Consider the following 47,763-nt stretch of genomic DNA (forward strand, 5'->3'; position numbering starts at 1 on the left):
CGTTCTCCTACGACTCGCAGGCCGGGTTCAGCGTCGCTTCGAGCGATGCGGTGGTGTGTACGTTCACGAACACGCGCCAGACGGGCACGATCAGGGTGAACAAGGTGTGGTCGGGTGGCGCGTCGGGTGAGCTGCCGACGGTGGATCTGAACATCGGGACGACGGGGTCGGGTCACCAGGTGAACCAGACGGGTGTGACCGGGCTCGGCAACGGCACGACGGGCGCGCAGACGGTGGTGACCGGTTCTCCGTATTTCGTGTCGGAGTCGGCCCTGGCGGCGGGTTGGGCTGCGGGGTCGGCGGTGTGCACGAAGAACGGCACCCCGTTCTCCTACGACTCGCAGGCCGGGTTCAGCGTCGCTTCGAGCGATGCGGTGGTCTGCACGTTCACCAATGCGAAGCAGGGGTCGATCACGATCACCAAGGTGGCCGTTCCGCAGGACGCGCAGAACTTCACGTTCGCGACGACGAACCTCGGTGGGTCGTTCACCCTCGACGACGACACCGACAACGCGCTGTCCAACGTAAAGACGTTCCCGGGTCTCGCCCCAGGGACCACGTACACCGTCACCGAGAACCCGGTCACGGGGTGGAAGCTCACCGCGCTCGACTGCACCGGTCTCGGCCAGGGTGACTCCGCGACCTTGGCTACCGGTGTCACGTCGATCGCGCTCAAGCCCGGTCAGGACGTGAGCTGCACCTACACCAACACGTCGCCCGACCTGGGTGTCGAAAAGTCGGACGACCCCGACCCGGTGGTGGCCGGCAACCAGCTCACCTACACGGTGACGGTCACGAACCACGGACCGGCCGACGCCACGGGCGTGGTGGTCACCGACACGCTCGACCCGAACACCACGTTCGTGTCGACGTCGCTCGGCGCGGACTGCCAGCACGCGGCGGGTGTGGTCACGTGCCAGATCGGGAACCTCGCAAGCGCTGCGTTCGTGAACTTCACGATCACGGTCACGGTGTTGCCGGGCGCGCCCGTCGGTACCGACACCCTCGACAACCACGTGGAGGTGTCGGGGGACCAGCCCGACTGGAACCCGGACAACAACACCGATGACGAGCTCACATCGGTCATCAGCGTCGTCGACCTCGCCGTCGTCAAGACCGCCGACGTGGCCTCGGTGATCCCGGGCCAGAGCTTCACCTACACGTTGAGTGTGCGGAACCTCGGCCCGTCGGACGCGCAGGTGGACGCGACGGTCATCGACGTGCTGCCGACCGACATCACATTCGTGTCGTTCCATCCGCTCGCAGCGGGTGTGAGCTGCAGCCCGCCCGTTGGCCAGCAGCTCACCTGCACGATCCTGAAGGGTCTGCTCGGGGCCGGCGATCCGCCGGTGCTCATTCGCATCAACGTCACGATGGCGGGGACGCCGTCGGGGCAGCCGGTCACGAACAAGACGGTCGTGACGAGTCCTGACGACGAGGCGCCGTGTGTCGTGACGCCCACGGACATCACGTGCAACCCGGCGAACACGAACAACTACTCCGAGGTGCAGACCCCGGTCGTCGTCTCGGAAGTGATCGTCACGCCGCCGCCGCCGCCGCCGGCGAAGGTGACAGCGCTCGCCTTCACGGGTACGAACTCGCTGTTGGGGGGTCTCGTCGGGTTCGTGGCGCTGCTGCTCGGTGTGCTCCTGGTGATGGTGACCCGCCGCGGGCGCCGCGGGCTCGCGTTGTAAGTGGCCGTCAGGCCACGAGCAGCAGCGCGGCGAGCGCGGCGATGACCGCGGTGCCGGGCTCCACCAGGGGGTAGCGCGCCGAGATGCGGGTGCCGCACGTGCGGCAACGCCCGCGCAACGCGAGCCACGACAACACGGGCACGAGCTCCACGGGGCGCAGCGGCGTCTCGCAGGCAGGACAGTGCGAGCCGGGCGTGATGATCGACTCGTGCCGGGGCACGCGCCGGATCACGACGTTCAGGAACGACCCGAGCAGGGCGCCCGCCACGGCCGCGACGGCGACCACGATCGCGGTCTTCACCGCGGCGGGCGCGTCACACCGGTCCTTCGCGAGTTTCCTCGGCCCAGAACTGGACGGTGCGGCGGAGCTCGCCGTCGACGTAGATGTGCAGCTCGTACGCGCCGGGCTTCGGGAGCACCGCCCCGTGCATGTCGATGGCCAGCGGCACCTGGATGTGCTCTCCGGCGTAGGTTCCCGTGGAATCGTTTACCTGGATATCGGCAGCGACGCGCCCGACCTCCTCGCCATCCTCACCGATGATGACGAGCGCGAACCCGTGGCTGCGCTCGGCCTCGATCCGCTCGAGCTCGAGTACGAGCGCGAATCCCACCCCAAGTTGCGCGGGGTACGACGCTCGGCGGATGCGCGTGATCCCGCCCGAGAGCACGAACAGCAGACCGTCGCGCACTTGCACGTGGTCGCACAGCAGCGACGTGGTGATCTCCACCTCCCTACCTCCGAACTCGCCAACGGCGGCGCGGGTGAGTGCCCGCGACTGCACCGGCAACGCGGTCGAGCACCTGGGTCGAAGACGACGCGACGCGCGGCTGCACCGCCGTCATCCGTACCGCGACCGTGTCGACGAGCGAGTCGTCGAACGCGAGGCGGGGCCGCCGGGACGTGATCGCGTGCAGACGACGAGCCACGATCACGGCGTCGCGGTACGAGAAGGGGTCGAGGCGAGTCGCGACGCCCTCGAGGTGCGTGCGCCAGCGGTCGCGCTCGTCGGCAGGCGCGAGACGCACGACGTCGTCGTCGGGTGAGGCGATGTTCCTGTACACGGTGGTCACGCCGCGCGCGATCGTGGGGTCGTCGAGCAACGCGCCGTCGAGGAGTAGCTCAGGGCCGACGTGCGCGCACGCGCGCGCAGCACCGTCGGGCAGGCCGTCGTCCAGCAGACAACTGCGCAGCTCGGCTTCGAGCTCGAGGAACCACCGTTCGGAGTGGAAGACTTGGTCGGTCGCGTGGTGCAGCGCGATGCCGCCGCCGAGAGCGCCTTCTGCCGGCCCCAAGCGCGTCCTCCCCATCGCCGCGAAATCGGGCAGCGCAGTGCCCACGAGGAAGGCAGGGTCGTCGCTGCTGGCACGGGCGCGAAGTCCGGCGGCGATGTGACCGACGAAGTTCACGCATACATCTTGCCCTGCCCGGTCACAACGTGACGGCGCGGTCGGAGTGACGGCCAGGCGGCACAGCCTCCTAAATTAAGCTCCGTCTGCGATGACATCACCAGAGGGCGGCCTGCGAGTGGTGATTGCAGGTAAGCACGCGCCCACTCGCGAGCTATTCCGTGAAGCGCTCGAGCGGTCTGGCATTCATGTATGCGGCGAGGCGCGGAATGCCGCCGGTGCGGTGCGGGAGGTGACAGAACAACGACCCGACATCGTGCTTCTCGACCCCGCCCTCCCCGGTGACGGTATCCGGGCGACCATCGAGATCACGGAGCTCGTGCCCGCCACACCGGTAGTCATGTACGGGGACTTCGAGGACGACGTCACCCTCTTCGAGGCGCTCGACGCGGGGGCGTGCGGCTACCTGCTGAAGGACATCGACCTCGAGCGGCTTCCCGCCGTGCTCAAGGGCGTCCTGAGGGGGGAGTCGGCGCTCCCGCGGACCCTCGTGGCGCGGGTCGTCGAGGAGTTCAACGCGCGGGGTCGGGCGCTGGATCTGCTGGTGGGCAGGGACTCTGCTGATCGCCTCACGAACCGCGAGTGGGAAGTGCTCGAGTTGATGCGCAAGGACTACTCGACGGCCCAGATCGCGGACGCGCTGTTCGTGTCACCCGCCACCGTCCGCACCCACGTGTCGGCCATCATGCGCAAGCTCCATGTCGCCGACCGCGCCGCCGCGGTCCGGTTGATCGAACAACGCTCGTCCTGAGACGGCGACGCACAGCGCGCACCAACCCCAGCCGAGCGCGAGCCCTCCGACCACGTCGCTCAGCCAATGGACGCCGAGCAGCACGCGTGACGCGGCGACGGCGACGCCGAGCGCGAACGCAACGCCGAGCAGGGTCGCCCGTGTGCGTCGAGTGAGCCCGATCCCGAGGACGAGCGCGATCGCGGTGTAGACGGCGGCAGTGCCCGCGGTGTGGCCGCTCGGGAACGCGGCGCCGAGCGCGGCGGCACCGGCCGTCACCGTGGGACGCGCCCGGTCGACGAGGTCTTTCACCTCGCGGGTGAGCAGCCACTCACCGGCCCCGATCGCGACGATGAAGGTCGCGAGCCGCACGCTCGGCATCCGCACGAGCTGGATCACACCCACCACGACGAGGGCGATCACCACCACCTCGGTGGAGCCGAGGCGGGTGACGGTGCGGAGCAGCGATCGACCGACGTCGTCTGCGTGCTCGATGCCCCATGCCGCGATGTCGTGGTCGAGGTCGACGAGTGCGTTGTGGGTGGTCACGAGCCAGGCGAGCACCGCCACGATCAGCGTGCCCGCGGCCGCGCACGCGAGCGCCCAGGCCGTCGCCGTCTGCGCCCCCGAGGGCCACCGCTGGAACGCGAACGCGGCGAACACGCCGAGCACGACTGGGGGACCGAAGAGCGCAAGAAGAACGATCCTCCATCTTGGCCGCGACCGCGAGCGCCGACTCCATCGGTACGCTCCCTCGACGCAAGGATCGGGGAGGGGCTGCGGGTGCGGGTGCGGCTGGTAGTGGCGGCGGTCTTGGCGCTCGGTGCCGGGCTCACGGGCGCGGCCGGGGCGGCGGCGGGGGCGGCCGAGGCTCGGGAGTCTCGGGCGCACGTCGACCGGGTGCTGATCGTCTCGCTGCCACGGGTGTCGTGGAGCGACGTGGCGGATCGCGACGACGTCCCCCACCTGAAGCGTCTCCTCGACGGCTCGGCGGTCGCCGACCTGTCGGTGCGGGCACCGAGCATCCGGCCCGACCTCGCGGGCGGCTACGCGACGCTGAGCGCGGGCGACAAGGCCGTCGGATCCGGCACGGCCGACGACGGAGCCGCGTTCGTGGTGGACGAGCATGTGGGCGCAGGCACCGCGCGGCAGGCTTTCCTGCGACGTACCGGCACCGACGCGTCGCGGGGGCTGGTGCATCTCGGGCTCCCGCAGATCGTCGACGCCAACGAGGCGACCGACTTCGAGGCGGAGGTGGGCGCGCTCGGCGACGCGCTCGATGCCGCGGGCTACGCACGCGCGGTGATCGCGAACGGCGACGGTGTGGAGTTGCCGTCGCCGGCACCCGAGAGCGACGACCCCGCCGACGACGCCTCGCGCCGCTTTCGCCGCGAGGCGGTCACCGCGCTCATGACGTCGGACGGGAAGGTGCCCGCGGGGCAGGTGAGCAAGGACCTCCTCGAGGACGACCCCAACGCCGCGTTCGGCGTGCGTCTCGACGTCGACCTCGTGATCGACGCGTTCGATGCGGTGTGGACACCGAAATCAGTGGTGCTCGTGGAGGCGTCCGACCTCGTGCGCGCCGACGCGTACCGAGACCTCGTGTCGTCGGATCAGCGCGCCGCGGTGCTCGGCCGCGCGCTCCGCGCGTCGGACGCGCTCGTCGGCGCGTTGATGGAACGCGTCGACCCGGCGCGCGACGCGGTCGTGCTCGTGGGGCCGGCGGCGCCGTCCGGTGGGAGCGTGCTCACGATCGCCGCGGTGCGCGCACCGGGCTTGGAGCCGGGCCTGCTGCGCTCGGGCACCACCCAGCGGACCGGGTACGTGCAGCTCATGGACATGGGCCCGACGGTGCTCGACCTGCTCGGCGTGCCTCGCCCCGACTCGATGCGCGGGCGGCCGGTCGAGGTGGGCGACGGCGGGGGCAGCGCCGCCGACCGGCGCGACTTCCTGGTGGACGGCAACGAGGCGTCGACGTTCCGCGTGCGCATCGTGAACCCGGTTCCGAACGTGTTCATCGGCTTGGCGGCGGCGCTCGCCGTCGCGACCGTGCTCGCACTGTGGCGGCCGGGCCTGCGACGGTTGCGTGTCGTGTTGCCGGTCTGCGCGTGCGTCGTGCTCGCGTACTTGCCCGCGGTGTACCTCGCCCGGCTCTTCCCGTTCCACGACGTCGGCGCTGCCGCGTACTGGTTGTTCCTGCTGGTCGGGTCGATCGCGCTCGGCGTGTCGTACCGTGCGGTCGCGCGCGGACGCGACCTCGACTCGGTCATGATCGGGCTCGGCGTGCTCGTCGCCGTGCTCGTGATCGACGTGGTGCTCGGCAACCCGCTCCAGTTCAACAGCGCGCTCGGCTTCTCGCCGTCGGTGGCGGGCCGCTTCATCGGGTTCGGCAACGCCGCGTATGCGGCGCTCGCATCCGCCGCGATCCTGCTCGCGGGCCTGCTCGCGCACCGCATCGGTGGACGGCGCGGCGCGTGGTGGGGTGTGGGTGTGATGGCGGTCGCGCTGGCTGCCGACGGTGCGCCCATGTGGGGAGCCGACGTGGGCGGCGTGCTGTCGATGGTGCCCGCGTACGGCATCACCGCGGCCCTGCTTCTTGGTATCCGGGTGCGGGTCCGTACGGTGGTCGCGTTCGTGAGCGCGGCGCTGGTCGCGCTGGCGGCCGTGACGGTCGTCGACCTGCAGAAGGTGTCCGGCCGCCGGCGCCATCTCGGGCGTCTGATCGAGCAGATCCAGGACGAGGGGTTCTCCGCGTTCACCGACGTCGTGCAGCGCAAGATCAGCCACAACCTCGACTCGCTCTCCACGTCGAGCTTCCGGTACCTGGTGGTGGTGGGGGTCGCGTTCGTCGCGTACCTGCTCTGGTGGCCGCCGCGGCAGTTGGTGCGGTTGTTGGAGCGCGTCCCCGAGCTCCGTGCCGCGCTGATCGGGTTCGGTGTGCTCGCGGTGCTCGGCTACGGCCTCAACGACGCGGGTGTGACCGTGCCGGGGTTGATGCTGGGCGTGCTGATCTGCACGCTCGTACCGTTGCTCGTGCCGAGGCTCGTGCCGAGCGCGGCTGAGGAGTTGGTGCGGTCATGAGCTGGACGTGCCCCCAGTGCGATCGCAGGTTCGGACGCACGAACCAGTCCCACGTGTGCCTGCCCGTGGCCGCGGTCGACGACTACTTCGCGGCGCGACCGGCGTACGAGCGCGAGATCTACGACGCGGTGGTCGGGCACCTCCAGACCGTGGGCACCGTCGACGTGGAGGCCGCGACCGTCGGGATCCTCGTGAAGCGGCGGCGCACGTTCGTGGAGTTGCGCCCGAAGCAGAAGTGGGTGGAGCTGTCGATCATGCTCACCCGACCGATCGACGACCCGCGGGTGTCTCGCCGGATCGTGGTGTCTCGCGGCCGCTTCGCCTACTTCTTCCGCCTGCGGAGCGCCACCGATGTCGACGACGATCTGCGCGAGCTCCTCACCGAGTCGTGCCTCGCGTTCTAAGCCTTCCCCTTCCCGTTTTGGCGTTACGAGGTCGTCAGATGCGCGACCTGGCAACGCCAAAACAGTCGACGCCGCCGGGACGACCACGTCGCCTTCGTCGCCCGCCGCTCTCGCTCCGCTCCAGCGCCGACGAGGTGGCCTGGGTGGAGGCGTTCGTGCGGTTGCGCGATCGCGCCGGGTCGTAGAGCATGTGCGTATGCCAAAGGGAATATTTTTCGTGCAGTCGCAGGCGTCGGACGAGTCCCGGACCGACGAGTTCCACAAGTGGTACGACAACACGCACATCCCGCAGCTCTGCGAGATACCGGGCATCGTGAGCGCGCGCCGGTTCGACTTGGTCAGCGCGGGGTTCGCGCCCGCCGACCCGTCGGTGCCGAAGCACCTCGCGATCTACGAGCTCGACGCCGACGATCTCGGCGCGGTGATGCAGGAGATCATGGCGCGCTCGGGTGACGGGAGGATGGAGCTCAGCGACGCGCTGCAGCACGATCCAGCCCCGGCCACGCTGCTCTACGTCGAACGCGACTGAGCTCTTCAGGCGCTCGGTGGCGATCGCACAACTGATAGTGGGGCGCGCTACTCTTCCGGGTCGATGAGAGCAGTGAGGATGCCCCCTGAAACCGAAAGAGACCCTGCTGCATCCGACGAAGCCGCCGAGGCCCTGGTTGAAGAAGCAGACGTGAGTGACCCGGTTCCCGCGGAAGTCGTCGAAGGGGCACGGAAGGCACTTTCGGCTCGGGCGGCCAGGCATACATCGGCAACCCGCGACGCTGATCCCGCAGCGTCAACCGACGCGTAGCCCCGCATCGGCTGCACGCGTGGCCGCGCGGGTGTGTGCGCGCGCCCGCTCATATCGAGACGCGGGGACCCACCGCGATCGACGAGGTTTCATCCAGATCGGGCTCCTCGGGCGCGCTGCTCTCTCGCCGGACCGCGCTGAACGCCTGTCCCACCACAGTCGCGAGCGTCCGCATGAGGATCGTCGCGTCCATTCGTGCCGACCAATTCTCGGCATAAAAGAGGTCGAGGCGACGGTAGATCTGAAACGACGGGTTGTGCCGCGCCTCGACCTGCCACAGCCCCGTGACCCCGGGGCGAAGACCGAGCCGCGTCAGGTGTTCGTTGTCGAACTCCGCCACCTCGTCGGGTAACGCCGGCCGCGGCCCGACGAGGCTCATCTCACCCCGGATCACGTTGACGAGCTGGGGGAGCTCGTCGATGCTCGTGGCCCGCAGCAAACGACCGACTCGGGTCACGCGAGGGTCGTCGGTCATCTTGAAGAGCGGCCCGTCCTCGCGCTCGTTGTACGCCTTGACGAGAGCGAGCTGGCTTGATGCGTCCGACACCATCGTGCGCAGCTTCAGGAGGGTGAACCGTTTTCCGTCGAGGCCGACGCGTTCCTGGCGGAACAGCACCGCTCCCCGGTCCTCGAGCTTGGTGGCGATGGCGGCGATCGCGAGGAAGGGCGTTGACAGGACAAGGACCAACGACGCGAGCGAGACGTCGATCAAGCGCTTCAAGTTCCGCTGCCACCCCGCGAGCGTGGGCCGTTCGATATAGAAGAGCGGTACGTGTGAGATGGGCAGCGCGCGGAACCGCTGTTGGCTGATTCGCGCGAGACCCGTGGATATCTGGACGTGGACCCCTCGAGCCAGGAGATCCCGGGTCACACGCTTCATCTCCGGCGCCGGCAATCCCGTTACCGCGATCATCGCGCCGGCATCGAGATCGCGCGCGATGTTGCAAGCATTCCGCGTAGGACCAAGCCACGGCACTTCGGTTCCGAGGAGCGCCCACTCGTCGCCCGGGCCCACGAACCCGCGGACGCGGTAGCCGAGCTCGGGCTGCGTCTCGAGAAGTTGGCAGAGGTCGGCGGCTTCCTCGTTCGTGCCCACGATGACGACGTCGCGACAGAACCGCCCACGTGCACGGCAACGGCGTAGCCAGACCGCATAGCCGCTGCGGAGCAGGGTGAGTACGGCGAACAGCGCGACTGCGGCGACGATCGCGAGCAGGGCGGTCACGTCGACCCCGAGAGCGCTGCCGAACAGCACTGCCGCGAAGGCAGAGATCGCTGCGCTACGCAGTAGGCGACTCATCTCGACTGCTCGGACGGCGCACACCCTCGCGAGGTACAGGCGCTCCGACGCCAAGAACGCCATCGTCACCGCACTGACGGCTACGACGAAGGTTGCTCCGATCAGCAGGTTCCTGCGCATCGACGACGCTGCGGGCATGATGGAGATCACCGTTATCGTCCACACCGCGACCACGCCGAGCAGATCCAGGGCTACCAAGATCGCCCGGAGGCGAGTCGATCCCCACCCGCGTCTCCGGCTGGACGGGCGCGTGAGCGGCGGTGACAGCGTCGGGACGTGTGCCGCGACCAGTGGAGTGCCTGCCCGAACCTCCTCGGGTTGCCCAATTGCCCCAAACGTCGCCACTGTGCTGCCTCTTCATGCCGCCCAGTCAGAGCGACTGGACACCGAAGATTCGCGAGTTGCCCGCCGAAGGAAGGAGCAGCGCCGAAGCGGACTGATACGAAATGTTGGGTGAACACCGCCGAGGTGACGAGACGGCGCGCCCGGAGGTCAGCTCACGCATCGAGGCTGATGCTGCTCACGAGATCGACCGGGGATCCGTTGCAACGGAAACGCCCGACCAGCGTGGTGGATGGAGTCTTCGTGCCGAACCGCGGGGAATACCAGCCCAGCACCGGGTCGGTCTCGCCCCGGTGCGCGGTCCACCGGAGCCGATCGGGCAACGTGAGGACGGCGCGTGCGCGCCCGCCGTCGGTCGGCCACTCGAGCGTCGCGATGGCGCCGGTGAGCTCGGCCCGGACCGTCGGACCCAGGTGAAAGCTCAAACGGAGCGAGTGGGTCCCGGTGGTCTCGATGCGGTCGATGATGTCCAGCCGGCGAGCAGAACGAAGGACACGCACGGTTCGCCGGTGCCGAGCGGGTGGGCGCAGCGCAAGGTAGCCGTCGTGGTGGGCCGACCATTCGTCGAGACCGTCGTCCCGCTCGACAACTCGACTCGAGGCGCCGGCGTGCCGCAGCCAGAGGAATGGACCGCCCGACACGGATTGGTCGACACCTGCGAGCTCGACGGTGTTGTGGGCACGCGTCGATCGGAAATAGTCACGCCACTCGGGTTCGCCGTGGTAGCAGTACGTTCCGGGGTCCGCGAGCACATCGACTCCGCCGTGGCGCACCTCGATTGCGAGCGCGTCGGCGTGCGCGTGAGCCGCGATCGACAGGAACCCGTGGGGGCCGCCATCACAGCGACACCAGATCTCGGGGCCGTCATCGCAATCGGTTCGCAGGATCGTCATGCCCGCATCGCGGAAGTGAGATGGGCGGCAGATGTGTCGATCGAGAGCGTCGCGGCGCGGTGCGCCGAGGGCCCCGATCACCGTGGCGGCGACGCTCGGCTCACTGTCCGGCCACCAGGGTTGGGGGCCGAACAGGACCGAGCCCACGGAGAGCACCGAGGACCAGCAGCTGACGCCGTCGCCATCGACGACCAGTGCGCGGCCCTCGTCGCCGTCGCCCTGGCGGGGTGGACGACCGGCCTCGTCGAGCATGGCGGCGGCGGCGTCGACCATCCGCACGATGCGCGACCACGTCGGCGCGCTCAACGGATGACCCGCAGCGTCCGCCTCCGCCGCGGAGATCAGGCAGAGCTCCGCGACGAATGCGTGATAGTCGGATGCGAGCTCGCGGTTGAGGCCGCTCGGGAACGTATTGCGTTCGACCTCCTGCTCGAGCAGCTGCGTTGCCACCGTGCGCCAACGCTCGCTCTCGGAGAACCAGGGAAACGCGCAACTCGCGACGAGTTGACCGGCCGCTTCCGCGATCACATGGTTGTTCGCGGACGAGCCCCGGCTCGGGAACGCCGCGAGGTACTGCTGATGCCAGTAGAGCTGCCATGCTGCCGACTCGCTCAGTTCGAACAGATCCGGCGCCCCCGTCCAACCGTCGAGGAGGCGTCGCACCCAGGTCCACGCGACGAGGCGGATGGCGATCTCGATGCCGCTGGTCCAGTGCACCCCCGACAGGAACGGGTTCTGCGCCCACCACGAGTTGAGGTGTCGAGCTGCGAGCTCCGCGTACGCATCGTTCTCGGTGAGAGCCCAGGCCGCGGCGAGGAGCGTGATGTGGTGGTGGCGTGACAGCTCCCATACCTGCTTGATGTTCCCCGTCTCGAGCTCGGAGCGGTGATCGACGAGGAACGCGCATCGATCGCGCGGCGCCTGCCGACCCGTGACGGGATCGTGGAACCAGTCGGGCTCGGCCAGATCGATCCGCCGTGTTCCGAGGACCGACCAGCAACCCGCCAGGAGCCGATCCGCACTCTCGAGCAGCGATTGCCGGGAAGCGGTCGGAGCCGCGTCGGCGAATCCGGGTGGGAGCAAGGTGGGGAACCGGCGCGCCCCGATTGTCGGTGCCGGCCCGATGTCCTCGCCCACGTGGACCTGGTTTCGCCTCCACACCATTCGCCGAAACTCGTCGCGCCCCCGCCACATGATTTCGCCCGGAGACATTCGCTTCACGCGTCTCCAGTACCACCCGAGTCGCGCTCCGCTCATGTCGGCTGCGGTTCGCCAGTCGCGAGACTCTGAGCGACCGCCAGGGTCGCCTTCGTCGTCGCGGCCAGTGATGCGAGAGGAATGGGCATCGGTCCGCCCGATCGAACCGCGTCGAGGAATTGTCGGACCTGCTGACGTTGCCCCTTGTCGACCGAACCCCGCGCGTACATGGTTCGGCGCCGACGACCCGCCCAGATCGAGGCACGCCGGAAGTTGTCGAGCCGTGCCGTCCGACCGGAGGCGGATATCTCGATCGTCTCCTTCGGGTAGCGAGCGTTGCCATTCGTGAGATAGGTCAGACCGGCGATCGATCCGTCGTCGAAGGAGATGGTGATCTGCAGATCGTCACCGTGCCCGGCGCGCATCGCGTGTACCTGCGTGGGCCGTGAACCGAGCCACCAGCTCAGCGTGTCGATGAAGTGTCCGCCTTCACCGACGAATCGTGAGCCCTCGCGCTCGTCGTCTGCGTACCAACTTCGAGTCTCGAGCGGCCCGGCGTTCACGAGGTAGCGAGCCGAGGCCGCGCCTCCGAGCGGGCCGAAACGGGTCGTCAACTCTGCGAGGAGCGGAGCGAAGCGGCGATTGAAGCCCACCATGACGCGGTCGTTTCCCGACGACGCGGCAACGTCGAGGACGCGTGTCAGCTCGTCGGTGTCGAGTGCGAGCGGCTTCTCGACGAATACCGACTTGCCGCATTCGAGCGCGCGGCACGTGAAATCGGCGTGCGAATCGTGACGCGTCACGATGAACACTGCGTCGATCGTCTCGTCGTCGAGTATGTCTGCGGGATCGGTCGAGGCGCGTGTGAAACCGAAGCGGCGTTGTGCGTTGAAGGCGCTCAGCGAGGTCCGCGTCGCGACGTGGACCAGCTCGACGCCGGTGGTGCCGTCGAGATGGGGCAGGAGCATCGACGTCGCGTAGTTCCCTGCCCCGATGAAGCCGATCCGGAGGGTGGAACCAACCGAGCGTCGCGGGGCGGGCCGGGGCGTGGACGCCGTCCGGTCGGTACAGATCGAGACCGTCGCGGGCGACGGCTCGGTCGCCGCCGCGTAGCGGAAGAGGTATCCCACTCCCTTGAGTGCGCCGCCGTCGAGGCGTTCGTAGACCTCAACGGCCTGCTCGACGGGAAACACCGCCGAGACCAAGGAGTCGACGTCGATCGCTCCTGTCCGAACGAGGTCGAGGAAGCACTCCAAGTTGCGACGCTCCGTCCATCGGACGTATCCAGCCGGGTAGTCGATGCCGTCGAGCTCGTACCGGTCGTCGTAGCGTCCCGGGCCATACGAGCGGGAGAAGCGAACATCGAGCTCCTTCTCGTAGTACTCGTTCCACGGCAAGTCGAGGCGGCACTTGCCGATGTCGACGACGCGTGCCCGATCGCGCGCCAGGCGGGCCGCGGCATGGACGGGCTCGCTCGAGGCCGAACCTGCTGCGAGAAACACGTGATCAACGCCGAGACCGCCGTTGGTATCGGAGATCCAACGGTCGATCCGATCGATGCCCGCGTCCTCCGGGTTCGCGCAGATCAGCGCGCCTGCCTGTTCGGCTCGGGCGCACCGATCACCCACCACGTCGAGTCCGACCACACGAACACCGGACGCGATCAAGAGTTGCACGACGAGCTGCCCGACCAGGCCGAGGCCCACGACGCATGCCGTATCCCCGAGCTGGACCTCGGCCCGCCGAACGCCGTGCATGGCGATCGCCCCCACCGTGGCGAACGCCGCCAGCCGTGCCGGGACACCCGGCGGAACCGCCGCGCAGAGGTTCGTCGGAACCCAATTGACCTCGGCGTGGAGCGCATACTCGTTGCCGGCACAGGCGACGAGCTGCCCCTTCGCGAACTCGTCGGCTCCGGGGCCGACCTCGATCACGACCCCGCACAGCGAGTAACCGAGCGGCGTGTACGAATCGAGACGACTGGTCACCTTCCGGTACGCGGCCACCGGTCCGAGCTGCGCCACCGAGTCGACCACCTTCCGCACCTGATCGGGGCGCGCGCGCGCCTTTCCCGCCAGCGAGAGCTGGGCTTCCCTGACCTTCATCATCTCGGTTCCTGTCGAGATGAGTGAGAAGAGCGACCCCACCAACACGCCACCGGGCCGACACGCGGGTGGCGGGACATCGAGCACGCTGAGGCCCCCCGACTGATAGTTCTGCGCTACCAGCTTCACGTCGTCACATCCATGACGGGATCACGCTCAGCCTCGCACGCCGAGCGCTCGGTTATGGCGGTACCACAGCTCCAGAGTGAGGAGATGCCAGATCTGCTTCGCCCGGTCCTCACGACCCGTTCGTTCCTCTTGGATCAGCCTCTGCACGCCGGAGCGTTCGACGTAGCCCGCGCCGACGAGATCTCCCGATACGACGAGGTCATCGACCATCTCGCGGAGATCACGCGAGATCCAGGCGCGTATCGGCGCACCGAACGACGCCTTGGGACGATGGATGATGTCGTCGGGCAACCAGGCGGACGCCGCCTCCTTGAGCGCCACCTTGCCGCGCCGGTTTCGCACTTTGTCCGCGCCCGGGATCGAGAATGCGGACCGGACGACTTCGACATCCACGAAGGGAACACGGACTTCGGTCGAGGCCGCCATGCTCGCGCGGTCGGTGTACGCAAGGTTGAGCCCCGGAAGGAACATCCGCGTGTCGGCAAGACACATCCGATTCACGTGGTCGGGAAGGGTCGTGTCGTCGTAGATCGCTTGGTGCTCGGCGACGACATCGCCGACGTACGGCAAGAGGTCCGGGCCGACCAACGACATCAGCTCTTGGGTGTCATAGAGCGTGTAGCTCCTCCGGAAGGCTGCTTCCTCGGGAAGGTCTGCGAACGTCAGGAACCGCTTCGCCCAGCGCGGCCCGCGCAACCCCTTTCCGCCGACCGCGACCGGAAGGTGCCCGACGACGGGTCGCACAACACGGTTGCGGACCGGCGCGGGAAGTCTCCGATACTGCGAAGCCGTGACGCACGCAAGGTGCTTGCGGTAGCCGCCGAACAGCTCGTCGGCGCCCATGCCGGAGAGGAGCACCTTGACGCCGGCATCGCGCGCCGCGCTGCAGATGAGCAGAGTGTTGATGGCCGCCGGATCACCGATGGGCTCGTCGAGGATGTCCACCATGGTGGGCAACAGCTCGACGATGTCGGGAGCGATCTCGATCTCGTGGAGGTCGATGTCGTACTGCGCCGCGACTCTGCGCGCGTAGACGGCGTCGTCGGGCATCGCCTCACGACGTTGGTCGTCGGAACGGAACGTGATCGTGTAGGCATCGACGCTCGACTCGCGGCGCCTCGCCAACACGGTCACGATGCTCGAGTCGAGGCCCCCGCTGAGGAAGCTCGACACCGGGACGTCACTCACGAGATGCGCGGCGACCGACTCCTCGATGACGGGACGAAGATCCACCGCCGGTCCCTGGGCCGCTTCGGCGGCGACGTCGGTGACGTTCCAGTAGCGACGAACCCGAGATTCCCGGTCGGGGCGGAACTCGGCCCACGATCCGGGTGGAAGCTTCCGCACGTCGCGGATGGCACACCGCTGGTCCGGGACCCAGTAGTACAGCAGCGATGCCACGAGGGCGCCGGGATCGACCGAGAGGTCCGGGCCGAGCGCCGCGACGAGCGCCTTGAGCTCGGACGCGAAGACCATGCCGCCGCTGCGCTCGAGAAAGTACAGCGGCTTGATCCCGAGCTGGTCCCGCGCCAGGACCATGTGCCCGGTTGCGTCATCGAGCAGGGCAAACGCGAACATGCCCCGGAAGCGATCGAGAGCTCGGTGACCCCAGCGCCGCCAGGCCTCGAGCACCACCTCGGTGTCGGATGCCGTCGTGAAGGACACCCCGCAACTCGCCAACTCGCGTTTGAGCTGGCGGTAGTTGTAGAGCTCGCCGTTGTAGACGAGGGTGAGGCCACCCTTGGAAAAGGGCTGGTTCGCGGCAGCGCTCAGGTCGATGATCGAGAGTCGGCGATGGGCCAGACAGGTGTCGGACGTGCCTTCGGAGCGGTGCAACCCGGCTGCGTCGGGACCTCGGTGCGCAAGGTGTTCGCTCATCAACTGAACGACGGCCGCACCGCCCGGCCACCGGTAGCTTCCGGCGATTCCGCACATGTCAGGCCGTCAGCTCGCGGCGACGGTCGAGCGGTTCGATCGTCGTGCTGGTCTGCTCATGGCCGAGCAGCGTGTCGTAGACGCGTACATAGGCTTCGGCCTGGTGGTTCCAGGCAAGCTCGTCCACGATCCGAGCTCGGCCGAACGCCCCCATCGTCTTGCGTCGCGGCTCGTCGTCGAGCAGCGCAACGATCGATTCGGCATAGCTGCCGACTTTGTTCGGCTGTGCGTAGACCGCCGCAGCCCGAGCCGACACTCGGGTCTCCCGTAGGTCGAACGCAACCACCGGCAGACCGAACGCCATGTACTCCATCGTCTTGTTCATCGTCGAGACGTCGTTGAGCGCATTCTTCGGGTCGGGAGAGAGGCCTATTTCAGCGGTGGAGAGGACGTCGGCAACGACATCGTCGGGTACTCGGCCGGTGAGCTGGACGTAGTCCTGCAGCGCGAGGTCGGCGCGGAGCCGCACCAGATCGTCGAAGCAATCGCCAGACCCCATCAACGTGAAACTGATGTCTTCCCGACCCCATGTGTGCACGATGACATCGGCGGCACGGATCACGATGTCGACACCATCCTGGGGACCCATCACACCGATGTACGCGACGAGGAACCGTCGTCCACGCTTGAGATCCGGCTTCGCGGCCCGCCGTCGCAGTTGGTCTGCGTTCGGGCCCGTCCGCACGATCGTGACCTCGGAAGCGTCCTTCCCGCCACGAGCGATGGCAATCTCACGGTACGAGGCGTTGGTGGCGATGACATGGTCGGCGGTGTGATGCGTGCAGCGCTCCAGCAGCCGGAGACCCCAGTACAGCGAACGCGAACCGCCCGGGAAGCGGGACTCGTACAGCTCCGGGCACAGGTCGTGATGGTCGAAGACGAAGCGGGTGCCACCGACCAACCGGAAGAAGATCCCGAGTGGCCAGAAGATGTCGGGCGGATTGCACGTCTGGAGCGCGTCGAAGCGCCGTGCGCGCCACCTACGGAGCACCAGACGCGCGGTCATCGCGAACGAATACGCGTATTCGCCGACGAACCCGGCCGCCCCGGAGGACCAGGTGCGAGCGGGATACTTGTAGAGGGCCACGCCGTCGATCACGTCGAACGACGGATCACCGGGTCCCTTCGGACAGACGACGGCAACGTCGTAACCGGCCGCAGCGAGGGCCCGACACTCGAGCCACACCCGGCGGTCGAACGGCACCGGCAAGTTCTGGACGATGATCAGAACGCTCCGCCTTGCCCGGGGTCTTCGGGCTCGGCGAGCGCGCCGTCGACGGCCGCTCGGCAGGCTCGAGAGTCCAGGGGTTGTGCGAGACAAGCTGCGACCTCTTGGTCCTCGTCGCGCCGGCTCGGTCAGTGCCCGGGGTAGCGCGTGCTCACTGTCAGGAGTCACCGCACGCTCGTCAGATACCTCGATCCGGGAGCCGGCGTCCCCGACGACCTCGGTCCCGGTCCTCGACCGGCGCCAGGGGATCGTGGCGACCACCGCCACCCAGGCGGATCCGAGCACGATGCTGACGACGACATCGCTCAGTACGTGGTCGAGGAGCAGGAGTCGTGCGCACGCGACCGCGACGGCGATCGAGCCGAGTCCCGTCGCCATCGCCAGTCGCGGGGCGCGGGGAAGCGCCGAACGAACGACGAGCACGACGAGCAATCCGAAGACGGTCACGGCGAGCAGCACGTGACCCGACGGGAAGCCCTTGGCCGGTCCGTACGCCTGGGGCCGAGTCACGAAGAGGCGCACCGCAACGGTGAGCAGGGCAGCGCCGAGGAACGCGCTGCAGCACTGCACGAGCGGTGCGACGGAACGTGATGCCCACGCGAAGCAGGCACCGGCAGCCAGAGCGACGATCGCCGTGACCGGGAGGCTGCCGCACCAGCTGATCGCGTTCAGCGAGGACTCATCGAGCGATGCGAAGTGTGAGGAGATGAAGTGCGTCGTCGGCGAATCGACATCACGGCTCGTCGCTGCACCCAGCGGGCCGGTGACGAGGACGCCGGTGACCACGCCGCCCGTGAGCAGCACCGCAAACAGAGCGGCCAGACGTCCGAGGAACCGCCGGGCGGGCATCAGAGCCCCACCCATTCTGTGTGGACCGCGAGTGCTCCCGGCCTGCTCGGCACGATGCGCAGGCGCACCGGAGCCTTGGGCACCTCAGGCGACTGGAACCCCCCGTGTGGCAACACGCGCACGCGCAGGGGCGGTTGGCCCGGGCGCTGCAAGAAGATCGCCTCCGGCCGGGTTGCGGTCAGCACCTGTCCGGCGAGCACGAAGCCATTGGGCGTGGCCGCGCACATCACGAGCACTCCGAGCCCCGGCCCCACGAACAGGAGGTGTCGGTTCGACAGGTCGACATCCTCGTCAGTCGTGTCCCCGCTCAGCAGCGAATCGAAGACCAAGAGGAGGAGTTCGTCGCCAGGAGCCCGCTCGTCGAACGCGCGGCGTGCGTCATCGAGCACCCAGCGGGGGGGTGCCTCGCGGTCGTTCAGGGGCCAGTCCCTCAGTTCGGGGGACACCACTGCACCCCGGCGTTCGCGACACCTGAAGGGTCGTGGACAACACGCGGCGCGGACCGCGTCGATCGGTTACGAAGGCTCTCTCCCTGCGATGCCCGCGCTCGTTGCATCGAACATCAAGAGGGTCCTTCCTCGAGAAAGATACCCGAACTCGTAGCGAGCCGGCGGAGGTGCTCGAGGCATCGCGCACGCGTCGGCCCGATACTGCCGATCGGCATCTCCAGCGCCTGCGCGAGATCCCGGTAGCTCAGGGCCTCTTCGCCGATCAGGAGCCGTAGGATCAGCTGACAGCGTACGGGCAGTCGGTTGAACACAGCCCACACCTGCCCATCACGTTCATCGGTCAGTAGCCGGGTGTCGGCTGATACATCGTCCACCGAGCCGACGCTGAAGACTGCCTCGTCGCTACTCGGGATCGTTCGCTTGGCCATGCGCAACACGCGGAGCGACTCGTTCCGCGCCGTTGTCGCCAACCAGGCGCCGACGCGGTCGGGCTGCTCGATGCGACCCAGGTGCTCGACCAGGCGGAGCCACGTGGTCTGCGAGACATCGGCAGCGTCGGCCGCACTGAGCCGATGGCTTCGCGCGACCGCCCAGACCATGCCGGCAAAGCGCTCGACGAGCTCGTTCCACGCGTCGACGTCACCGTTGGCGGCGGCCGTGACGAGCTCGGCAACCGGCCATACGTCAGGCACGCGCGACTGTAAGGATTCCCCGCCCATTCTCCGCCCCTCCACAAGAACCTGATTTCGGTCTCTGCCCCACCCGTTAGGTTGCTACATCCGACGACTTCTCCACAACTTCTCCACCGGTTTGTCCCCAGACCGGACCCCAGTTCCTGCCCGAGGAGCCAGAGTCGCTGTATCTCTCGGCGCCGCCCAGGCTCTGATGGACGTGCGGACTTCTGGGGTACCGAGGCCGCGCGCGTCCCACTCCCCGGAGGTCGGGTGCTCGCGAGAGGGGGTGATGCGATGACCGACGGCGCGGTCGACGCGCGGGGCGCTCTCCGCGCCATCGGGCGACGCTGGCGCGTCGTCGTCGCGCTGACGGCGCTCGGAGCGGTTGTCGGACTCGTCTACGCCCCTTCGCGCCCCAGCTGGCAGACGGCGCGATCGCTCGTGCTGCTCCCCCCGACAGCATCGGCTTCCAGCGGCCGGCCGGCGCGCGACGTCGACACCCAGGTGCTGATCGCCTCGAGCGCTCCCGTACTGGCCGGGGCCGCCCGCGCGATCAACACGCCGCTGAACTTCAAGGCGCAGGTGGACGTCTCCGCGTTGACCACCGATATTCTCGCCATTCGGGCGCGGGCGCATTCGTCAAAGGACGCCATTGCGCTCGCCAACGCCGTCGCGCACAGCTACGTGGACTACTCGACGGGAGCGCTCTCCGATGACGCCAGGGCCGCGGTCGGCGCGCTCCAGGACAAAGCGGCGCAGTTGCGAGCCAAATCCGATGATCTGGAAGCGCAGATCGCGGACCACACGGCGCGATTGGCGCCGGTCCAGCCCGGAACACCCGACGCCGTCAGCGAGAGCGCCGTCCTGGCGAGGTTGCAGGCTCGTCTGACCGACACCGCGCAACAAGTCGACGGGGTGAACGCTCGAATCGGTGACACCGAACTCGGGAGCGCACTTGCGAACAACGGCACTCGAGTGCTCGAGCGCGCCACCGCTGCTTCGGGCCCGTCCGCACTCCGGGTGATCCAACCCACCTTCCTCGCGGTGCTGTTCGGATTCCTGCTGGGTGTTGTGGTGGCGCTCTGGATCAACTCCCATGACCGACGCCTTCGGAGCCGCGACGACATCGCCCACGCGGTCGGCGCTCCGGTCGTCGCGTCGCTGACCGCAACCCCGATCAAATCTCGTGCGTGGTCGAAGTGGTTACGCGGCTACGAACCCAGCGTCCTCGACGAGTGGTTGAGTCGTCAGATGTTCCAGCGCCTCAACCGGCAAGACCGAGATGGGCCCAGAGAGATCACGCTGGTCACGCTGGCGGGCGATGCGAACGCGCTCGTGGTCACGGCCAAGGTGGCCGTCTGCAGTGCAAGCATCGGCGAGCGCACCATCCTCAGTGTGGCGACGCGGCACCCCAGCGCGACAAGCCTCAGGTCGATCTGCAACTCGTCCGAAGAGCACGCTCAGGCGATCCGACCGAATCTCTCGATGCACGACGGGCCAGTGTTTCTCGAGTCCACGACTCTCGACGCCGATGTCGTGATCGCCGTCGTCGTGGCGGAAGGTGTCATCGAGTTGCCGGGTTGGAGCGCGAACTCCGGTCTTCTCATCTGCGTGACCGCGGGTTTCGCGACCCGAGACGCCATCGTCGCGGTCACCTTGGCCGCAGCGAACGCCGGTCACCCGCCGAATGGCGCGATCGTCGTCAATCCCGACCCGCACGACGAATCGGGCGGACGGCTCGTTCAGGATCCCGTGACCGCGCCAACCGCGCCTCCGACGCGGATCACGGGAATCGCGGGGAGATCGGCGTGAACCGGTCGCGTTCCGCAGGCTTCCTTCTTGTCGACGAGCGCGGGACGGGGCGTGACACCCTGAGCGTCGAGCCCTGGACGCAGTCCGACGCGCAAGGGGGTGTCTCGCCCCAATTCGACGCCCTACGTCGGAGCGAGTCGACCTCGACCAGCGGATACGTCAACCTGCACTACATCCTGACTTCCCTCAAACGGCGGATCAGGTGGATCTGTGCGTTCGCGATCGCAGGGATGGTCGGCGCGGCCGTGTTCTCGCAGGCGTACCCCCCGCGCGCTTCGGCCAGCACGACGATTCTGCTCAAGCACGGGACAGGGGCAGATCCGACCCGGGCGATGGCCACCGATCTGAGTTTGCTCGAGACGGACACGGTCGTGAAGAAGCTCACCGAGTCGCTCCACCTCCACGAGTCCGCCGACAAGGTTCGATCGGAGTACCACGGAACCGCGCCGAGCGACGATGTGCTCAACATCACGGCGACCGGGTCGTCGGATTCGGACGCGGTCCGGCGCGCCAATGCCGTGGCGCACGCGTTCCTCGCATTCCGTCAGCACGTGTACCAGCGACAGTCAGAGGTGGTCGGCAAGGCGCTCGAAGGTCGCACGCGCGCGCTCCAGACCGAGCTCGACTCGGTGACGACGACGGTCAGTTCGCTCTCTCCGAGCGCGATCTCGAACCCGGGTCAGACCGCAGACCCACAGTTGGATCAACTGCTCCAGCGACGAGCGCAGCTCAGCACGGAGATCCTGTCGCTCCAGAACTCGATCCAGGCCAACGCGATCTCGAGCGCGTTGGTGGTCAACGGCAGTGGGGTCATCGATGCGGCGAGCCCGGCATCGGGGTCGAACGTCTTCGCGCTGCTCAGGAACATGGCGTCCGGACTGGCCGCCGGACTGCTCATCGGCATCGGCGCAGTCGTGCTCCTGTCCGTCACGTCCAATCGTGTCTGGCGCCGTGAGGATGTCGCCCGAGCGCTCCGTGCGCCGGTGGCGCGGAGCGTCGGAAGGATCCGAGTCCGGCGCTTCGGGAGAGCTTCCGCAATGCGGTCGAGGCTCCGGAACCCAGGCCTCGGAATGCGGACGATCGACGAACACTTGCTCGAAGCGCTGCCATCCGACGCGCCCGCCCTGGCGATCGTGTCCGTCGACAGCCTCGACGTCGGCGTGCTCGCTGCGTGCCTCCTCACGATCTCGCTCGACAAGCGAGGGTCCCGCGTGGCCCTTGTCGACCTCACGGGTACCGGGCTGCCGTTCGCCGTTCTCGGTGTCACCCGGGATGTTCGACCACGAGGCGCAACTAGAGCAACCGCGCCGGCGGTCACGATCCGGCCGCCGGTCTCGAACAGCAGGGAGACCGTGATCGCGCTCGCGAAGCTGGATCCTGCGGTTGGAGCGGATCATCTCCGGGAGTTCGCAGCACGATCCGTGGTCTTCGTGACCGCGGGACGTTCGACGGTGAACACCCTGTGCGCAACGTCTGACATGCTCGAGGCTGCCGGAATCGAGGTCCACTCCGTCGTGCTGGCGGACGCCAGTAGGTACGACGACAGCCTGGGCTTCTCGACCGGCCGGAGTGAAACCTTCTCGCGGCTCGCCGACGGCACGGACGTTCCGAGCCAAAACGTTGCGTCGTGAGCGCACTGCTCGCGCCCCGCGCATCGAGGTCCGATGTCGCGACCGACCGCCGGCATGATCGAACCGTCGGCGTCATCTGGGGGCTGTTGCTGTTCAATGGCCTGGCGTTCACAACCCTTCACCCGGTGTTCGTGTCGATCCCGCCGCCGGTCGGAAAAGGGTTGACCCAGGGTGCCCTCGCCCTCGCCTTCGTGCTCGCGCTCCTCGTGAATCGCGGTCACGTCGTGAAGCTCAACGTCTTCCTCGCGCTGACGACGCTTCTCGTCGGATTCTCGCTGATCTCCAGCATCCGGCTCGGTAACGGGCCCGGGACGATGGTGCGAGAGGTGCGCTTTGCTGTCTTCGTTGCCGTCCTGTGGCTGCTGACGCCCTGGTGGGGACGACGGGATCTCCTTCTCGCGCGCTGGCACCTCTGCTGCCTGCTCGCGGTCGAGGCAACCGTCGCGCTCGGCTTCCTCATCTCGCCGGGCGGCGCCTATTCCGATCAACGACTCCACGGGTACCTCTACCCGATTCCACCACCCCAAGTCGCTCATTACGCGGCGATCGCTGCCGGTATGGCAATCGTGCTGTGGCTCGCCCATCAGATACGGGGAAGTCTGGCGGCCGTCGTCGCGGGGGGCAGCGTGTTCCTCATCGTCCTGTCGCACACCCGCACCGCGACGCTCGGACTCGTCGTCGGCGTGGCCGTCGCCACAGTCAGTCTCTTCCTGGTGCTGCGACGGGCGCGACGAACGTTCGTCATCGCTCTTGTTGTGATCGGCCTCGCGGCGATCCCCTTCGCTCCCGCGATCGAGAGCTGGTTCACGAGAGGTCAGACATCCGAGGAGATCGCACAGTTGACCGGCCGGACGAAGGTGTGGAACCGGGTGATCGAAGCGCCGCGCTCAGAGCTCGATCGATGGTTCGGTGCCGGCTTGTCGAACAAGGCGTTCGACGGACTTCCCATCGACAACAGTTGGCTCGCCGTCTACATGGATCAAGGTCTGATCGGCGACGCACTCGTTGCCGGCCCCCTGTTGTTCCTGCTGCTCCTCGCTGCGTTCCGTCCTCGCGGCGGTGCCACCGCGCTCGCGCTGTTCATCATCGTGTATTGCATGATCGCCTCGTACACCGAATCTGGGCTCGGTGACGTGTCGCCCTACTTGCTCGACCTGACGGTCGCGGCGTCCCTCTTGACGCTCGAGAAAGCGCCGGCGCCTGCTCAGGCTCCGGCCAACTTGTTGCCGGCTCGTGCGACCGGTGGTCAATGAACGACGGGCTGGAGATGGGCGTTGAATCTCCTTCCCTCTGCGCGGGTGGTCAGCCCCAGATGTCGCGGACAACGTTGAGCACCACGCGTGAGCCGAGCCGGTCGAGCTTGACGGGCAGCTCGCGCATCTCCGACAAGCTCTCGCGCACCGCACCCTGCCGCTCGATCGGGCACAAGACGAGCAGGAAGCCTCCGCCGCCCGCACCGGTGACCTTGGCGCCGGAGGCGCCTCCTTCGAGCGCGCGCGCGACCGCCGCGTCGATGTGGTCGTTCGAAACGCCCGATGCCAATTTCCGCTTGGCTGCCCAGCCCTCCCGGAGTGCGGTCCCCACGACTTCCATGTTCCCGCTCCGCAACCCCTCCGCGGCGATGCCGGCAAAATCGCGCATGCGGTCGAGATGTGGGCGCGTGGTCGAGATGTTGTCGCGCTGTTCGCGGAGGATCGACTCGGCGCTCCTCGTGACGCCGGTGTAGAAGAGCATGAGCTGCTGCTGGAACGCCCGTCGAGCGGCCGCGCAGAGCCCGAGCTCCTGCGGGACCACCTGATCACCGGGGCCGAAGCGGATGTCCTGGATCCCGCCGAGCGCGGCGATGTACTGGTCCTGCTTGCCGATCGGCTTGCCGCAGCGTTCGATCTCGATGGTGCATGCCCGCTCTGCGAGCTCCTCAGCGCACACCGCGCGGCCCTGGTAGGCGAACAACGCGTGCAACAACCCGACGGTTACTGCAGAAGAGGACCCGAGACCCGAGCCCGCAGAGGGGATGTCTGCCAACGTGGTGATCTCGACGCCACTGGTCACGCCGGTCATCTGCATGGCCTCTCTGACGAGCTCGTGCTCGAGGTCTGCGACGCACGACACGATCTCCTTCTTCGAGTAGTTGACGTAGATGTCGTCGTCGAAGCGCTGCTTCACGATGACATAGACGTACTTGTCGAGCGCGCAGTTGAGGACCCTGCCGCCGTGCTCGCGGTAGTAGTCGGGCAGGTCAGTGCCACCGCCGAGCAACCCGATGCGCAGAGGTGTCTGGGTGATGATCATCGTCGCGTCCTCCGGACGACTCCCAGTGATCGCATGCGTTCGTTGGCCCGAGCGAGCACGCCGTCGAGATCGGGCACCGTCTCGAGCCACTCGGCGTACGCCGCGACCGATTCGGCCGGTGTGTGCCGCGGTGCCCAGCCCAGTGTGGCAAGGGCGGCGATGTCCGAGAGTATGTGGCGTGTGTCACCGAATCGGTACTCGCCGGTTACGACCCCCGGGTGGTCGGACCCGTACTGGTGCATGACGATGTCGGAGAACTCGCGAGTCGTGACCGGCTTGCCCCCGCCGACGTTGAAGACCCGCCCAACAGCCTGCTCATTCTCCAGCACGAGAATGTTCGCGTCGACGACGTCGTCGATGTTGACGTAGTCGCGGATCGACGCTCCATCTTCGTAGAGTGTCGGTGTTGCCCCCTGCCGGTAGCTCAGACAGAAGATGCGGCACGCACCCGAATACGCGTTGTACACCGACTGGCGCGGGCCCTGCACGATGCTGTACCGCAGCGCGACAGTCGGGATGTCGTACCTGCGCCCGACGTTGACGGCGATCATCTCCTGGCCGAGCTTCGAGATTCCGTACGGGTTCTGTGGATTGGAGATCCACTCGGGAGTGGCCAGCACTTCCAGCGGCCCGCCGCACGCGCGGCACGGGATGTCCCACTGACCGGCGGCAATTGCAGCCTCGGAGCGCATCCCTGGAAGCTGCTCGCCGTCGAGTCGGCATTGGTAGAGCCCTTCACCCATGGCGGCTTGCGACGACGCGACGACGACGCGGGCGAGGTCGAGGCGTTCGCCGACGATGATCTCATAGAGCAGTGCTGTCGAGACGACGTTCACGTCGGAGAAGCGCGAGAAGTCGGTGAGATAGTCCTGGTACGCGGCGAAGTGGTACACGGCGTCCACGCGACGCAGCAGGTGCCTGACGAGGTCGCGGTTGCGGACGTCGCCCTCGACGAAGTCGATCTCGCGGTTGAGGTACGGCGGATGCCCGCATCGGTGAACCGGCGCGGTCAGCGCGTCGAGGACGACGACGTCGTGCCCGAGCGCGAGGAGCCGGTCGCTCGTGTGCGAGCCGATGAAGCCGGCGCCCCCGGTGACCAGGATCTTCATCGGGCTGCGTGACGTCGGCGTTCGGCGACCTGGCGGTAGACGTCGAGGGTGGACGCCGCCGTCGCTCCCCACGTGAACTGGGCCGCCCGCCGGAGTCCCTGGTCGCGCAAGCGCTCCGTCCCGGCGATCGCATCGACCATTGCCTGGGCGATCGACGCCGGATCACTCGGGTCGGACAGGAGCGCGGCTCCGCCGGCGATCTCGGGCATGGCGCTCGTATTCGAGGTCACGACCGGGCAGCCGCACGCCATCGCCTCGAGGATGGGGAGGCCGAAGGTCTCGTTGAACGACGGATACACCAAGACGTCTGCAGCCTGGTAGAAGCGGGCAGTCACCTCGAGCGGGACACCGCCGACGAAGACGACATCTCCCGAGACGCCGAGTTCGGCGGCGAGAGCGCGCAGCCGTGCGACGTAGCGCTCGTCGCGTCCAGGGCCAACGATGGCCAACTGACGATCTCCCAGCCTCGTTCGTGCCAGCGCCCAAGCCCGCAGCAGCCCATCGCAGTTCTTGTAGGGCCAGAGCGACGACACGAAGAGCGCGAAGGGCTTCGTGACGCCGTACGACGCCACGCGAGCGCGAGCCGCCGCCACATCGCCCGGTTTGAAGAGATCGTGGTCGACGGCCTCGTAGATCAGCTCGAGTTTCCGAGGATCGACCCGCAGGTACTCCTCGATCTCGGATCTCAAGCTCTCGGAGTTGATGATGATCGCGTCCGCGACCCGCGCCGAGCGCGGATAGCTCATCCGACGGTACGTGCGAGCCAACGGCGCTATCGAATCAGGTGCTGTGAAGGCGTGCATGGTCTTCATGTGGATGACGAGGGACCAGAACGGATTCACGAGTGGCGCCATCAATGTGTTGAAGACGTCGATGCGGCTGAGCGGCAACCGTACGGGCGAGTAGAGGTGCTCGCTGAGCGTGCGCAGCGTGCGCCGTTCGTTCGACCACGGGTACGTGATCGAGAGGACGTTCGGCCCGTAGCCCTCGTATCCGTGGCGTGACTTCGGACTCACGAGCAGATACAGCTGCTCTCGTGGCTGGAGGCGCTGCGCCATCTCGGGGATCACGCGGGTCCAGAACCAGTGAGCGCCCGAGGGGTGGTCGGGATCGTCGGTCAACAGGTTGATCGCAACTCGCAACTCGCGCGGTTCGCCCTGCGAGCGGACCGTCGGAGCGCATTGCTCCCTCTCCGGGGCGCGCTGAGCGGTGACCATGTCAGAAGGTGCTCGACGAGATCGCGTCCGCCGTCATGCGTGACTGCCGGATGTATTGGGCCAGGGCGTGCATGACGGCTTCGTGGACGTCCTCGACAATGCCGTAGTTCGTCCCGTCGACGTGAACGGCGACGTCGGCGATCGCCCTGGCGTCACCTCCGTCGAAGCCGGTCAGCGCAATCGTGCGCAGGTCGTTGTCGCGGGCCCAAGCGAGGGCACGGACGATGTTGCGAGAGCGCCCCGATGACGAGATGCCGATGAGGACGTCGCCCGGTCGCGACTGCGACTTCAGCTGGTATGCGAAGACTTCGTCGTACGCGATGTCGTTGGCGATCGCCGTGAGCAGTTCGATGTTGCTGCTGAGGCTCACGACGCGCGGAGACACGTCAGTCTCCGTGCGGATGCCCTTCACGTGATCGCATTGCAGATGGTTCGCGATCGCGGCCGAGCCACCATTGCCGCACGAGAAGACGTTCGTACCGCGCGTATAGGCTTTGAGCAGGATCGTTGCCGCACGGTCCAGCGCGTCTGGTTCGATCGAGCTCGCGGCGCGCACGAACTCCTCGCTGTACTCGCTGAAGTACGACGACGCGCTGTTGTACGGGGCCGTCGGGAACTTCGTCGGGGTGACGAGAGCCAGCGGCGCGAAGGCCCTCATCGCGCAATCCGCTCGAGTATGAACGAACTCGCGGCTGCGAGGCTCGGAAATGACCAGACGCCAGGACGCTCGTCGTCGACGGCCCCGAGATGGATCGCTGACGCGCCCACCGCCGCGGCGAGGCCGACGTCCTCGGGACGGTCGCCGACGACCCACGACGATGCCAGGTCCAGATTCAACGCCGCGGCGGCCGCCTTGGCCATGCCCGGTCGCGGCTTGCGGTCCTCGCTCGTACGAGCGAAGGCCTCGACGATCCCTGCGGGGTGGTAGGGGCAGTAGAGGAACATGTCGACGTGCGCTCCGTGCTCTGCCAGACGCTCGGTGATGTGCTGGTGCACGCGAGCGACATCGTCGGTTTCGAACAGCCCTCGGGCGATGCCGGACTGGTTCGTCACCACCGCCACGGGGATCCTTGCCTGGTTGAACGCGGCAATCGCCTCGGGCGCGCCGTCGATCAATTCGACGCGGTCGACGGAACCGACGTAACCGTGGTCGACGATCAATGTCCCGTCGCGGTCGAGGAGGATCCCCGGTCGGGGAGCGACCGCCTCCTCTCCGCCGGCCGCGTCTGTCCGGTCGACGGTCGCGACGGAGTTCGCCGCCGTAGTGGCCACACCGGTCAGAGCGCGGTGGGCCGCCCCAGATACACGCACCGGCGGCCTTTCAGCGGAGATGATGGCCTGGCAGCTCGAATCCTCGGGGGAGAGTCTGCATTTTTCGGCCCCGGAGCCCCGATCGAGCATGTTGGCCCCGAGCAGCAGAGCGCGGTCATGCGCGGTCCTGGTACCCGCGGCGCAGAAACCTGGGCGTCACACTCTTCACCAAGAGGCGAGCGGCCGTCCGTGGGTTTGGGTTGTACGCCTTCCAAAGCTGTTGTTGATGAGCATCTCGACCGTCACGATCGCTGATCTGCTCGAGCCATCACGTGTCGACAACCTGGCGAAGCTTGTTGGGTATGGCCAGGATGACGTCGTCGAGGATCGTGATGTACCGAGAGTCATCGGATCGCAACAGCTCCACGATGTCGACAAGCGACGGCCAGTCAGCCGCTCGATGTTGAGGGAGGGGTCCGAGGAAACCCCGCGCGTCGTCGATCAGCACGCACGACGACGCGAGATGACGGAAGTCTCGGATGGCTGACCAACTCGGCGATCAGCGGACACTGCGTGGCATCGCCGACGGGGTCGAAGACCCTCGAGGAGAGGTTGTCGATCATCCCGCCATGGGCGTCGAGCCAGAAGATGACCGGCTCGTCCACCGAAAGGACCACCTCTCTCAACACATCCTCTGATGACCCCCTGAGAAATGTGACTCCCGGTCGGCTTCCGTGACGTTCGACAGCTCGGGTGTGCAGTCTCTCGTCCAGCTCGATGCTCCAGACGCGCGACACGGCCGCGCGCAAGATGAGCGTTCCTTCGGCCTTGTAGGTACCGGTTTCGATCGCGGCGTCGATGCCGCCGGCGACCGCGAGAGCGTGGACGAGATCAGGGGGGCAACTGAAACGAACGTCGCCCACAGTGAGCACCTAACCCCGCGACAACAAGCCGGTTGCCACCGCCAGCGACGGCGCAGACCGGTCCCGCTCGGACAGGGCGGCCACTGGGAGCGGCCACGGTATGGCGAGCTCAGGATCGTCGAACGCGATCGCGACCTCGTCGTTGGGGTCGTGCGGACGGTCGATGCGGTACGAGACGTCGGCAGGGTCGGTGAGAGCCTGGAACCCGTGGGCGCAGCCGGCGGGCACGTAGAGCGACGTCTGCTCGGACCCCCGCAACTCGAAGCTCCGCCAGTTGCGGTAGGTCGGCGAGGCCGGCCGCAGGTCCACCACGACGTCGAAGACCGCGCCGTAGGAGCATCGAACGAGCTTGGACTCCCCCTCCCCGCGCCGCACGTGCAGGCCTCGCACCACGCCGCGGCTCGACCGGGAGATGCTGTCCTCGGCGAACGTCGACGGGTCGATCCCCGATCTCCGCATGACCTCGGTGTCGAAGGTGCGGCAGAAGAAGCCGCGCTCGTCGGCGTGGGGCGCGGGCTCGAAAAGGTGCGCCCCGGCGATGCCCGCGACTTGGACCACCTCCATGAGACCTCCTCCCTACGCAGCGGGCGGGCGCATGCCGACGCCCCTGCACGGGTCGTGCTCGGAAAAGAGCACTGAGGACAACATGGAGAACTGCTCGCCGACCAGCGCCCCGTTGGTGTCGCTGCGCTCGGCGAGGGCGCGGCGCAGCTCGGGAGACCGGCGCTCCAGCTCTCCGAATCGCGCGATGAGCTCGTCGCTGTGCAGCGCGCGGGCGGACAGCGCGAACTCCGACATGCCCATGTCGGCCATCAGCGCTTCGTGCTTGCTGCCGTAGCCGATCGAGATGGTCGGCTTGGAGAGCTTGAGGGCGCAGACGACGTTGTGGTATCTCGTGGCGACGACGCTGCCGACGGACGCCATCTTCGCGATCAGCTCCCGCAGCGAGGAGCACCGCTCGGCGACGACCTGCCCCGGCTGCAGGTCCGGCCGGTGTGCTCGAACGTCGGCCAGGATCTCCTCCACGGTGCTGCCGTCCGCATCGTCACCCCAGAACAGTCGGACCCGGCGATCGCCATCGACCAACCACCGGATGAAACGCTTCATCTCGCCGAGGTACCGGGCGTGGATCCGGTCGGCTTCGCGGCGGTCGTCGTTCCCGCCGTGGTACGCCATCACGCCCACCCCGACGGTCCTCGGGTCGCCGGGCTCGCCGGTGGGCGTGTCGAGACCGAAGACCAGGTCGGGATAGATACGGCCGTCGGCGGGATCGATCCCCGACGCCCGCATCGCGTCCCACGAAGGGACGTCGCGATAGGAACGGTAGAAGGCCAGCCGGGCGGCGGAGTTGAGCAACCAACGAGTCGCCCGCTGGTTGACGGTCGTCGCACCGACGCTCACCAGCGCGATCTTCGTACCGAAGAGCCTTCCGGACGTGCAGAGGAGGAAGAGGGCGTAGGGCATGTGCCAGGGGCGCAGCGGGAGGGACGACTCCAGGAGGCCCGTGCCCGGCACGATCACGACATCGTGCCGGCGTACCCACGAGGCCGTCCGGAACGCGTCGACGCCCTTGCCGAGCACCTTGAGGACGATCGCCGGCACACCGGAACTCTGCTCCTCGTACCTGCTGTACCAGAGCAGCGGGATGGCCTCGACACCGTACTGGCGGCGTAGCCGATCCGGACTCTTGCACATGGCGTCCACGACCGCGCCGGTATGGCTGGCCTGGAGGTACGTGAGGACGACCTCGACGGAGGCGTCATTGCCGAGGTTGCCCGATCCGATGTGCCCGAACAGCCCGACCCGCGGAGCGGAACCGGCGGGCGGCGTCCGCTTGGCGACGCCCGCCTCGGCCTGCCGGGCGCGCCAGTCGCCGGTCCGTCTGAACAGCCACGTGGTCAGGTGCCGGTAGCACGCACGACGGTCGGCAGGCGAGAGCGGCGCCCGGTGAATGGCGGCGACATAAGCCCCGACGTACTCGCCGTAGAGGCGGGCGGCGGGGTTCCGGAGCCGGCTCGCCCGTCGCGGGTCCATGTTGGCGCACCGAGAACGCACGGTCGGGCGCGCCCGCCCCGCGGGCTCGTCGTGGTCGCGCCGGAAGTACAGCCAATCGGGGACCTGGTAGAAGGGACCATGCAGGCTCAGCTCGGTGACGACGGTCCGGTCGGCGTGGTGGTGGCTCCCGTGCGGCATGACTCGGCGGAGAACGCGCGTCCAGACCACGCCGTAGATGTCGTCGCAGGTCCAGCTGTCGCACAGCATGCTCTCGAAGCGCTCCGGGGCCCGCAGCGACGACGTGGCGAGCGGGTATTCGAGGGCATGGGTGACATTGCCGGCCCGGTCGATCTTGGCCGTCCACGAGTGCGCGAGCACGACGCGGGGGTCGGCGTCGAGCGCCGCCACGCAGCGCTCGAGCAGGTCAGGGCCGTAGACGTCGTCGCCGGACGCCCACTTGAACAGCTCTCCCCGGGCACGCTCGAGGACGAAGTTGTGGTTCGCGGCGAGGCCGATGTTGCGTGCCTGGCGGAAGTAACGGACCCGCGGGTCCTGTCGCTCGTAGCGGCGGCAGATCTCGGCGGTTCGATCGGTCGAGGCGTTGTCGGAGATGATCAGCTCGAAGTCGCCATAGCTCTGCTCGAGGAGGGTGTCGAGCGACTTCGACACGGTGAGCTCGGCGTTGCAGACGGGAAGTCCGATGCTCAGGCGCGGTGGCGTGCCCATGTCCTCGCCTCCCACCACTCGGGCGCCTGCACACGCAGTAGCTCGTCGACCAGCCCGGCCGAGCGCAGCTCCTCGATTCGCCGGAGCCGCACGAACCGCGACGAGACAACGTCGTCGTGGGTGAGGCGGAACCGCGTGTAGGCGTCGATCAGCTCGTCGACCCCGAGCCGCACGTTCCAACGAAGGACAAGCCCCGGAAAGGTGTCGGCGAGCCTCGAGAAGTCGACGCAGTAGCTGCGCCGGTCCGGGCCGGCGCCGTCGGCGAGCGACACCTTCGATCCCGGCACGGCCTCGCCGACCAGGTCCGCGATGTCGCGCACTTGCACGTTGTCCTGCGGCCGGCCGACGTTGAACGCCTCGTCGTGGACCAATTGCCGCGGAGAATCCAGGGCGGCCGCGAACGTGCGGCAGATGTCTTCCACGTGCACGAGCGGACGCCATGGCGAACCGTCGCTCTCCAGGCGCACCGCTCCGGTCGTCATGGCCACGGCCGCCAGGTTGTTCACGACGATGTCGAGACGCAGCCGAGGCGAGGTGCCATAGGCGGTCGCGTTGCGTAGGTACGTCGGGCTGAAGGTGTCGTCGGCCAGCCGCGACAGGCCCCGCTCGGCCACGACCTTGGACGTGCCGTACGGGGTGACGGGGTGCAACTCGGCATCCTCGGCCACCGCACGAGAGCCGGCCGCGCCGTAGAGGCTGCACGACGACGCGAAGAGGAAGCGTTCGACACCGGCATGCTTCGCCGCGCGGGCCAGGTTCAACGTGCCGTCCACGTTCACCGAGTAGGTGGTCGCGGGGTTGACGTCGCCGAGCGGGTCATTGGACAACGCCGCGAGGCAGATCACGGCGTCGTAGCCGGCCAGGTGGCACGCGCGCGCGTCCCGGAGGTCGAGCGGGATGCGCCGGTCGAGGTCGTCCGGGACCGGACCGAAATCGCAACCGTCGTAGAGACCGATGTCGAGGCCCGTTACCTCGTGCCCGTTCGCCCGCAGGAAGGGAACCATGACGGCGCCGATGTAGCCGCGGTCACCTGCAACAAGGACCTTCATCGCCATCCCATCGGTCTCGCTCCCGCCCGCCTCCCGCCTCTTGAACAAGAGGGCGGTGAAGGGACCTTGATACTGCGGAGGATCTCTCCGCGTTAGGGAGTCAGGCGCCGAGCGCCTCGATGTCCACCCACTTGCCGCCGCACGCCTCGACGCCCGGAAGGGCCGCCCGTACCTCTGCGAGCAGCTCGGGCAGGAAGAGGAGTACCGACTCGGGCCGGGCGGCGGCGAGGCGCGAGGGTTCGACGATGGGAATGTCGGTGCCGGGCATCCGGCAGCCCTGCTTGGCGGGCGAGGCATCGGCAACCGCGGGCAGGAGTTCCCTGTCGACCCCCGCGCTGACCAGCAGGGCGGTGGCACGTGAGGCTGCGCCGTAACCGATGACGGACCTCCCGGCGCGCCGCTCCGTCACCAGCCAATCGTGCAGTGTGCGGGCACTGGCGTGCGCCCGGTCCTTCAGACCGTTGAGCACGGTTGGATCGCGTACTCCGGCACGGGCCTCCGCGGTAAGGACGGACTGCACCGAGGCATGAGGCTCGCACCGTGCGTCGGCATTCCGGCCTGCCGCCATCAACACCGTGCCCCCGTACAGTTCGAACTGCCACACCCGGCGCGGGGACCACCCTTCGGCGGCCAGCATGCTCGTCAACGCGGTCGTCGAGTAGTAGGCGTAGTGGCCGTGCCGAAGCGCGTTCCACTGTCCGAGGCGGACAATCGCCTGAAGCGAGTGATATTGCAGCAGCAGGTGGCCACCCGGCGTGACCCGCGAGACTCGCTCCGCGAGAGCCGCCGACTGGTCCGCGCCATGCATCATCCCGAAGCAGTCGAGGACGAGGTCGGCCGGTTGACCAGCCCCTACCGGAACCAGGCCGCGATCTTCCAGCAGTTCTCGCCACGAGCCGCCGTGCGGGCTGCCGTACTCCGCGACACTCGCTCCCTTCGACAGGAGCCCGTCGGAGGCCAAACGCTCGATGGCGTCTCTCGCCTGGGCGACGAGGGCCGCCGGCTCGACCCCCCTCGGTTCCTCGGGCACGGTGGGGTCCCCGACCAGCTGGGCGAGGCCACACGCGGAGCACAGCCACATCTGCAGGGGGTACGCCGGGTCCGGCTGCGGGTCGCCGGCCCGCGGGAAGTGGTCGCACGGGGGCTGGTCCCCCAGATCCAGCACCAGATCTCCGGATCGTCCGCCACACGCCCGGCACGCGACTTCACGCACTCCTCCCGTCCTCTCGAGTCCTCGATCGGCGCGGCCCATCGACTGCAACGTCTCGAGCGATGCACGAGCCAGGGGACCGATCCTGCCGCCGGACGCCCCCCTGGCCTCGAGGAGCTGCAGGGCGTTGGTCACGTCCTTGTGCAACATCCGATGGGTGTTCTGCACGTGCTCGGGGCTCTCGAGACCGGTTCCCAACCGTCCCCCCACAAAACCTCGGTAGGGGAAGTCGGTGAAGAACTCTGTGAGTACCTCCGACTCGATCCCGCACTCGCTCCCGACCAGCATGGCGTCGTGCACGATCTCGACGTTGGCCGCGTAGAGGAGATTGAAGAGCAGCTTCACCTGCTGTCCGGACCCGAGCGCGCCGCAGTGCCGGATCAACCCCCCGTAGGCTTCGAGCAGCGGCCGGCAACGTTGGAGGAGCGCCTCGTCGCCTCCCACGGGGATCGGCAGCGTGCCGGCGGCGGCGCTCGTCGGTCCCCCGCAGAGCGGCGCGTCCAGCACGCCGACCTTGTATCGGTCGGCGAGCGCGGCGACACGCCTGCATCCCTCCGGTCGCATCGTGCTGTGCAGGATGAGCACGCTGCCTTCGCTCATCCCGTGAAGCAGCCCACCCTTGCAGACCTCGAGCACGTCAGGCTCGTCGGTTACGCACAGGCACACGACGTCCGACGCAGCACCGAGCTCCACCAGGTTGGTGGCGACCCGCGCCCGCGTACCGCCGAAGGGTTCCAGTGATGACGGGCGTCGTGCCCACACCGTGAAGGGGAAGCCGGCTGCCAAGACACGCAAGGCCATCGGTGTACCCAGACGCCCGACGCCGACGAAACCGACGCGCATGCCGGCGCCGTCAGCCGACTTCGGTCGTCTCTGGTCCACCGGGCAGCACGATCGACTTGGCGCAGCCGAATGCCTCGGCGTAGCGCGCGCGGCATTCCATGCCGCGCAGCCGGGCCAGTCCCAGGAACACTTCGTCGTCCCACCAGTCGTGGGCCTGCTGGGACGGGAAGCACTTGTGCAGCAGTTCCACCTTGCGCTGCACCGCGTCGGGCGTCAGCGGCACGTAGGTCGCCGCGCGGCCCAGGTCACCGTCCCACTTGGGGATCTCGTAGGCCAGGTAGAGCTCGTCGCGGAAGACCGTGGGGACGATCTCACCGATGGTCCGGTGGTCCTGGTGGAGGTCGGTGCCGGACGGGGCGAGGATGAGATCGGGTGACCACGACCGAGCCACCTCCTCGAGGACGCTCTTCACCCGGTCCCAGACCGATGGGAGCCGGCCCTCGGGCAGGTCGTGCAGGTCGATCGTCAGCGGGGCGGACGGGAGAAAGGCCTCGGCGGCCTCGCGCGCCTCGGCATGGCGCTCCGGCGTTCCGGTGAGGACGACGTAGTGGGCCTCCAGATCGGGCACGCTCTGGTCCAGGCTGAGCAGCAAGCCGCCGGCACCGATCTCGATGTCGTCGGCGTGGGCGCCGATGGCCAGCACGCGCAGGGACCTGCCCGCGGGCGTCCCGAGACGGAGTGGTAGCACGGTCGATCAGCTCGGCACAGCGTCGGCCAACGGCCGGTGGCCGTTCGAGGCGCTCGGGGGTGGACTGCCGTACACCGGTCCGGTCCTCCCGGATCGCTCAGGGTCCCAGATCATCCAGGGGCTCTCGGCGCGGTCGTACATCTCCTCGAGCTGCGCGCGCTCCTTCACGGTGTCGGCGGGCGACCAGTATCCCTTGTAGGGGTAGGCGAGCACGCGTCCCTTGCCGACCAGCCGCGCCAGAGCCTCCTCGACGAGGTCCTCGTCTTCGGTCAGCTCGTCGAAGATCGCCGCCCGGAACAGGAAGTAGCCACCGTTCTCCCAGTAGCGCAGGTCGCGCATGGGGGTGATGCTGGTGACCAGGCCCTCGTCGTCGATGTCCACGGCGTGGTGCGATGACTGGGGAGGCACCGCCAGCAGTCCGGCGACCGCGCTGCTCGCCCGGAAGCGCTCGATCATGTCGGGAAGCGGCGCATCGGTGAGGACGTCGGCGTAGTTCGCGAGGAACATGGGTTCGTCCGCGACAAACCGCTGGACCCGGCGCAGCCGTTCGCCGATCGGCGAGCTGAGGCCGGTGTCGACGAAGGTGATGCGCCAGTCGGCGATGTCGGTCTTGAACAGGGTCACCTCGCGCGCGCCCTTCTCCAGGACGAAATCGTTGGACTTGGTCTCGTCGTACTGGAGGAAGAAGTCCTTGACCGCCGACGCGCCGTAGCCCAGGCAGAGCACGAAGTCGGTGTGCCCGAAGTAGGCGTAGTAGCGCATGACGTGCCAGAGGAGCGGGCGCTCCCCGACGAGCGCCATCGGCTTGGGCGCGCTGGTGACACCGTCGCGCATTCGCATCCCGAGGCCTCCACAGAACAGCACGACCTTCACGATGAACACCTCATTCAGATGATCTCCAGTTCGGGGATCGGGACGACGAGCCGACAGCCCCAGGACCGGACGTAGTCGAGCTGCCGGCTGATCTCGTCGCGGAGGTTCCAGGGCAGGACGAGGATGTAGTCGGGCTTGGTCTCGGCGAGGTGATCGGGGGAGTAGACGGGGATGTGGGTTCCGGGCAGGAACTTCCCCTGCTTCGTGGGGCTGCGATCAACGGTGTAAGCGAGCAGGTCCGACCGGATGCCGCAGTGGTTGAGCAGCGTGTTCCCCTTGCCCGGAGCGCCGTAGCCCGCGACCGACCAGCCCGTGGCGGCCGCCCCCAGCAAGAACCCGACCAGGTCACTCTTGATCTTCCTCACCTGCGCGGCAAAGCCGGCGTGCCCCTCCAGGGTGGACAGCCCCGCGCGGTCCTCGTCCTCGAGGACCTCCTTCACCCGAACGCCCGGCTCACCGGCGCTCTCCTCCGGACGGGCGTGGACCCGCAGCGAGCCGCCGTGGGTGTCGAGCTGCTCCACGTCCACGACCCGCAGGCCTGCCGTGCGCAGCGCGCACGACGACGTCCGCATGGTCAGGTACGAGTAGTGCTCGTGGTAGATCGTGTCGTACTGGGACCCCGCGATGAGGCGGAGGAGGTGCGGGAACTCGAGGGTGACCAGGCCGGTGTCCTTGACCAGGGCTCGCAGCCCGGCGGCAAAACCACGAATGTCGGGTACGTGTGCGAAGACGTTGTTGGCGACCACGAGATCGGCGCGGCCGTGCTCGCGTGCGATCTCATGACCGGTCCGGGAGCCGAGGAACTCGACGATGGTCCGCACGCCGCGGGCACGCGCCGCCTCTGCGACGTTGGCCGCCGGCTCGACGCCGAGGACCGGGATCCCGGAGGCCACGAAGTGCTGCAGGAGGTAACCGTCGTTGCTGGCCACCTCCGTCACCAGGCTGCCGGAGGCCAGACCGAGCTGCTCGATCATCGCCTCCGCGTAGCGCTCGGCGTGCACCACCCAGGAATCGGCATACGACGAGAAGTAGGCGTAGTCCGAGAAGATTTCCTCTCCGGGCACGTAGCCGGGGAGCTGCACCAGTAGGCAGGACGGACACTGGCGAACGTGGAGCGGGTAGAAGACCTCGGGCTCGTCGAGCTGCTCGGCTGCCACGTAGCTCTCGCACAGCGGCGACATCCCGAGGTCGACGAAGGTGTGCGTGAGGTCGGCACCGCAGAGGCGGCACGCGCACTTGGACGGCATGAGGCTCCCAGTTCGGGATCGACCAGTTCCGATCAGAACGAGCGCCGAGGCACGCCGGTTGATACGTCGCCAGGCTGCTCCCGGTGGCCCAGGAATCTTGTATCTGTGCTGCCCAATCCGGCTCATGGGGAGGAGTGGGCGGGACGGCGACGTCGCCGGCGACGACGCGGCACGCGCCCGGCGCCGAGACGCATGCCGTGCCCGACGAAGAGAGGAAGCCCACGATGATGATCGGCACGCGTCCCGATGCGGAACGGGCCGAACAACCGACGGGCGCGGCTCGCCGGTGGCTGAGCGCGAGGATCGGCCCACCGGGTTCGGGGCCGCGACGCGCGGCAATCACGATGATCGACCAGTGCTTCTCGTCTGCCTCCAACTTCGTCGTCGGGATCGTCGTGGCGCGAGTTGCAGGCCCGGCCGGGCTCGGCGCCTACTCGGTTGCCTACGCCGCGTGGTTGGTGTTGGCCGCGGTCCACCGCGCGGTCGTGACCGATCCGATGTCGATCAACAATGACGTTCGGCGACCGAACTCGAACGAACGGCTGCAAGCGGGCATGGCAGCCGAGGTCTCGCTCGGGGTGGTCATCGCTCTCGTATTCGCCGCGGTCAGCGTTCCCGTCATTCTCCTCGGACAGCGAAACGTCGGAATCGCGCTCTTGACGCTCGCGCCGTTCTTGCCGTTCCTGTTGGTGCAGGACTACTGGCGATGGTCCGGTTTCATGCAAGCGCGCCCGGGCCGGTCCCTCGCCAACGACACGCTGTTCAATTGCGTCCAGGCAACGCTGCTCGTCGGCCTCATCCTCGCCGGTTTGCGCTCACCGTCGGTTGCGATCGTCGCGTGGGGAGCCGGTGCAGTGGCGGGTTCCGCGTACGGGCTCCGGCAATTCTCGGTGCGCGTGCAAACTCGTGGCGGGTACTCGATCGTGGCGTCTCGTTGGCACATGAGCAAGTGGCTCCTCGCGAGCAGCGTGTCCGGGTGGGCGAGCAGCCAGGCGTATCCTCTGTTCGCCGGACCTTTCGTCGGTTCCGTCGGTCTCGGTGGGCTGAAGGCGGCGCAGAGCCTGGTTTCCGGCCCAACACTCGTGCTGGGGCAGGCGGCAGGGAGCATCGGCCTCCCCGAGGCGTCCCATGGGCTCGAGCACGGCGGCTGGGTCAAGTTGCAACAGGTCGCACGCTGGATGACGCTCTGGTCCGCCTTGACCGTTGGCGTCGTCGCGACCGTCGTGTTTCTGGTCGGTGGGAAACTGCTCGGTTGGATGTACGGCAGCGAGTTCGTGCGGTACGCGAGCACCGCGCGAATCATTTCGCTTGCTTGGCTCATTGCGGCCTTCTCGGGGGGCCCGATGCTCATCCTCAAGGTGACGAGAAACAGCCGTGCGTTGTTCAACATCGGCCTCGTCACCCAGGTCACACTGGTGACTTTGATCATCGCGCTCTCGAGCACCGTGGGCGTGAACGGTACGGCATGGGCAATGGTCGTCACCGCGGCTGTCGGTGTGACCTTGCAGCGACGCGCACGACGAGTCGTAGCGCGCGAGTACGCCACAGGCGTGCGACCCAGAGAGCAATACCGATGAGGAGTCGCTCGGGCCGCGTGGTCTTGGACTTGCGCGACGCCGGTCAAGGCCACACTGGCGTCTCGCGAGTCCTGAGAGAAATCGGAAGCAGGTTGCTGCTCCTCGAACCCGCGCGGTATCACGCGGTGTGCTCCGAGGCCGGGGTGCGGCTGCTCGACGGCGTTGATCGTGCTCGACTGACGGTCGTTCCTCCGCATTCGCAAGCGGTCTTCGAGCAGGTGACGCTCCCGGCGGTCGCGACTCGGCTCCGAGCACGCGCTGTTTACAGTCATCGGGAGTGTGGCGCACTGTGGGGTCCACCACTCCTGCTTCATGTCCCCGAGGACCCCGAGATTCGCTGGCGACGGCAGCCGGTGCGACTGACCTCGCGGGAGGCCGGGCAGGCTCACGAGATCGCCCGGCGCGGTTACAGCCGGCTACTCATGAACACCGCGCTGAGGCGGGCACGAGTCGTCACCTCGACGCGCGCGACAGCGGTTGATCTGGAACGTCGGCACGGACTGCCCATCGATCGTGTGACGGTCGTACCGCTCGGGATCGACCTCGATCGGTTCCGGCCGGTCCGGCGTAGCTCATCTGGAGACATTCCATACATGTTCCACTTGTCCTCAGACGATCCTCGCGAAGGCACGTCCGTGGTGATCGACGCGTTTGCTCAACTGGTCGCCAACTCGACGGATCCCGTCAGGTTGATTGTGGCCGGCGAATTGGGAAGCAGGCGACAACCGGTCGTCGAGCTCATCGCGAGCCGAGGACTCGGAGGGTTGGTCGACACCACGGGTCCAGTGACCGACGAGCACCTCGTCGAACTCTATTCAGGTGCCGCCGCAACCGTGGTGGCGTCGACGGACGAGGGCTTCGGCTTGCAGACGCTCGAAGCCCTCGCTTGTGGATCGTTGCTCGTCGCGGCGCCTGCGGCTGCGACCCGAGAAGTCGCTGCTGGAGCCGACGTCGAGTGGACACCAGTCGAGAGCGGACCGATGGCGGCGGCCTTCGAGGCGGTTGTGCACGATCACGCGCGCCGGCTGCGAGCATCGAAGGTCAATCGAGAGGCGGCAAGACGATTCTCGTGGGAAGCGACCGCTCGTTGTCTCGACCGCCTCCTCGGCGAGATGGCCGAACCGGGCCAGTGGTGCGCGCCAGCGTGATCGCCACCGTCGGCTGCACCTCTCTATAGAGGCCTTCAGCGGGCGCGGCCGAAGAAGCGGCGTTTGCGCTTGGTACCGGCATCCGCCTCGTCGCGCCAGAAGTAGTCCGTGGCCGGTGCCCCGCCGTTGTCCGTGGCAGGGGCTTTCGCGTCGGGGGTCGACTCCGGTGGTCGCCAGCTCACTTTCAGTGGTGCCGGGTGTTGGGTCGAGCCCACGGGTGCGTCGTGCGGCATCGGCGCGGGCGTGGGTGGCGCGGGGGCGGGCGTGGGTGGCGCGGGGGCGGGCCCGGGCGACGAGGACGCGGACGGCGCGTGCTCGACCTCGGCCTTGGCCGTCGCGCGTGCCGCGGCAACGATCCGCGCGCCCTCGACGCGTGCCTGCTCGACCATCTGCCGGCGCTCAGCGTCGAGGCGGCGGGCGAACGCGGCGACTTCGTCGACTGCTGCGGCACGGATGCGCGCCGCCTCGGCATGCGCTTCAGCGATCACCCCCGCGCGCTCGACGGAACCGCTTGCCAGGATCTGTTCCCGTTCGGTGCGGGCTGCATCGCGTAGGTCCTGCGCGTGGCCTGCAGCTTCTGAGACCACGCGTACGGACTCGAGCTCACCTTCGGCGACCACGGCGCGCGCCTCGGCAGCTGCGACCGCCATGCGCTCGCTCGTGGCAGCGCTGGCGGCCGCCCGGGCCTCCTCGACGATGCGCGCGGCATCCTCCCGCGCGTCCGTTCGAGCGTCGGAACGGATCTGCGCGCTCTCGCGTCGCGCCTCGGCCCGTAGCTCGGCGCTCTCGACCTCGACGGCGACGCGGGCCTGGGCGCGGATCTCGGCGGCTTCGGCGTCGGCCACGGCGAGCTCGTGGCGGGCCGTCGCCCGCGCCCGCCGGAGGACGGCGACGGCCTTGCGCCGCAGCCGCTTGGCCGACTTCTTGGTCTGCTTGCTCACAGGCTACCAGCGTACGGACTGTCCGTCTTAGGCTCGCGGATCCTGCCGGACTCTGGGGGTGCTCTGGTGAAGGTTCCGCTGACCGTTTCCGACTTCCTCGAACGGGCCGAGCTCGTCTACGGACGCCGGGTCGGCGTGGTCGACGAGCCCGATCAGCCCGCCGAGTCCTGGGGCGAGCTCACCTACGCGCAGATGGCCGAGCGGGCGCGGGCGCAGGCGGCGGGACTCGACCATCTCGGTGTCGCGCAGGGCGAACGCGTCGCGATGGTCACGCAGAACGCGGCGCGTCTCCTCACGAGCTTCTGGGGCGTGAGCGGCTACGGCCGCGTGCTGGTGCCGATCAACTTCCGCCTCAACGCCGACGAGGTGGGGTACATCGTGGAGCACTCGGGCGCATCGGTGCTCCTCGTCGACCCCGAGCTCGACGACGCACTCCGCGACGTCACCGCGAAACATCGCTTCGCGATCGGCGCCGAAGCCGACGCCGAGCTCCTCGCGTTCGACACCGAGCCCGAGCCGTGGGACGAGCCCGACGAGGATGCCACCGCCACCATCAATTACACGAGCGGTACGACGGCGCGTCCGAAAGGTGTGGAGCTCACGCACCGCAACATCTGGATCAACGCGGCCACCTTCGGCTGGCAGGCCGGCGTGAGTGATCGCGACGTGTACCTCCACACGCTCCCGATGTTCCACTGCAACGGGTGGGGCATGACGTACGCCGTCACCGGGATGGGCGCGAAGCACATCGTGCTGCGCAAGGTCGACGGCACGGAGATCCTCCGGCGCGTCGAGCAGCACGGCGTCACGCTCATGTGTGGCGCGCCCGCGGTCGCCAACGCGGTGCTCGACGCGGCCTCGACGTGGGACGGTCCGATCCCGGGTCGCGACCGCGTGCGCATGATCATGGCCGGCGCGCCGCCGCCGACCCGCACGATCGAGCGCGTCGAGAGCGAGCTCGGCTGGGAGTTCGGCCAGATCTACGGGCTCACCGAAACGTCGCCGCTCCTCACGATGAACCGCCGTCGCGCCGAGTACGACGATCTCGATCCCACCGAGCGTGCACGTCGCCTCGGTCGTGCTGGCGCGCCCGCGCTGGGGGTGCAGATGCGCGTCGACGGTCAGGGCGAAGTGCTGGCGCGCAGCAACGTGGTGCTCGAGGGCTACTGGCAACAGCCGGAGGCAAGCGCCGAGGCGATCGTCGACGGGTGGTTCCACACCGGCGACGGCGGCACGTTCGACGACGACGGCTACCTCACGATCTCCGATCGCAAGAAGGACGTGATCATCAGCGGCGGCGAGAACGTGTCGTCGATCGAGGTCGAGGACGTGCTCTGCTCGCATGCCGCGGTCGCCGAAGCGGCCGTGATCGGCGTACCCGACGAGAAATGGGGCGAGACGGTGAAGGCGCTCGTGGTGCTCGCACCCGGCGCGAGCGCGACCGAAGACGACCTGATCGAGCACTGTCGCGGCCGGCTCGCCCACTTCAAGTGCCCGACGTCGGTGGAATTGCGCGACGCGTTGACGCGTACCGCCACCGGCAAGCTCCAGAAGTTCAAACTGCGCGCCCCCTACTGGGAGGGCAAAGAACGCCAGGTCGGCTGACCCAGACATCGAACCTGCGTCGTTCAAGGTCGTAGAGCGCCCACGAACGACGCAGGTTTGCGTGCTCGACGGGCCCGCGTGCCATTCGTCGACAGGGGGAAGGCTCCCGAGCCCACACCGACGGCACCGGTCCCGCCGCCGATCGGTTGGGGCCTGGGGCCGCGACGGTGATCCGCCAAGCACGTGGTGGCGGTACGCCAGAACCTCCGGTTACTCGTCGACGCGAACGGCGCGTTCGTGTGGGCGGGCGGCCGGCTCACACCCGCCGATCTCGCGAACTCGATCATTGCAACGGGCGCGGTGCGCGCGATGGAGATGGACATCAACCCCGACTGGGTGCACTTCAACTCGTACGACGTCGCGCCCGACGGATCGGTGAGCGGCAACGGACTGTTCGGTGCGACCGGCGCGAATCGCTACCTGCGTCCCGACGCGCGCGACTTCGTCGCGGTGATGGTGCGCGGGACGGTGATTCCCGCGCGACGGCGAAGCTCGGGAACGGCCCGATCAAGGGCGAGGCGCGCGGGGGTTAGGCAACACGCTCGCGAGCCACGCTGCACAGGCGAGCAGGAGCGCGTCGCCGCCGTAACGGCCGACGAGCTGCACGCCGACGGGGAGCCCCGTCGATCCGGTGAGGCCGGGTATCGCGATCGCCGGCCATCCGAGCAAGGTCCACAGGCGCGCGAAGCGTGGGTCGCCGGTGGAGCCGAGACCTTCCGGCGCCTCGCCCGACGCGGCGAGCGTGAGGAGCACGTCGGCGTCGCCGAACAGGTCGCTATACGCGGCGCGCGCGGTGGCGGCGCGTGCGAGCACCCGGTCGTAGTGCGCGGGGTCGATTTCGTCGCCCCGCTCGAGGATGCGTTGCAGACTCGCCGACACGCGCCCACGTTGGGTGTTCCACTCCCACGCGAGCGAGCGCACCGCCTCGTACGACATCACGATCGGCTGGTCGCTCGCGAGGCCGTCGAACATGGCGGGCAGCGCGGCATCCGTGATGGTCGCGCCCGCGTCGGCAGCAGCGCGCGCCGCATGCTCGACCGCGTCACGGGCGTCGCTCGTCGCGTCGAGCCAGTGCTCGGTACGGATGACGGCGATGCGCGGCGCCGCGCCGAGTTGCGGTGCGGGAGTGCGACCGGTGAGCACGACGCGAACCCGGTCGAGCAGCGCGACGTCGCGCGCGGACCAGCCGACGGTGTCGAGCGACGGGGCGAAGGGTTTCACGCCTGCAGTGGTGACGGTGCCGAACGTGGGCTTGAAGCCGAACACGCCGCAGAAGCTCGCGGGCCGGATCACCGAGCCGGCGGTCTGCGTGCCGAGCGCGACGTGGACCATGCCGGTGGCGACCGCAGCCGCCGACCCGCTCGACGACCCACCGGGCGTGTGCGTGGTGCGGTGCGGGTTGGTGGTGGGGCCGGGTTCGAACACCGCGAACTCGGTGGTGACTGTCTTGCCGAGCGCGACCGCGCCCGCGGCGCGCAACTGCGCGACGACCCCGGCGTCGCCGCGCGGCCGGTGCCCGGCGTAGATGGGGGATCCGTACTCGGTGGGCTGGTCGGCGGTGTCGAAGATGTCCTTCACGCCCAGCACGACGCCCGACAGTGGTCCGGTCGGCACGGCCTTCGCCTCGGCGCGCGCGCGTGCAGGATCGAGGTACGCCCACGCGTGCACGGTGGGCTCCCACTCGTCGACCGTCGCGAGGGAACGCTCGACCGCGTCGAGCGCGGTCACACCACGCCGGTGATCGTCACGTTCCCCGCGGAGTCGCGCACGGTGAGCTGCACGTCGCGCGCCGAGCCGTCGGCGATGATCGCGCGGCAGGTGAGCTGCTGCGCGGGCCGCAGCACCAGCCAGGTCGTCGTACCACAGGAGACGGTGGCGGGGAGCGACGCGTTGGCGGCGACGAACTCCTCGAGCGACTGCTTCGTGAGGACGGCCTGTGTGGTCTCGAAGCTCACGGTGCCGCGACGGCCGGCTTGGGTCGCGTCGACCTCGAGGAAGGTCCCCGGGAGCTGCACCGTGCAGGTGAAGCGTGTGCCGGCCTTCTTCGCGATGCCGTCCGGGCAGGCGACGTTGCCGAACGCGAGGCCGGGGTAGGTGGCCGTGACCTGCCGCGCGATCTCGCGCCGTACCGCCCGCGGGTTCAGCGTGGCGGCATGGGCAACGCCTGTGAGGGCGACTACCCACGTCGCCATCACAATTCTGGCCGCCGCTCTACGCACCGCCGCAGACTAGGCCCCTACCATTCCGTGGTGACCTCGCCAGGACGGACGTCTCAGGGGAAGACCATCGTGCCGAAGGCGCAGCCGGTACCGGCGGCGCCACCGAACGCGGGCGAGGTGCTGCGCCATGGTGCCCAGGTGGGGTTGGGCGCGCTCGGCTTGGCGCGCAATGCCATCGGGAGCATGCTGAACCGGGCGCCGACGGCCCGAACTCGAGTGCCGTCGCCGCCCGGCACGGTCGACCTCGTTCCGGGTGCGATCCTCGGTCTGGCGATCGTGGCCGAGCGGCGGGCCCGCGTGCTCGCCGACACCATCGCGTCGGGTGCGATGAGCGCGGCGGGGGTTGCGACCCGCCCCCGGGTCGTGCAGCGCGCGCTCCGGCCGCTCGAGGACCAGATCTGGCGGTTGCACGAGCTGGCGCGACGCGAGCAGGCCCGGAACCAGGGGGAAGCCGCCATGGCGATCCCCGTGATCATCCAGCAGATCACCGAGAACGTCATCGCCCAACTCGACCTCGAGCGCATCGTGCAGCAGATCCCGATGGGCGACATCGTGGGCGCGGTCGACATCGAGGCAATCGTCGCCCGCATCGACCTCGTCGGCGTGATCCGCGAGTCGACGTCGAACATCACGACGGAAGCGGTCGACGCGTTGCGCGACCAGGGGATGGCACTCGACGCGTTCGCGGCGCGCGTCGTGGACGGGTTGCTGTTCCGCAAGCGGCCACGAAAGCTCGACGTCGGCGCTTCGTGAAGACCGAGCGTTCGCGCGCCAGCACGTTGCAGGGCCAGAGGGCCGGGTTCGTGTCGCGCGTCACGGCCGCTGCCATCGACGTCGGCATCGTGTTCAGCGCGTTCTTCGCGGCGCTGGCGGGCTTCGCGGTCGTGCGCTACCTCCTCACGAACGACCCGCTCGATCTTCCCGACCCGGGCGCGGTGTGGAGTGGCGTGGGCATGTTCGTGATCCTCGTGTTGGTCCTGACCGTCGCCTGGGCGGGGTCGGGGCGCACGCTCGGCGACACCGCCGTCGGACTGCGCGTCGTCACCGAATCGGGCGAGGAGCTCCGATGGCGCCGTGCGCTCGTGCGTGCGCTCGTCGTCGTGTTCCTGCCGGTGATCAGCATGGCGTGGATCCTTTTGAGCCGGAAGAACGCGGGATTGCACGACCTCGCGTGCCGGACAACGGTGATCTACGACTGGCGCGCACGTTCGATAGATTCCCGACCTCGCGAATAGGATTTTCCGCCGTGCCCACGCAGCTCTCGCATCTGGACGCGCTCGAGGCGGAGTCCATCCACATCATGCGGGAGGTCGCGGCCGAGTTCGAGAAGCCGGTCCTCCTCTTCTCGGGCGGCAAGGACTCGGCGGTGATGCTGCGGCTGGCCGAGAAGGCGTTCTGGCCGGCTCGCATCCCGTTCCCGGTGATGCACGTCGACACCGGTCACAACTTCGACGAGGTGCTCGAGTTCCGCGACCGGCGGGTTGCCGAGCTCGGCGTGCAGCTCGTGGTGGCCTCGGTGCAGGCGTCGATCGACGCCGGACGCGTGGTCGAGGAGACCGGGCCGCGGGCGAGCCGCAATCGCCTCCAGACCGTCACCTTGCTCGACGCGATCACCGAGCACGGCTACGACGCGGTGTTCGGCGGCGGACGGCGTGACGAGGAGAAGGCGCGCGCCAAGGAGCGGGTCTACTCGTTCCGTGACGACTTCGGGCAATGGGACCCGAAGAACCAGCGGCCCGAGCTGTGGAACCTCTACAACGGGCGTCACCGCAAGGGCGAGCACATCCGCGTGTTCCCGATCTCGAACTGGACCGAGCTCGACGTGTGGCAGTACGTCGCGGCGGACGGCGTCGAGCTGCCGCCGATCTACTACGCGCACCGGCGCGAGGTGTTCCGGCGCGACGGCATGTGGCTCGCGGTGTCGCCCTACGTCACGCTGATGGACGGCGAAGAGCCGGTGGAGATGATGGTGCGGTACCGCACGGTCGGCGACGCGTCGTGCACGGGCGCGGTGGAGTCCTCCGCGATCGCGATCCACGACGTGATCGCAGAGATCGCGGCCTCGCGCATCACCGAGCGTGGCGAGACGCGCGCCGACGACAAGTTCGCCGAAGCCGCGATGGAAGACCGCAAACGCGAAGGGTATTTCTGATGCCAGAGGCGAGCGCCCGCGGCGCAGGTACCCTGCGCC

At 68.2% G+C, this 47,763-nt stretch carries 41 protein-coding genes and 1 pseudogene; 14 read left to right on the forward strand and 28 right to left on the reverse strand.

The annotated features are described in order from the left end of the window. On the forward strand, positions 1 to 1,694 hold a 1,694-nt coding region (locus WD271_05350; GenBank protein MEX1007253.1), incomplete at its 5' end, for a DUF11 domain-containing protein. 7 nt (positions 1,695 to 1,701) lie between these two features. Here WD271_05350 and WD271_05355 read toward each other — a convergent pair. Genes WD271_05355 through WD271_05365 form a run of 3 tightly spaced genes read right to left on the reverse strand, consistent with a single transcriptional unit; the run spans position 1,702 to position 3,101 of the window. Beyond that, positions 1,702 to 1,995 (reverse strand): prepilin peptidase, encoded by a 294-nt coding sequence (locus WD271_05355; GenBank protein MEX1007254.1) that lies wholly within the window; start codon positions 1,993 to 1,995, stop codon positions 1,702 to 1,704. Positions 1,996 to 2,008: 13 nt separating this feature from the next. Continuing rightward, a complete protein-coding gene (locus tag WD271_05360; GenBank protein ID MEX1007255.1) occupies positions 2,009 to 2,422 on the reverse strand; it encodes a hypothetical protein in 414 nt (137 codons plus the stop codon). Between the two features lie 4 nt (positions 2,423 to 2,426). Beyond that, positions 2,427 to 3,101, reverse strand: coding sequence for a hypothetical protein (locus WD271_05365; GenBank protein MEX1007256.1), 675 nt, complete (start codon positions 3,099 to 3,101; stop codon positions 2,427 to 2,429). Positions 3,102 to 3,192: 91 nt separating this feature from the next. Here WD271_05365 and WD271_05370 point away from each other — a divergent pair, with 91 nt between their 5' ends. Next, positions 3,193 to 3,852, forward strand: coding sequence for a response regulator transcription factor (locus tag WD271_05370; GenBank protein ID MEX1007257.1), 660 nt, complete (start codon positions 3,193 to 3,195; stop codon positions 3,850 to 3,852). Here the strand turns inward: WD271_05370 and WD271_05375 are convergent. Then, positions 3,751 to 4,503, reverse strand: a complete 753-nt coding sequence (locus WD271_05375) for a phosphatase PAP2 family protein (protein ID MEX1007258.1) — start codon at positions 4,501 to 4,503, stop codon at positions 3,751 to 3,753. The genes WD271_05370 and WD271_05375 overlap by 102 nt on opposite strands. A 111-nt stretch (positions 4,504 to 4,614) precedes the next feature. Between WD271_05375 and WD271_05380 the strand changes: the two genes are divergently transcribed. The 3 genes from WD271_05380 to WD271_05390 all read left to right on the forward strand — a co-directional run bounded on the left by WD271_05380 (position 4,615) and on the right by WD271_05390 (position 7,845). Continuing rightward, entirely contained in the window at positions 4,615 to 6,912 is a 2,298-nt protein-coding gene (locus WD271_05380; GenBank protein ID MEX1007259.1) for a hypothetical protein, read from the forward strand. Continuing rightward, on the forward strand, positions 6,909 to 7,316 hold the full coding sequence (locus WD271_05385; protein ID MEX1007260.1) for a DUF5655 domain-containing protein: 408 nt from the start codon (positions 6,909 to 6,911) through the stop codon (positions 7,314 to 7,316). Before WD271_05380 ends, WD271_05385 begins: the two co-directional genes overlap by 4 nt. A gap of 196 nt (positions 7,317 to 7,512) precedes the next feature. Continuing rightward, positions 7,513 to 7,845, forward strand: a complete 333-nt coding sequence (locus WD271_05390; GenBank protein ID MEX1007261.1) for a hypothetical protein — start codon at positions 7,513 to 7,515, stop codon at positions 7,843 to 7,845. Between the two features lie 319 nt (positions 7,846 to 8,164). Here WD271_05390 and WD271_05395 read toward each other — a convergent pair whose 3' ends face one another. The 7 genes from WD271_05395 to WD271_05425 form a co-directional block, all read right to left on the reverse strand. Next, complete coding sequence (locus WD271_05395) at positions 8,165 to 9,613, reverse strand: sugar transferase (protein ID MEX1007262.1); 1,449 nt, start codon at positions 9,611 to 9,613, stop codon at positions 8,165 to 8,167. A 299-nt stretch (positions 9,614 to 9,912) separates the two neighbouring features. Beyond that, positions 9,913 to 11,787, reverse strand: coding sequence for an alginate lyase family protein (locus WD271_05400; GenBank protein MEX1007263.1), 1,875 nt, complete (start codon positions 11,785 to 11,787; stop codon positions 9,913 to 9,915). 116 nt (positions 11,788 to 11,903) lie between these two features. After that, positions 11,904 to 14,081 carry a bi-domain-containing oxidoreductase gene (locus tag WD271_05405; GenBank protein MEX1007264.1) on the reverse strand — a complete coding sequence of 726 codons (2,178 nt, stop codon included), beginning with the start codon at positions 14,079 to 14,081 and terminating at the stop codon, positions 11,904 to 11,906. A gap of 27 nt (positions 14,082 to 14,108) precedes the next feature. Then, complete coding sequence (gene asnB / locus WD271_05410) at positions 14,109 to 16,016, reverse strand: asparagine synthase (glutamine-hydrolyzing) (protein ID MEX1007265.1); 1,908 nt, start codon at positions 16,014 to 16,016, stop codon at positions 14,109 to 14,111. Between the two features lies 1 nt (position 16,017). Further along, positions 16,018 to 18,093 (reverse strand): glycosyltransferase, encoded by a 2,076-nt coding sequence (locus WD271_05415; GenBank protein MEX1007266.1) that lies wholly within the window; start codon positions 18,091 to 18,093, stop codon positions 16,018 to 16,020. Next, entirely contained in the window at positions 18,093 to 18,539 is a 447-nt protein-coding gene (locus WD271_05420) for a hypothetical protein (protein ID MEX1007267.1), read from the reverse strand. The genes WD271_05415 and WD271_05420 overlap by 1 nt, the downstream gene beginning before the upstream one ends. Positions 18,540 to 18,655: 116 nt before the next feature. Next, positions 18,656 to 19,234, reverse strand: coding sequence for a sigma-70 family RNA polymerase sigma factor (locus WD271_05425; protein ID MEX1007268.1), 579 nt, complete (start codon positions 19,232 to 19,234; stop codon positions 18,656 to 18,658). A 276-nt stretch (positions 19,235 to 19,510) separates the two neighbouring features. On the opposite strand from WD271_05425, the gene WD271_05430 reads away from it, so the two are divergent. The 3 genes from WD271_05430 (at position 19,511) to WD271_05440 (ending at position 23,912) form a co-directional block, all read left to right on the forward strand. Then, positions 19,511 to 21,028 carry a hypothetical protein gene (locus WD271_05430; protein MEX1007269.1) on the forward strand — a complete coding sequence of 506 codons (1,518 nt, stop codon included), beginning with the start codon at positions 19,511 to 19,513 and terminating at the stop codon, positions 21,026 to 21,028. A gap of 332 nt (positions 21,029 to 21,360) precedes the next feature. Next, a complete protein-coding gene (locus WD271_05435) occupies positions 21,361 to 22,659 on the forward strand; it encodes a hypothetical protein (protein ID MEX1007270.1) in 1,299 nt (432 codons plus the stop codon). Next, a complete protein-coding gene (locus WD271_05440) occupies positions 22,656 to 23,912 on the forward strand; it encodes an O-antigen ligase domain-containing protein (GenBank protein ID MEX1007271.1) in 1,257 nt (418 codons plus the stop codon). The genes WD271_05435 and WD271_05440 overlap by 4 nt, the downstream gene beginning before the upstream one ends. 49 nt (positions 23,913 to 23,961) lie before the next feature. On the opposite strand, the gene WD271_05445 is transcribed toward WD271_05440, so the two are convergent. The 14 genes and pseudogenes from WD271_05445 to WD271_05510 all read right to left on the reverse strand — a co-directional run bounded on the left by WD271_05445 (position 23,962) and on the right by WD271_05510 (position 38,082). Further along, positions 23,962 to 24,951 carry a GHMP kinase gene (locus tag WD271_05445; GenBank protein ID MEX1007272.1) on the reverse strand — a complete coding sequence of 330 codons (990 nt, stop codon included), beginning with the start codon at positions 24,949 to 24,951 and terminating at the stop codon, positions 23,962 to 23,964. Next, a complete protein-coding gene (locus WD271_05450) occupies positions 24,948 to 26,060 on the reverse strand; it encodes an NAD-dependent epimerase/dehydratase family protein (protein MEX1007273.1) in 1,113 nt (370 codons plus the stop codon). The genes WD271_05445 and WD271_05450 overlap by 4 nt, the downstream gene beginning before the upstream one ends. Further along, positions 26,057 to 27,181 (reverse strand): glycosyltransferase family 1 protein, encoded by a 1,125-nt coding sequence (locus WD271_05455; protein ID MEX1007274.1) that lies wholly within the window; start codon positions 27,179 to 27,181, stop codon positions 26,057 to 26,059. The genes WD271_05450 and WD271_05455 overlap by 4 nt, the downstream gene beginning before the upstream one ends. Positions 27,182 to 27,278: 97 nt before the next feature. Beyond that, positions 27,279 to 27,935, reverse strand: coding sequence for an SIS domain-containing protein (locus WD271_05460; protein ID MEX1007275.1), 657 nt, complete (start codon positions 27,933 to 27,935; stop codon positions 27,279 to 27,281). After that, the gene (locus WD271_05465) at positions 27,932 to 28,549 is read right to left on the reverse strand and encodes an HAD-IIIA family hydrolase (GenBank protein ID MEX1007276.1); all 618 of its coding nucleotides are present in this window, start codon (positions 28,547 to 28,549) and stop codon (positions 27,932 to 27,934) included. The genes WD271_05460 and WD271_05465 overlap by 4 nt, the downstream gene beginning before the upstream one ends. Positions 28,550 to 28,856: 307 nt before the next feature. Further along, complete coding sequence (locus WD271_05470) at positions 28,857 to 29,036, reverse strand: hypothetical protein (GenBank protein MEX1007277.1); 180 nt, start codon at positions 29,034 to 29,036, stop codon at positions 28,857 to 28,859. A 424-nt stretch (positions 29,037 to 29,460) separates the two neighbouring features. Beyond that, entirely contained in the window at positions 29,461 to 30,015 is a 555-nt protein-coding gene (locus WD271_05475; GenBank protein ID MEX1007278.1) for a dTDP-4-dehydrorhamnose 3,5-epimerase family protein, read from the reverse strand. A 12-nt stretch (positions 30,016 to 30,027) separates the two neighbouring features. After that, complete coding sequence (locus tag WD271_05480; protein ID MEX1007279.1) at positions 30,028 to 31,353, reverse strand: polysaccharide pyruvyl transferase family protein; 1,326 nt, start codon at positions 31,351 to 31,353, stop codon at positions 30,028 to 30,030. Then, positions 31,339 to 32,172, reverse strand: a pseudogene (locus WD271_05485) (glycosyltransferase family 2 protein). The gene WD271_05480 and the pseudogene WD271_05485 overlap by 15 nt, the downstream one beginning before the upstream one ends. Continuing rightward, positions 32,151 to 33,227, reverse strand: coding sequence for an SDR family oxidoreductase (locus WD271_05490; GenBank protein MEX1007280.1), 1,077 nt, complete (start codon positions 33,225 to 33,227; stop codon positions 32,151 to 32,153). The pseudogene WD271_05485 and the gene WD271_05490 overlap by 22 nt, the downstream one beginning before the upstream one ends. Before the next feature lie 94 nt (positions 33,228 to 33,321). Then, positions 33,322 to 35,313: an NAD(P)-binding domain-containing protein gene (locus WD271_05495; protein ID MEX1007281.1), complete on the reverse strand. Its 1,992-nt coding sequence runs from the start codon at positions 35,311 to 35,313 to the stop codon at positions 33,322 to 33,324. Further along, positions 35,285 to 35,917: a PIG-L family deacetylase gene (locus tag WD271_05500; GenBank protein MEX1007282.1), complete on the reverse strand. Its 633-nt coding sequence runs from the start codon at positions 35,915 to 35,917 to the stop codon at positions 35,285 to 35,287. Before WD271_05500 ends, WD271_05495 begins: the two co-directional genes overlap by 29 nt. A gap of 51 nt (positions 35,918 to 35,968) precedes the next feature. After that, on the reverse strand, positions 35,969 to 36,835 hold the full coding sequence (locus WD271_05505; protein MEX1007283.1) for a sugar phosphate nucleotidyltransferase: 867 nt from the start codon (positions 36,833 to 36,835) through the stop codon (positions 35,969 to 35,971). 14 nt (positions 36,836 to 36,849) lie between these two features. Then, positions 36,850 to 38,082 (reverse strand): class I SAM-dependent methyltransferase, encoded by a 1,233-nt coding sequence (locus tag WD271_05510; GenBank protein ID MEX1007284.1) that lies wholly within the window; start codon positions 38,080 to 38,082, stop codon positions 36,850 to 36,852. Between the two features lie 134 nt (positions 38,083 to 38,216). Here WD271_05510 and WD271_05515 point away from each other — a divergent pair, with 134 nt between their 5' ends. Further along, complete coding sequence (locus WD271_05515) at positions 38,217 to 39,659, forward strand: hypothetical protein (protein ID MEX1007285.1); 1,443 nt, start codon at positions 38,217 to 38,219, stop codon at positions 39,657 to 39,659. 593 nt (positions 39,660 to 40,252) lie between these two features. Further along, entirely contained in the window at positions 40,253 to 40,807 is a 555-nt protein-coding gene (locus WD271_05520; protein ID MEX1007286.1) for a glycosyltransferase, read from the forward strand. A 35-nt stretch (positions 40,808 to 40,842) separates the two neighbouring features. Here the strand turns inward: WD271_05520 and WD271_05525 are convergent, their stop codons facing one another. Then, the gene (locus tag WD271_05525) at positions 40,843 to 41,748 is read right to left on the reverse strand and encodes a hypothetical protein (GenBank protein ID MEX1007287.1); all 906 of its coding nucleotides are present in this window, start codon (positions 41,746 to 41,748) and stop codon (positions 40,843 to 40,845) included. Positions 41,749 to 41,814: 66 nt separating this feature from the next. Here WD271_05525 and WD271_05530 point away from each other — a divergent pair, with 66 nt between their 5' ends. Continuing rightward, entirely contained in the window at positions 41,815 to 43,353 is a 1,539-nt protein-coding gene (locus WD271_05530) for an AMP-binding protein (protein ID MEX1007288.1), read from the forward strand. A 507-nt stretch (positions 43,354 to 43,860) separates the two neighbouring features. Here the strand turns inward: WD271_05530 and WD271_05535 are convergent. Both WD271_05535 and WD271_05540 read right to left on the reverse strand, forming a co-directional pair. Then, complete coding sequence (locus WD271_05535; protein ID MEX1007289.1) at positions 43,861 to 45,081, reverse strand: amidase; 1,221 nt, start codon at positions 45,079 to 45,081, stop codon at positions 43,861 to 43,863. After that, the gene (locus WD271_05540; protein MEX1007290.1) at positions 45,078 to 45,545 is read right to left on the reverse strand and encodes a DUF4333 domain-containing protein; all 468 of its coding nucleotides are present in this window, start codon (positions 45,543 to 45,545) and stop codon (positions 45,078 to 45,080) included. Before WD271_05540 ends, WD271_05535 begins: the two co-directional genes overlap by 4 nt. Before the next feature lie 57 nt (positions 45,546 to 45,602). Here WD271_05540 and WD271_05545 point away from each other — a divergent pair, with 57 nt between their 5' ends. The 3 genes from WD271_05545 to cysD are packed head-to-tail and all read left to right on the forward strand — an operon-like array spanning position 45,603 to position 47,724. Next, a complete protein-coding gene (locus WD271_05545; GenBank protein ID MEX1007291.1) occupies positions 45,603 to 46,325 on the forward strand; it encodes a hypothetical protein in 723 nt (240 codons plus the stop codon). Further along, positions 46,322 to 46,807: an RDD family protein gene (locus WD271_05550; protein MEX1007292.1), complete on the forward strand. Its 486-nt coding sequence runs from the start codon at positions 46,322 to 46,324 to the stop codon at positions 46,805 to 46,807. The genes WD271_05545 and WD271_05550 overlap by 4 nt, the downstream gene beginning before the upstream one ends. An 11-nt stretch (positions 46,808 to 46,818) precedes the next feature. After that, the gene (gene cysD, locus WD271_05555; protein ID MEX1007293.1) at positions 46,819 to 47,724 is read left to right on the forward strand and encodes a sulfate adenylyltransferase subunit CysD; all 906 of its coding nucleotides are present in this window, start codon (positions 46,819 to 46,821) and stop codon (positions 47,722 to 47,724) included. Positions 47,725 to 47,763 lie beyond the last annotated feature (39 nt).

Source organism: Acidimicrobiia bacterium (genome assembly GCA_040880805.1).
Lineage (GTDB): Bacteria > Actinomycetota > Acidimicrobiia > IMCC26256 > DASPTH01 > DASPTH01.

Bases quoted from the DNA above. Each gene is read 5' to 3' on its own strand.
- WD271_05370 (MEX1007257.1), top strand. From the start codon at position 3,193: ATGACATCACCAGAGGGCGGCCTGCGAGTGGTGATTGCAGGTAAGCAC.
- WD271_05385 (MEX1007260.1), top strand. From the start codon at position 6,909: ATGAGCTGGACGTGCCCCCAGTGCGATCGCAGGTTCGGACGCACGAAC.
- WD271_05390 (MEX1007261.1), top strand. From the start codon at position 7,513: ATGCCAAAGGGAATATTTTTCGTGCAGTCGCAGGCGTCGGACGAGTCC.
- asnB (MEX1007265.1), bottom strand. From the start codon at position 16,016: ATGTGCGGAATCGCCGGAAGCTACCGGTGGCCGGGCGGTGCGGCCGTC.
- WD271_05415 (MEX1007266.1), bottom strand. From the start codon at position 18,093: ATGCCCGCCCGGCGGTTCCTCGGACGTCTGGCCGCTCTGTTTGCGGTG.
- WD271_05430 (MEX1007269.1), top strand. From the start codon at position 19,511: ATGACCGACGGCGCGGTCGACGCGCGGGGCGCTCTCCGCGCCATCGGG.
- WD271_05435 (MEX1007270.1), top strand. From the start codon at position 21,361: ATGGCCACCGATCTGAGTTTGCTCGAGACGGACACGGTCGTGAAGAAG.
- WD271_05445 (MEX1007272.1), bottom strand. From the start codon at position 24,951: ATGATCATCACCCAGACACCTCTGCGCATCGGGTTGCTCGGCGGTGGC.
- WD271_05450 (MEX1007273.1), bottom strand. From the start codon at position 26,060: ATGAAGATCCTGGTCACCGGGGGCGCCGGCTTCATCGGCTCGCACACG.
- WD271_05460 (MEX1007275.1), bottom strand. From the start codon at position 27,935: ATGAGGGCCTTCGCGCCGCTGGCTCTCGTCACCCCGACGAAGTTCCCG.
- WD271_05475 (MEX1007278.1), bottom strand. From the start codon at position 30,015: ATGGAGGTGGTCCAAGTCGCGGGCATCGCCGGGGCGCACCTTTTCGAG.
- WD271_05490 (MEX1007280.1), bottom strand. From the start codon at position 33,227: ATGGCGATGAAGGTCCTTGTTGCAGGTGACCGCGGCTACATCGGCGCC.
- WD271_05510 (MEX1007284.1), bottom strand. From the start codon at position 38,082: ATGCCGTCCAAGTGCGCGTGCCGCCTCTGCGGTGCCGACCTCACGCAC.
- WD271_05520 (MEX1007286.1), top strand. From the start codon at position 40,253: ATGTTCCACTTGTCCTCAGACGATCCTCGCGAAGGCACGTCCGTGGTG.
- WD271_05540 (MEX1007290.1), bottom strand. From the start codon at position 45,545: ATGGCGACGTGGGTAGTCGCCCTCACAGGCGTTGCCCATGCCGCCACG.